46 protein-coding genes, 3 tRNA genes and 1 pseudogene (2 of these 50 cut by a window edge) are annotated in these 57,671 nt (G+C 69.0%); 29 read left to right on the top strand and 21 right to left on the bottom strand.

The features are described from left to right. The 3 genes from purF to ACQEVY_RS24670 all read right to left on the bottom strand — a co-directional run. Positions 1-403, bottom strand: partial view of an amidophosphoribosyltransferase gene (purF, locus tag ACQEVY_RS24680; RefSeq protein ID WP_432951644.1) — the 5' end (the start) only. 1,124 nt of this gene lie to the left of the window's left edge; 403 of the gene's 1,527 nt are visible here — the first part of the coding sequence; it begins with the start codon at positions 401-403; the stop codon falls past the left edge of the window. 61 nt (positions 404-464) lie between these two features. Beyond that, positions 465-1,280, bottom strand: a complete 816-nt coding sequence (locus ACQEVY_RS24675) for an META domain-containing protein (RefSeq protein ID WP_432951643.1) — start codon at positions 1,278-1,280, stop codon at positions 465-467. A 74-nt stretch (positions 1,281-1,354) separates the two neighbouring features. Continuing rightward, on the bottom strand, positions 1,355-2,161 hold the full coding sequence (locus tag ACQEVY_RS24670; RefSeq protein ID WP_432951642.1) for a sterol carrier family protein: 807 nt from the start codon (positions 2,159-2,161) through the stop codon (positions 1,355-1,357). A gap of 402 nt (positions 2,162-2,563) precedes the next feature. Here ACQEVY_RS24670 and ACQEVY_RS24665 point away from each other — a divergent pair, with 402 nt between their 5' ends. Next, positions 2,564-3,619, top strand: coding sequence for an ArsR/SmtB family transcription factor (locus ACQEVY_RS24665; protein WP_432951641.1), 1,056 nt, complete (start codon positions 2,564-2,566; stop codon positions 3,617-3,619). A gap of 48 nt (positions 3,620-3,667) precedes the next feature. After that, the gene (locus tag ACQEVY_RS24660; protein WP_432951640.1) at positions 3,668-4,231 is read left to right on the top strand and encodes a L,D-transpeptidase family protein; all 564 of its coding nucleotides are present in this window, start codon (positions 3,668-3,670) and stop codon (positions 4,229-4,231) included. 391 nt (positions 4,232-4,622) lie between these two features. On the opposite strand, the pseudogene ACQEVY_RS24655 reads toward ACQEVY_RS24660, so the two are convergent. After that, positions 4,623-4,870, bottom strand: a pseudogene (locus ACQEVY_RS24655) (ATP-binding cassette domain-containing protein); the annotation flags it as partial. Between the two features lie 1,774 nt (positions 4,871-6,644). Here ACQEVY_RS24655 and ACQEVY_RS24650 point away from each other — a divergent pair. From ACQEVY_RS24650 to ACQEVY_RS24630, 5 genes are all read left to right on the top strand, one after another. Further along, positions 6,645-7,682, top strand: a complete 1,038-nt coding sequence (locus tag ACQEVY_RS24650; RefSeq protein ID WP_432951639.1) for a sensor histidine kinase — start codon at positions 6,645-6,647, stop codon at positions 7,680-7,682. Between the two features lie 3 nt (positions 7,683-7,685). Next, positions 7,686-8,294: a response regulator gene (locus ACQEVY_RS24645; protein ID WP_432951638.1), complete on the top strand. Its 609-nt coding sequence runs from the start codon at positions 7,686-7,688 to the stop codon at positions 8,292-8,294. Between the two features lie 705 nt (positions 8,295-8,999). Then, complete coding sequence (locus ACQEVY_RS24640; protein WP_432951637.1) at positions 9,000-10,448, top strand: phytoene desaturase family protein; 1,449 nt, start codon at positions 9,000-9,002, stop codon at positions 10,446-10,448. Between the two features lie 110 nt (positions 10,449-10,558). After that, entirely contained in the window at positions 10,559-10,789 is a 231-nt protein-coding gene (locus ACQEVY_RS24635) for a hypothetical protein (protein ID WP_432951636.1), read from the top strand. A gap of 17 nt (positions 10,790-10,806) precedes the next feature. Then, positions 10,807-11,007, top strand: a complete 201-nt coding sequence (locus ACQEVY_RS24630; protein ID WP_432951635.1) for an MbtH family protein — start codon at positions 10,807-10,809, stop codon at positions 11,005-11,007. 66 nt (positions 11,008-11,073) lie between these two features. Here the strand turns inward: ACQEVY_RS24630 and ACQEVY_RS24625 are convergent, their stop codons facing one another. Genes ACQEVY_RS24625 through ACQEVY_RS24615 form a run of 3 tightly spaced genes read right to left on the bottom strand, consistent with a single transcriptional unit; the run spans position 11,074 to position 12,487 of the window. Beyond that, positions 11,074-11,811 carry a class I SAM-dependent methyltransferase gene (locus ACQEVY_RS24625; RefSeq protein ID WP_432951634.1) on the bottom strand — a complete coding sequence of 246 codons (738 nt, stop codon included), beginning with the start codon at positions 11,809-11,811 and terminating at the stop codon, positions 11,074-11,076. Next, positions 11,808-12,365: a hypothetical protein gene (locus tag ACQEVY_RS24620; RefSeq protein WP_432951633.1), complete on the bottom strand. Its 558-nt coding sequence runs from the start codon at positions 12,363-12,365 to the stop codon at positions 11,808-11,810. The genes ACQEVY_RS24625 and ACQEVY_RS24620 overlap by 4 nt, the downstream gene beginning before the upstream one ends. Next, complete coding sequence (locus ACQEVY_RS24615) at positions 12,362-12,487, bottom strand: hypothetical protein (protein ID WP_432951632.1); 126 nt, start codon at positions 12,485-12,487, stop codon at positions 12,362-12,364. The genes ACQEVY_RS24620 and ACQEVY_RS24615 overlap by 4 nt, the downstream gene beginning before the upstream one ends. Before the next feature lie 679 nt (positions 12,488-13,166). On the opposite strand from ACQEVY_RS24615, the gene ACQEVY_RS24610 reads away from it, so the two are divergent. From ACQEVY_RS24610 to ACQEVY_RS24570, 9 genes are all read left to right on the top strand, one after another. Continuing rightward, complete coding sequence (locus tag ACQEVY_RS24610) at positions 13,167-13,358, top strand: hypothetical protein (protein WP_266871441.1); 192 nt, start codon at positions 13,167-13,169, stop codon at positions 13,356-13,358. A 42-nt stretch (positions 13,359-13,400) separates the two neighbouring features. After that, positions 13,401-13,607 carry a hypothetical protein gene (locus ACQEVY_RS24605; protein ID WP_384703773.1) on the top strand — a complete coding sequence of 69 codons (207 nt, stop codon included), beginning with the start codon at positions 13,401-13,403 and terminating at the stop codon, positions 13,605-13,607. A 169-nt stretch (positions 13,608-13,776) separates the two neighbouring features. Next, positions 13,777-15,645: an alpha/beta fold hydrolase gene (locus ACQEVY_RS24600; protein WP_432951631.1), complete on the top strand. Its 1,869-nt coding sequence runs from the start codon at positions 13,777-13,779 to the stop codon at positions 15,643-15,645. After that, positions 15,642-16,223, top strand: a complete 582-nt coding sequence (locus ACQEVY_RS24595) for a hypothetical protein (RefSeq protein ID WP_384697992.1) — start codon at positions 15,642-15,644, stop codon at positions 16,221-16,223. The genes ACQEVY_RS24600 and ACQEVY_RS24595 overlap by 4 nt, the downstream gene beginning before the upstream one ends. A 49-nt stretch (positions 16,224-16,272) precedes the next feature. After that, positions 16,273-17,094: a nuclear transport factor 2 family protein gene (locus ACQEVY_RS24590; protein WP_432951630.1), complete on the top strand. Its 822-nt coding sequence runs from the start codon at positions 16,273-16,275 to the stop codon at positions 17,092-17,094. Positions 17,095-17,142: 48 nt separating this feature from the next. Further along, the gene (locus ACQEVY_RS24585; RefSeq protein WP_432951629.1) at positions 17,143-17,898 is read left to right on the top strand and encodes a class I SAM-dependent DNA methyltransferase; all 756 of its coding nucleotides are present in this window, start codon (positions 17,143-17,145) and stop codon (positions 17,896-17,898) included. Positions 17,899-17,942: 44 nt separating this feature from the next. After that, complete coding sequence (locus ACQEVY_RS24580; protein WP_266871447.1) at positions 17,943-18,119, top strand: hypothetical protein; 177 nt, start codon at positions 17,943-17,945, stop codon at positions 18,117-18,119. Next, positions 18,116-19,849: an ABC transporter ATP-binding protein gene (locus tag ACQEVY_RS24575; RefSeq protein ID WP_432951628.1), complete on the top strand. Its 1,734-nt coding sequence runs from the start codon at positions 18,116-18,118 to the stop codon at positions 19,847-19,849. Before ACQEVY_RS24580 ends, ACQEVY_RS24575 begins: the two co-directional genes overlap by 4 nt. Positions 19,850-19,929: 80 nt before the next feature. Further along, positions 19,930-20,787: a M23 family metallopeptidase gene (locus ACQEVY_RS24570; protein WP_432951627.1), complete on the top strand. Its 858-nt coding sequence runs from the start codon at positions 19,930-19,932 to the stop codon at positions 20,785-20,787. Positions 20,788-21,499: 712 nt separating this feature from the next. Here ACQEVY_RS24570 and purL read toward each other — a convergent pair. Genes purL through purS form a run of 3 tightly spaced genes read right to left on the bottom strand, consistent with a single transcriptional unit; the run spans position 21,500 to position 24,698 of the window. Further along, positions 21,500-23,758, bottom strand: a complete 2,259-nt coding sequence (gene purL, locus ACQEVY_RS24565) for a phosphoribosylformylglycinamidine synthase subunit PurL (protein ID WP_432951626.1) — start codon at positions 23,756-23,758, stop codon at positions 21,500-21,502. Then, positions 23,755-24,435, bottom strand: coding sequence for a phosphoribosylformylglycinamidine synthase subunit PurQ (gene purQ / locus ACQEVY_RS24560; protein WP_432951625.1), 681 nt, complete (start codon positions 24,433-24,435; stop codon positions 23,755-23,757). Before purQ ends, purL begins: the two co-directional genes overlap by 4 nt. Beyond that, complete coding sequence (gene purS, locus ACQEVY_RS24555) at positions 24,432-24,698, bottom strand: phosphoribosylformylglycinamidine synthase subunit PurS (RefSeq protein ID WP_165342945.1); 267 nt, start codon at positions 24,696-24,698, stop codon at positions 24,432-24,434. Before purS ends, purQ begins: the two co-directional genes overlap by 4 nt. 432 nt (positions 24,699-25,130) lie before the next feature. On the opposite strand from purS, the gene ACQEVY_RS24550 reads away from it, so the two are divergent. The 6 genes from ACQEVY_RS24550 to ACQEVY_RS24525 all read left to right on the top strand — a co-directional run bounded on the left by ACQEVY_RS24550 (position 25,131) and on the right by ACQEVY_RS24525 (position 28,066). Then, complete coding sequence (locus ACQEVY_RS24550) at positions 25,131-25,448, top strand: histone-like nucleoid-structuring protein Lsr2 (RefSeq protein WP_432951624.1); 318 nt, start codon at positions 25,131-25,133, stop codon at positions 25,446-25,448. Between the two features lie 133 nt (positions 25,449-25,581). Further along, positions 25,582-25,653, top strand: a tRNA-Gly gene (locus tag ACQEVY_RS24545). Between the two features lie 79 nt (positions 25,654-25,732). Further along, a tRNA-Gly gene (locus ACQEVY_RS24540) sits at positions 25,733-25,808 on the top strand. 178 nt (positions 25,809-25,986) lie between these two features. Further along, complete coding sequence (locus tag ACQEVY_RS24535) at positions 25,987-27,354, top strand: sensor histidine kinase (protein ID WP_432951623.1); 1,368 nt, start codon at positions 25,987-25,989, stop codon at positions 27,352-27,354. Then, positions 27,351-27,971 (top strand): response regulator, encoded by a 621-nt coding sequence (locus tag ACQEVY_RS24530; protein WP_432951622.1) that lies wholly within the window; start codon positions 27,351-27,353, stop codon positions 27,969-27,971. Before ACQEVY_RS24535 ends, ACQEVY_RS24530 begins: the two co-directional genes overlap by 4 nt. A gap of 22 nt (positions 27,972-27,993) precedes the next feature. Continuing rightward, positions 27,994-28,066: transfer RNA gene (locus tag ACQEVY_RS24525), tRNA-Gly, on the top strand. A 58-nt stretch (positions 28,067-28,124) separates the two neighbouring features. Here the strand turns inward: ACQEVY_RS24525 and ACQEVY_RS24520 are convergent. From ACQEVY_RS24520 to ACQEVY_RS24485, 8 genes are all read right to left on the bottom strand, one after another. Beyond that, the gene (locus ACQEVY_RS24520; protein ID WP_432951621.1) at positions 28,125-29,024 is read right to left on the bottom strand and encodes a phosphoribosylaminoimidazolesuccinocarboxamide synthase; all 900 of its coding nucleotides are present in this window, start codon (positions 29,022-29,024) and stop codon (positions 28,125-28,127) included. A gap of 108 nt (positions 29,025-29,132) precedes the next feature. Then, complete coding sequence (locus tag ACQEVY_RS24515; protein WP_432951620.1) at positions 29,133-30,656, bottom strand: N,N-dimethylformamidase beta subunit family domain-containing protein; 1,524 nt, start codon at positions 30,654-30,656, stop codon at positions 29,133-29,135. Positions 30,657-31,510: 854 nt separating this feature from the next. Further along, the gene (locus tag ACQEVY_RS24510) at positions 31,511-33,421 is read right to left on the bottom strand and encodes a hypothetical protein (RefSeq protein WP_432951619.1); all 1,911 of its coding nucleotides are present in this window, start codon (positions 33,419-33,421) and stop codon (positions 31,511-31,513) included. A gap of 277 nt (positions 33,422-33,698) precedes the next feature. Beyond that, complete coding sequence (purD, locus tag ACQEVY_RS24505; protein ID WP_432951618.1) at positions 33,699-34,952, bottom strand: phosphoribosylamine--glycine ligase; 1,254 nt, start codon at positions 34,950-34,952, stop codon at positions 33,699-33,701. Positions 34,953-35,072: 120 nt separating this feature from the next. Continuing rightward, positions 35,073-37,529, bottom strand: coding sequence for a SpoIIE family protein phosphatase (locus tag ACQEVY_RS24500; RefSeq protein ID WP_432951617.1), 2,457 nt, complete (start codon positions 37,527-37,529; stop codon positions 35,073-35,075). A 219-nt stretch (positions 37,530-37,748) separates the two neighbouring features. Further along, on the bottom strand, positions 37,749-38,258 hold the full coding sequence (locus ACQEVY_RS24495) for a DUF4396 domain-containing protein (protein WP_432951616.1): 510 nt from the start codon (positions 38,256-38,258) through the stop codon (positions 37,749-37,751). 230 nt (positions 38,259-38,488) lie between these two features. Beyond that, a complete protein-coding gene (locus ACQEVY_RS24490) occupies positions 38,489-39,130 on the bottom strand; it encodes a DUF305 domain-containing protein (RefSeq protein WP_432955377.1) in 642 nt (213 codons plus the stop codon). A 130-nt stretch (positions 39,131-39,260) separates the two neighbouring features. Continuing rightward, complete coding sequence (locus ACQEVY_RS24485; RefSeq protein ID WP_432951615.1) at positions 39,261-39,692, bottom strand: DUF6153 family protein; 432 nt, start codon at positions 39,690-39,692, stop codon at positions 39,261-39,263. Positions 39,693-40,206: 514 nt separating this feature from the next. Here ACQEVY_RS24485 and ACQEVY_RS24480 point away from each other — a divergent pair. Together ACQEVY_RS24480 and ACQEVY_RS24475 are read left to right on the top strand one after the other, a co-directional pair. Then, positions 40,207-41,280: an esterase-like activity of phytase family protein gene (locus ACQEVY_RS24480; protein ID WP_432951614.1), complete on the top strand. Its 1,074-nt coding sequence runs from the start codon at positions 40,207-40,209 to the stop codon at positions 41,278-41,280. Positions 41,281-41,839: 559 nt separating this feature from the next. Then, positions 41,840-43,567 (top strand): protein kinase domain-containing protein, encoded by a 1,728-nt coding sequence (locus ACQEVY_RS24475; protein WP_432951613.1) that lies wholly within the window; start codon positions 41,840-41,842, stop codon positions 43,565-43,567. Between the two features lie 170 nt (positions 43,568-43,737). Here the strand turns inward: ACQEVY_RS24475 and ACQEVY_RS24470 are convergent, their stop codons facing one another. Both ACQEVY_RS24470 and ACQEVY_RS24465 read right to left on the bottom strand, forming a co-directional pair. Next, positions 43,738-45,219, bottom strand: coding sequence for an amino acid permease (locus tag ACQEVY_RS24470; protein ID WP_432951612.1), 1,482 nt, complete (start codon positions 45,217-45,219; stop codon positions 43,738-43,740). Positions 45,220-45,680: 461 nt separating this feature from the next. Beyond that, positions 45,681-46,475, bottom strand: a complete 795-nt coding sequence (locus tag ACQEVY_RS24465) for an IclR family transcriptional regulator (RefSeq protein ID WP_432951611.1) — start codon at positions 46,473-46,475, stop codon at positions 45,681-45,683. Between the two features lie 419 nt (positions 46,476-46,894). Here ACQEVY_RS24465 and shiA point away from each other — a divergent pair, with 419 nt between their 5' ends. The 5 genes from shiA (at position 46,895) to ACQEVY_RS24440 (ending at position 57,386) form a co-directional block, all read left to right on the top strand. Continuing rightward, positions 46,895-48,259 carry a shikimate transporter gene (gene shiA / locus ACQEVY_RS24460; protein WP_432951610.1) on the top strand — a complete coding sequence of 455 codons (1,365 nt, stop codon included), beginning with the start codon at positions 46,895-46,897 and terminating at the stop codon, positions 48,257-48,259. A 246-nt stretch (positions 48,260-48,505) separates the two neighbouring features. Further along, positions 48,506-49,495 carry a zinc-dependent alcohol dehydrogenase gene (locus tag ACQEVY_RS24455; RefSeq protein WP_432951609.1) on the top strand — a complete coding sequence of 330 codons (990 nt, stop codon included), beginning with the start codon at positions 48,506-48,508 and terminating at the stop codon, positions 49,493-49,495. Next, a complete protein-coding gene (locus ACQEVY_RS24450; RefSeq protein ID WP_432951608.1) occupies positions 49,488-51,287 on the top strand; it encodes a bifunctional sugar phosphate isomerase/epimerase/4-hydroxyphenylpyruvate dioxygenase family protein in 1,800 nt (599 codons plus the stop codon). Before ACQEVY_RS24455 ends, ACQEVY_RS24450 begins: the two co-directional genes overlap by 8 nt. Positions 51,288-51,439: 152 nt before the next feature. Next, positions 51,440-54,430, top strand: coding sequence for a helix-turn-helix transcriptional regulator (locus ACQEVY_RS24445; RefSeq protein WP_432951607.1), 2,991 nt, complete (start codon positions 51,440-51,442; stop codon positions 54,428-54,430). After that, a complete protein-coding gene (locus ACQEVY_RS24440; protein ID WP_432951606.1) occupies positions 54,423-57,386 on the top strand; it encodes a helix-turn-helix transcriptional regulator in 2,964 nt (987 codons plus the stop codon). Before ACQEVY_RS24445 ends, ACQEVY_RS24440 begins: the two co-directional genes overlap by 8 nt. Positions 57,387-57,518: 132 nt before the next feature. Here the strand turns inward: ACQEVY_RS24440 and ACQEVY_RS24435 are convergent, their stop codons facing one another. Next, on the bottom strand, positions 57,519-57,671 hold the 3' portion of the coding sequence (locus ACQEVY_RS24435) for a hypothetical protein (RefSeq protein ID WP_432951605.1). 237 nt of this gene lie beyond the right edge of the window; only the last 153 of its 390 coding nucleotides appear in the window; its start codon lies off the right edge, out of view; its stop codon occupies positions 57,519-57,521.

Here is a 57,671-nt window from a genome sequence, read left to right as displayed (position 1 = left end):
CGGCGAGCTGGGCGGTGTTGACCAGGTTGCCGTTGTGGCCGAGCGCGATCGAGCCGTGCGCGGTCGCACGGAACGTGGGCTGGGCGTTCTCCCACACGGAGGCGCCAGTGGTCGAGTAGCGGGCGTGACCGACCGCGATATGACCCTTGAGCGATCCGAGTGAAGCCTCGTCGAAGACCTGGGACACCAGGCCCATGTCCTTGAAGACGAGGATCTTGGAGCCGTTGCTGACCGCGATTCCCGCGGATTCCTGGCCCCGATGCTGGAGGGCGTAGAGCCCGAAGTAAGTGAGCTTGGCGACCTCTTCACCGGGAGCCCAGACTCCGAAGACGCCGCAAGCGTCCTGGGGTCCTTTCTCGCCGGGGAGCAGATCATGGCTGAGTCGACCGTCACCACGTGGCACGCCACCGAGTGTAGGCGAGGTCGGCCACTGGGCCGAATGGGGGATTCGGGCTCGTAGTGGATCACTTGGCGGCGACGGCTTCGAAGCCGCTGCCGTTTTCGCTGGTCAGGGTGAGGGTGCGCTGCTTGATCTCGTAGGTGGCCTTGCCGTTGAACAGCTTCAGGAGGGCCTTTTCGGTCTCCATGAGTGAGGGGGAGCACATCATGCGGGTGGTGCCAGGAGACCCGAGCGTGATCTGTCCGTCGCTGACGGTCGCCTTCGCCGTCACCTTGTTGCAGCCGAGCTGACCGTGGACGTTGCCCTTGCCGTCGAAGGTGAGGTGGACCTTGCCCTCGGCCTCGGAGGCCAGCGCGGTGACCGTGCCGCCCTTGTTGGTGCTGCCTGTGACGCTCCACTTCGTGCCCTCGAGCTTGGCCGGCTTCTCCGCGGTGAGCTTCACCGTGTCCCCGTCCTTGGTCGTGAGCGTCAGCTTGTCGCCGTCGACCTTGGTCGTGATCGTGCTGTCGGAGATCGTCTCGGCCATCTTGGCCTCGAACTCCATCGGCTTCTCGCCGCAGGCCATCTTGGTCTGCAGGGTGTCGGAGCCGACCTTGATCGTTTCGCCCTGCATCTCGGCGGTCGCCCCGAAGTGGTTGCAGCCGTAGTTGCCGCCCACCTTGCCGTCTTCACCGAACTCGATGTGGGCGTCGGCCGGGGCCTTGTACGTGGTGCCCCCGACGTCCATGCTGTCCACTTTCCACTGTTTGCCGGTGATTTTCGTCTGCTGTCCGGCGCCGACGGAAGCGGATCCGCCGTCACTTTTCTCCGTGCCGCAGGCCGCGGTGGCGAGCAGGCCGGTGACCGCCAGGACGCTGAGAGTAAGCCGTTGCGTTCGCATGTCGCTGTGACGGGACGGGTGGGGTGGTTGGTTCCCTTCCATTCTCGCTCAACTTCCCGTCCGCCTCCGGAGTCTCAGCCCATCAGCGGGAGCAGTCCGCTCAGATCGGCCCGCTCACCGCTGGCGCTGACCTGGGCATCGGCGAGGGCCGTACGCCATTCCGTACGCCCGGTCGCGAGCCGTATCCAGGTCATCGGGTCCGTCTCCACGACGTTCGGCGGGGTTCCGCGCGTGTGCCGGGGCCCCTCGACGCACTGCACGACCGCGAACGGCGGAACGCGGACCTCCGTGGAGGCACCGGGCGCCTTCACGGCGAGCGCGTCGGCAAGCAGGCGGGTGCAGGCGGCGAGTGCCTGACGGTCGTACGGGATGTCGAGGCCGGGCACGGCGGCGTTCAGGTCGTCGCTGTGGACAACCAGCTCCACCGTGCGGGTGACCACGTAGTCGGCGAGCGTCATGGAGCCGGGCCGGGTGGCGAGCAGCCGCTCGCCCGGGGTGACGGCCAGCCGCTCGGACAGCCGCTGCTCGGTGCGGTCGTACAGCGCGTCGAGGTCCTGGTGCTCGCGCGCGAGTTCACGGGTCCGGTCGGCGTTGGCGGCGGCGAGCACGGGGTCCACGGTCGCGGACGGCCAGTCCAGCAGGGCGAGTTCGGGCTTCGCCGGCGGCTCCATGTCGATGGTCGCGCTGACGCTCTCGACGGCGGCCGCGGCGATATGCACGGCCAGCTCTCGTACGGTCCAGTCGCCGAGCCGGGTGGGTAGCGCGAGCTGCTCGGGGGTGAGCGTGCGGACGGCTGCCCGTACGTTTCCGAACTGGGCCAGGACGGCGGCGCGGATCTTGGCGGGGTCGTAGCTGCGGGGGCGCTTCTTGGCCGGGGGCATGAGCGCGACATTAGTCGGCGGCACTGACAGCCGGGCGGGGCGGGGACGGGGCCGAGTACCCGTTCCTCGAGGACGTTGCGGGTACCCGAGCCGTTGGAGCGGATCACCGCCGCGGGGGGTCTCGGTGAAGCGGCCGTCGTCGTCGCCGACCGTGCCTCCGGCCAGGGAGAACGTCCTCAACGGCAACTACAAGAAAAAGCGCACTTGCGCCAGGGCCTCCACACGCGGCGCGGCAGCCTCCGCAACACGCCCGAAACCAACCCGGTGCACCTGTCGCGCCGCTTTGGTCCGCCCTGTCGTGACCCGCAGGATCTGTCCTGAACAGGTGTCGCGTGCATGGCCGGCCACGGGCTGGACCGACAGCACAGGCACACGGCACGGGACGAACGGGGGACGTTCGGCGTGTTACGTATTCACTTCGGACCGGAGGACCTGGCCCGGCTGCGCGTAGCGGCGGGCCCCGACCCACTCTGGGAGATCGCACACAGCCTGCACCGCCTGCAGAGCAGGACAGGACGCCGGGCCTACGCCCACTGGTTCCACGACGCCCGGCCCGCGCTGGCCGGCACTCCGCTGGGTACGGTCGTGAAGAAGCTGTTGATGCCCGTACTGCCACGCGCGGTCTACTTCCCCGACTTCCTGACCCCGCACGCGGGAGCCGGGGGCCTGGACGAGGGTCTGTCGGCCATCCTCGACACACCGCCCGCCCGTGTGCGGGACGAGACGGAGACCCTCCGCCGCGTCGTCGGGGCGCCCGCGTGGGTCACCCGGCTCGCGGAGCCGAAGTCCCGTCGGGAGTTCACCGCAGTCCTCCGCGCCTACTACGAGGCGGTGCTCGCCCCGTACCTCGACACCATCCAGGCCCGGGTCGACAACGAACGCGCCCTGCGCACCCGCGCGTTCCTCGCCGACGGGGTCGACGGCCTGCTCACCGGCCTCGCGCCCGGAATCCGCTGGCGGCCCCCGGTACTGGAGGTCGACTACCGCGACGACCGCGACCTGCACCTCGACGGACGCGGGCTGCGCCTCCTGCCCTCCTACTTCTGCTGGCGCACCCCGACCTCACTCGCCAACCCCGACCTGTCCCCCGTCCTCGTCTACCCGCTGCATCACGCATCGGCGCCCACGCCCCAGCGCCCGGCCGACGACGACGCGCCCCTGGCCACGCTGCTCGGCCGGACCAGGGCGGCCGTACTGCGCACCCTCGCCTGCGGGGCCACCACCTCGGAGCTGGCCCGCATCCTGGGAATCTCACCCGCCACGGCCACGCACCACACGACCGTGCTGCGCGACGCGGGCCTCGTCACCAGCCACCGCAACGCCAACACCATGCTGCACACCCTCACCCCGACCGGCACGGCACTGCTCGGCTCCGACCGGCGTGAGCAGGGTTATTTGAGGCGCGTCGAAAGTCGTGGCCCCTCCTCCCCAGCCGCTGAGACCGTTACCTCGTGCTGAGCGGATGAGCACGGACTGCACACGGTCGACACAACGGGAGGAACAACTATGCGTATCGGCAAGCGAGTTGCCCTAGCCGGCAGCGTTCTCGCGCTCGGCGGGTTCATCGCCGGGCTGACACCCGCCCAGGCCGCGCCCAGCGGGGCTCAGGCGATCAAGTACCACTTCGTGTTCGACAAGAACACGAACACGAACTCGCGTCTCATCCTGGTCAAGACGGAGCCCAACAAGCCCGCGAAGAAGGTCGCCTCATGGCGGGCCGGTTCGGGGCACACCACGAACAGCTGCGAGAAGAACAGGGGCTGGCTGCCGAACGGCACGTACGACATCAAGCAGTACAACACCAACTACAACGGAGACCTGATCAAGGGCTACGCCTTCCAGCTGTCCGACAAGAGGTGCAAGCCCGGTGGCACCGTGCGCAACGAGCTGTTCATCCACAGCGAGATGAAGAGGGACGGCAACGCGGGCAACACCGAGGCCACGCGCTGGGACGGCAACAACGACTACAAGTCGGCCGGCTGCATCAAGCTGAAGCCGTCGGACATCCGCAGCGTCTACAGGACAGCCAAGAGCGTCGGCTTCCCCCGCACGCTCAAGGTCGTCAGCTGACCCCGCACCGCACATGGCGCGAGGCCGCCGCCCCAGGCACACGAGGGATACCTGGAGCGGCGGCCTTCGCCGTCGTACGACCGGGCTTTACGCCGGCAGCGCGGGGATCGTGCCCTCGTGGGCCTCGTGCAGCTCGTCCAGCGTCAGCGTGAACTCGCCCTGGACATCCACCGAGTCACCGTCCACGACCCGCCGACCGCAGCCAGCCTGCAGCGGTCAATTGCCGCAGGTGGAGACAGACTTGGTCGCTCGTCCCGACATCGTCGAGCGCGGCCGGCTCAGTGACCGTGCATCGGCTGCCGAGGATCTCGTCTCGTGCAGCAGCCGCAGCCGCATGGGAGCCCGAGCGCGTGCGAACGCCTCGGGGGTCTGTCGAACGTTTTACAGTCCCCTGAAGCATGGCGCCGGTTCGGGAACGGATCTGCGCACGGTCGGCGATCGGATCCAGGCCATCGAACCGTCGGATTCTTCCCTGGCTCGGGGCTGCCAGCCCTTCGAGCAGTTCGACGGTCGATGTCTTGCCCGCGCCGTTGGTTCCGCGTTGGTTCCGAGGAGCGCGAACAGTTCTCCCGGACGGACGGTGAAACTCACGCCACGGACGGCGTCGAACGTTCCCTTCCCCGTCCATAGTGGCGCCAGACGTCACTCACCTGGATATGACTGCTCTCTGCTTTCGGCATCAGACCTTCCTCAAAGTGGGGGGGAGGGGCTGCAATCGACCCTTACACGGCCGACATCCTACGGGGAACCGGAATTGATCACTCCGAATCTTTTCCTTTCAAGCGCGCGCCAATTTGAGGTTACCTTGGGTATTTGCCGCTTGAGGTTCCATTGAGCTTTCGCAAAACCGGACACTCAACGCGATCGTCAACGTTCTAGGGCGATTCAACTTTGCACAAGAGAAAGCCTTGACCTGCCCATGGGCGGGGGTTAGCGTTCCTGTCGCACGCCTCGACCAAGGCGAGTACGGGGAGTAAACGGGGATCGATCGTCGAAGCAACTGCGCGCGACTTCGCTGCGCTCTGACTTCATTTCTCGGATTCAGCGACCCTTGTTTTCGCTGCGCCCTGCTCGCGCCCTGGATGATGCGCGCAATGAGAACCCTGTGGAGATATCTCGCCACAGGCACAGCACAGCGCCAATTTGCAAGGGCCAAAAAAAAGAGACTTCCTGACTCGATCTGGGTGTGTGGGCACGACTTCGTCCCGCACCCCTACACCAAATGCGTGACGCAGTGCGGTATCGGTTCAGCGCCTATCGACCTCCGCTGGATCCATACCGGCCGACGACCACCAGCTACCTGAAGGTATGCCGCGGAACCGAGGGCACCGAGGACTGTGGAGAAGCGGTGCCCCTCGCCTCCTGGCTCGTCAGCGGCTTGATGGGCAGACACATCCGGCGCGACAACTGAGCGACAAGCATCCGCTGTCTGTGAAAGAAGCAAGGGAGGGAGTGACTGATGCGCAAGCAAACATGGAGCGCCGCAGCGGCTACCATCAGCGCTCTGCTTACCGTATCCGCCTCAGCGACGGCGACGGCCGCAAGAGCGCCATAGCCGGGGAGCTTCGAAACGCGGGCTCAGGATGCTACTCGCTGGTGATCCAGCCGATGATTGGCGTTTTCCCCGGGCCAATTACAAAGGTGGCGACAAACTGCGGCTCCGGAGCAGTGTCGGTCTATCGCGAATACGTCGGCACACCTCTCGTCAAGGTCTGTCGCGACAGCACCGTCCCCTTCGCTGACTGCGGCCCCGCCCAGCAGCTTCCCGCAGGATGGGACCCGCCGCAGGGGTACGTCTACGAGGCCGCATGGCTGGCCACCCTGGACTTGGGTTACTGCAAGTCTGAGGGAGAAAAGGGCATTTCGGAGGGCCGCTGGACCGCCTATGTGTGCCGTGAGGAATACCGCGGAGGCGCGGACCTTCCTCTCCTCCACCAGGTGCTGTACGTGAAGAAATTACCTGAGGGCGAAGCACATCGGATCACGTCCGCTGAGTGGCGATCGGTGCGCAATTCAGCGGGCGCAAGGTCGAGTCGCCCTATGCCTCCGACTGTCTCGAGAGCCCGAACAGGAAACGCCCTGCCAATAGTTGCCCTAGTGAGGCGGCCGAAACGTACCTGCGTGATGCACCTACCTTGCGAGGCTCATTATGCCCTACCTGTCCGACTCGTGTCAGCGCCAGCTCGCACTGGCCCCTGACAGCCCCCACCGCGGCCGACAGGAATACGGAATTACGGGGCCCCCGCCCGTCGTGCCCGTTGCGCTCTCTGTTCGGGATTCGCGCCGGCCTCCGCCGAGATCCGCGCAATTGCACGCCACACGCCAGGATGCCGAAAGGCTTGCGAGACACACCCGGCAGAGACTGGCTGTCTGTCTGACCGCACCCCCTTTGGCATTCATTCTGCTTGCGGAAATGCCCGATCCGCACCCGGTCCTCGTACTCGCATCCGTCCTTTACGCCCTTCATTTGGGGGCACTGCTGCGTCCGGTGTGGACCGGACGCCCCTACCCGATCCCGCCGATTGCCCTGCTCGCCCCCGCCTCCGTATGGCCGGCCTGTCTCTGGCTCCTCCCCTACACCGGCGCCTTCGCGCGGACAGAGGTCGTCCCGCTCTCCGGAATGGCCGTCGTGCCTGCAGCCGTCGTGGTGGCCGAATTGCCGCTGCGAGTCCAACTGGCAACCGGATCCACGTGTCTTGCGGTGGCCGCTGCCGTCAGCCCGCACGCGCCGCTGCCTTCGGCACTGGCCGCCGGAGGGGTCCTTCTGGCTGTCATCATCGCCGTTCGCAGGGCGATGCGACCCGTCACCGTCATCTCCCGGCTGGAGATCGCCGCGGACGCAGCCGCCCTGCTCGCGGTGGCCGAGGAGCGGCTGCGGATGTCCCGCGATCTGCACGACACGCTGGGGCGGCATCTGGCCATCATCGCGATCAAGTCTGAACTCATCGCACACACCGGAAAGTTGGAGGAGCTGGAGGAGGTGCAGGTGTTAGCGAGGGCGTCACAGAGCGAGCTGCAGGCGGTGGTGAACGCCGTGCGTACCGCGTCACTCGACGACGAGCTGGACAGCGCGCGCTCCCTGCTCCGGGCCTCTGGCATCCGGTGCGAGGTGACCGAAGAGAACTGCGCCCTGCGCCTGCCCTATGAGGTGCAGGAGGCCCTCGGCTGGGCCGTCCGGGAAGCGGCCACGAACGTCATTCGGCACGCACCCGACGCCACTGCCTGCACGATCACGCTCGCCTTGTCCGGCGCGGGCGAAGCGGGGGAGTGCATCCTGCAGGTGGTGAACAACGGTGTGCGTGACATGCCGGGCCAGCGCCTGGGGCTCGGGACGGGCATGGACGGGCTCAAGCAGCGTGTCGCACCACTGGGAGGACGTCTGGAGCACGGCCCTCAGCCGCGCGGCACGTACCGTCTCCTGGTTACTGTCCCCCTTGCACGAGGAGAGTGAGACGTGACGATTCGAGTCCTCCTGGCCGATGACGAGAACCTGATCCTAGGGGCGTTCTCCATGCTACTGGCGGCAGAGGATGACCTCGAAGTGGTCGGTGAGGCCGCAGGCGGCGTGGAAGCGGCCGAGATGGCGAAGAAACTCGTTCCGAACGTCTGCGTACTGGATCTGAGCATGCCCGACAAGGGCGGAATCAGCGTCATCCGCGATCTGCAACTGGTCCAACCCTCCATACGGTGCGTCGTGGTCACCTCCCATACGGCGCCCGGGTATCTCGCATCGGCTCTGTCGGCGGGAGCTCGGGGATTCGTACCGAAAACAACGTCCGCTAAAGAACTGGCCGTCATCATCAGAATGGTTCACCGGGGCGTCCCCTACGTCGATCCGGAAATGGCCGCGAATGCGCTCTCGGCGGGAGATTCCCCGCTGACCCGGCGGGAGGCGGACATTCTGGCGCTGTCCGCGGACGGGGCCCCCATCGACAAGGTGGCGCAGCGCGCGGTCCTGTCCCCCGGGACCGTACGCAACTACCTTTCGAAGATCGCTGGCAAGCTGAAGGCGGCGAACCGGCATGAGGCCGCCCATGTCGCCCGTCGACAGGGCTGGATCTGACCCCGGCGGAGCGGCTGCAGGGGAGCGACGCCCCTCATGGACGCCCCCATGAGGGAGATCCCGCCCGCTGCCCGGCTCCAGCGTCTCGCTGATGTGGAGGCCGCCAGCCGTTCGGGCAGAGGCCGCTGGGTGATGTCGCGGCCGACGGGCGCGGATGGTGGCCTTCCCTGGCTCCAGCAAGCGCTCGATCGGAGAGCGGGGCGCTCCTGCCTTCCTCCCGAGGCACCGACCAGCGCAGCTATGCCCCGGTCGGGGACGCTGAAGGTGACCTCGTGCAGGGCAGGCGGTTGCCGCAATCAGCCGGTCGAGCAGATCCCAGCCCGCGAAGGCCGTTGCATGGTGCGCCGGCTCCGCATCGGCCCCTCAGGGCTGCGCCCGCGGAGGGCCGCCGCGCAGGGGGCTAGTGCCCTATACCGCGCGGATCTCGAACTGATGTGATGTCAACCACAGTTTCTAGGTCGACGGCGTTCGTGCCTCTGATCTCTGTGGCGGATTTACGGATCAAGGCGGCAACTGCCTCATGGGCCATGGTGGCGTCTGTCATGTCGGAGTAGTGACGCATGTCAAGAAGCCGGAATAGACAACTCCGATTGGGGTGTGACCTGCACCATATCGAGGACTCTCGGGTGCTGTTTGTATCCACTGCGTGTGACCGACGGAGGCCTCTGTTCGAGTCCTTCGTGAGACCGGCAGGAGAGGTGTCGCATGACGGACGCGGTGATCGTCGGTACGGGCCCCAATGGGCTCGCTGCTGCTGTCACGCTCCTGCGGGCGGGTCTCAGCGTCGAGCTGTACGAGGCGCACGACACGTTCGGTGGCGGTCTGCGCACCGAGCCGCTCTTCGACTCCGACGTGATGCACGACATCTGTGCGGCGGTGCACCCCATGGCGGCCGCGTCCCGCTTCTTCCGGGAGTTCGACCTGCCCGCGCGCGGCGTTGACCTGCTCCAGCCCGAGATCCCCTACGCCCACCCGCTTCCCGGCGAGGACACCGTCCTCGCCCACCGCGACCTCGCCGAGACCAGCGCCGGACTCGGCGTGGACGGCGGACGCTGGCGGCGGCTCATGGCGCCGCTCGCCGCGCACAGCCAGGGTGTCGTCGACCTGATCCTTTCCGGTCAGCGCGGCATCCCCGACGACCTGGCGGCGCCGCTCCTCCTGGCGCCCAGGGTCCTCGCCCATGCCACCAGGCTGCCCTTCCGTACCGAGCGGGCGCGTGCCCTGCTCACGGGTGTCGCCGCGCACTCCGTAAGCAGACTCCCCTCGCTTGCAGCCAGCGCCGTCGCGCTGCTCCTGGGCCACCTGGCGCACACCACGGGATGGCCGCTGCCCCGGGGCGGCAGCGCCCGCATCGCCGACGCCCTCGCGGCGGACATCACCGCGCATGGTGGCCGCATCCACACCGGACAGTCCATCAAGGACCTCGGCGAACTCGGGGACATACCCCTGGTGCTGCTCGACACCAGCCCCAAGGGGCTCCTCCAACTCGCCGGAGACCGACTGCCCGGGCGCTACCGTCGGGCCCTCGAACGTTTCCAGTACGGACCCGGGGCGTCCAAGGTCGACTTCCTGGTGTCCGGCCCCATCCCATGGACCGACCCCGAAACCGGCCGGGCGGGCACCGTCCACCTCGGCGGTACCCGCGCCGACATGTTCCGTACGGAGTCGGCGGCCGTACGCGGCACCCAGGACCCCGAGCCGTTCGTGCTCCTCGTCGACCCCGCCGCAACCGATCCCGGCCGGGCCGTCGGCGGCAAGCGTCCTGTCTGGGCCTACGCCCACGTTCCTCACGGCGACCCGCGGGACCCTGTCGACCTCGTCCGCCGCCGGATCGAGCAGTACGCGCCGGGCTTCGGCGACACCATCGTCGCCGCGCGCGGCGTGAGCGCCGCCCACTACGAGACGTACAACCCCAACTACGTCGGCGGCGACATCGGAGCCGGGGCCATGACCGTCCGACAGTCGCTGATGCGCCCCGCCGCGAAGTGGGATCCCTACCGGGTGCCGCTGCCCGGCCTGTACCTGTGCTCGGCTTCCACGCCACCGGGGCCCAGTGTGCATGGAATGTCCGGCTATCTGGCCGCACTCTCCGCGCTGCGCCACGAGCACGGCATCCGCGTCCCGCCGCCGCTCGGCCCGCACAGCAGGACGTAGCGCACGACGGGCCGCGACTACGGAGTACGCAAGCACCCGACAAGCCGCAATCACGCGGAGGGAGGGACGCATGGCCCCGCGCCAGTCGATGTGCCACTGAGCCGATCGCGGTGCGCTCGGCCGCCTGGTACCTGCCGGAGCGCACCGCCGAGGTCTCGGCCTTGACGGCCAGGGACGAGGCAGCGCAGCGCACGCTCCTGGGCCTGGGCATCGAAACCGTCCGCGTCGAAGACGAGTTGGGGGCAGCCGGCCTCGCCGAGTGCACCGTGCGCTGTAGAAGGCCGGGCTGCCGGCCGGGACCGCTCCCCAAGCCGAGCGCCGACCAGACCCGTCGGCCGTGAGAGGAGGACCGACCACCATGTCCACCAATCCCTTCGACGATGCCGAAGGCGTCTTCCACGTCCTGGTCAATGAGAACGGGCAGCACAGCCTGTGGCCCTCGTTCAGCCCGGTGCCCGCCGGCTGGCGGGCGGTGCTCAGCGACGCGAACCGGCAGTCGGCCCTCGCGTACGTCGACGAGCACTGGACGGACATGCGGCCGAAGGCCGCGCGCCCATAGCAAGAGGCTCATAGCAAGAGGGGCCGGCACTTCAGTGCCGGCCCCTCGCGTCCCGCTTTTCGCCGCTTATCCAGTGCTGCGGACGGTGTACCAGTCGTAGGGGCCCAGGCCCCCGCCGAGGTCCACGCCCTCCACCGCGAATCCGGCCGCGGCCACGCAGGATTCGACTTCCTCGTGCCCGATGAGGAGAACCCGCTCACTGAACTCCACCGCCGGCACTGTGTTCCCCTCGATCTCCTCGTTCGCCTCGATGCGAGTTCCCAGGGTGAGGAGATCCCCCTCGTCGACCGTGGCGGTGACGGTGACAAGACCACCGCCGCGCGTGTCGGGAAACGTCACACTCTGCTGCGCGAGAAGCGGCTCGTAGGCCTGCTTGGCGTAGTACTCGAACGAGAGCGAACTTCCCGGCTTCAGTACATCGCGTACGTGGGACAGAGCACCCACGAGTTCCTCGCGCGAGCGCACACAGGCGAGCGAGCCCAACGTGGAATAGGCCGCATCAAAGGCCCCGTTCACCGGCAGCTCATTGCGGAAATCCGCTTCGACCAACGATACGTTCCCCGGAACACCCTTCGCACGGAAAACGCTCAGCATCGGATCGGAGTTGTCGAGCCCGACCACCTCCGCGGCGATCGCCGCCACGGGCATCGCGATACGACCGGTGCCCACACCGATCTCGAGCACCCGAGAACCTGTGACGTACGGCCGAAGCCGCTCCACCGACGGGCCGAAGGCCACGGCCGACGAGATCAGCGAGTCATACACGGACGCCACCGCGTCCCCGTACTGGACACTCGACGTCATGGGTTCACCGACTCATACCCGAACACCATGTCGTACTGGGGGTCCTCACTGTGGTCGTAGCCCGAGTAGCGCACCAACAGCACCTGGAAGTAAGGGAATCCGGGCTCCGGCGTGATGCGGTGGCGGACGAATTCGTTGATGAGCCGACGGGTGGCCTTCCTGGACACCTCGCCCCGCGGCGTCGTGGCTCCCGGGCTGTGAAACAGGGCTGACGTCACATCGAAGACGGCCTTCTCGAAACGGCGGCCGGGGAACCAGAACGTGTGGATCATCTTGCGCGGACTGATGCAGTACACGTCCCGCCATTCCGTGTGCTCCGACTTGTCCTCGTTCGCGAGCCGGTACAGGAAGTGCTGGTCCTCCACGGACGGATTCGGAGCGAAGAAGCGCCAGTTCGGGATGGCGATACCGGACCCCGTCTTGTCCGCCTTCCGGATCCTGTCGTAACTGCGGTCGGGGTGCTGGGCCAGTACCGATGCGATGAACCAGCCCGCGAGGACCACCGGAACGGCCCGCTCCAGGACATCCGCCGCCGCTCCCGTTGCCCTTCTCATGCCGCCTCCCGCTGTATCTGCCGGCCGTCGCCCAGCATTCCCTCGATGGCCTTGGCCGTGACAGCGACGGTTTCCGATCCACTGACAACGGAGAAATGTGTCGCGTCCGGAATGGTGGTCACCTCGCCCCGGGTGCCGGAAGAGACGTACTCCTCGAGCAGTTCGCTTCGTGAATCGTTGTTACGGATGCGATGAATGCCGTCAATTTAGACACAGGCCGTGCGTGTGGAGCAAGGTCTTCTTGGCTTCTTTCTGCCGCGGAGGAGGTCCTCACCTGTTTTCCGACACTTACGTTTGTCACATTCAAGTGGGAGTCGCACACGTCACCGCGCTTTCCCTCCGACGCCGGCGAACCCAGGTTGGCCGGAAAGTGCCTCCCGGTTGCTCGATGCGACCAGAAGCGGACCGGTGGCGACCAGGCGCGGTTGGCGGTAGGACGGGTGGGCCACCAGGGGTTCAGCCGGCCGGGCGTCGCCCGCAGGGACTGAATACTGGTCGGCCGGTTTGAGCCACCAGGGTGGACCGGAATTCAGAGCCCTCCGGCCTTTATTCTCACTGGTCAACGCGTAAAGCATGACTAATGTCATCACTAACTTCACGCCAAGGCCTTTTCAGCATGTGATGCACGTCACATTAAATGGGCTTGATTTCAAGCTTCGCAATCTTTCTATAGTGGTGCCTGCGAGGGGGAGTTGATCGATCGCTGGCGAGCAGCTGTCGAGTGAGAAATTCATGGATGGTGTTCCATGCGGAAATCTCCTCCCCGACGCCTCGATTGGAATCAACAGTGAGGAATGGATCATGGGCAACATTGCTGCCTTTATGAACCAGCAGGAGCTGGGCTCCCTTGAGGACGGCCTGACGAACACAGACGGCGTTCCCGTCATGGCCACCCCGGCCGTGGCGGTGCCGGTCACCGTCAAGATCACGGCGGGCATTGTCGCCTTCACCGTCCCGGTGGGTGCGTACGTCGCCGGCCGCGTCGTCAACTAAAGGCCGCCAGGCTTTCCGAGCATCTTCGAAAAGGAGATCAGAATGACTCTCATCATCGACAGCGTGCGTTCGATCACGGAGCCGACCCTGACCGAGGGTGAGCAGGACCGGGTCACCCGCACCATGCCCGTCGCCTTCACCCCGGCCGTTCTCGTCACCTGCCCGTACGCGGGCGGTGGCCTCGCGGCCGGCGCGACCATAGTCGGCGCCTACGAGCTCGGCCGTGCCGCCGGCGCCGGCGGCAAGTAAAGAACACCGTCAGCAGCCCTTGTACATGAGTGTGGGCTTCTGAAGCCGCTCGGAGAGTGACATCTGCGAGCACGAGGCGAACTGTCGGGCCGCGCCGCAATCGCGGCCCGACAGCTTTCACATATTAGCTCACCCATGGTTCAGTCGTGAGGAATATCCTGTGAGACGAATGAAGAAGCTTGTCTCGTCGCTTTTCTCTCCGGTGCCAATATCCCGGGACCGTGCCCTGGGTTTATCTGAGCGACTCTCCGCGCTCACCACCCTCTCCTCCTCTCTTGAATATCTGCACCAGCACAAGCAGCTGGATCCCGGTGGTCTCAATGACTGGGAAATCATGAAGGAATCCCCGGAGACCAAGAACCTGGCCATTCGTAAGATCACCGAGGCTGTCAGCGGCAAGAAGGCCACGGTGGCGATTCACGCTGCCCGGGCAGCCGTGAGCGTCGGACTTCTTTTCCCCGGCAACAGCAGATGGCGCGGGGCCGGAAGTCTTTTCCTCACCGCTTCCACCTCCGTTCTGCAGACTCGCCACCGCTACGGCACGGACGGTTCGGACCAGGTGGCGAACCTGGTGCAGACCGCCACCGGCCTCGCGCGCCTCTCGAAGAGTTCACAGACCAAGGACGCCTTCCTCTGGTACGTGGCGATGCAGGCGAGCCTGTCCTACGCGGCCTCCGGCTGGGTCAAGCTCCTTGGTGAGAAGTGGCGTGACGGATCGGCACTTCCCGGAGTGATGCGCACCCGCACCTATGGGTTCGAGAGCGCCTACCGCCTCACCCAGCGCTACCCGAAGACCGCGAAGTACGTGCAGCACAGCGTGCTCGCGATGGAATGCCTCTTCCCGGTCGTCTACCTCGCCGGTGGCAAGCTGACCCGCCCGATGATCGCGGCAGCCGGAAGTTTCCACGTCGCCAACGGCTTCGTCATGGGACTCGGGCGCTTCATGACGGCCTTCCCGGCCATGCACCCCATGGTCGCCTACACCACGGCCCCCAAGACGCACCCGCTGGTGGCGGGACGCGACGACCGCGCGGTGAAGGCCGCGGCCCTGCTGCTCGCCGGAGGCGTCGCGGTGGCCGCCGCGACAGCCGCCCAGCGCCGCGCCGTGGTCCGCGAAGGCTGGCCCACGTCACGGAAGTTCATCACCCGGCACGGCAACGAGCTCATGTACGAGACGGGCGGTCGGGACGACGAGACGGACGCTCCGGTCCTCGTCTTCTGTGCCGGGCTCACCTCGACGTCCGAGCACTTCGCCTGGATCACCGAGCGGTTCGTGAACGACTCGGACAGCGCGGTCGTCTCGTACGCGCGAGCCGGGTACGCGGGCAGCCTCCGCCGCACCAACGCGCCCTTCGTCCTGGACGAGTCGGTCGACGACCTGGAGGATCTGATCCGTGCCACGGTGCCCGCGCACCGCAAGGCGGTCCTGGTCGGCCACTCCCTGGGCGGAGAGCTGATCCGCCGGGTCTCGGCCCGGATCCCGGACCGGATCGCAGGACTCGTCTATCTGGACCCGTCCCACCCCGCCGAGCTGCAGCGCTCCGAGCGCCAGAGCGACGGTGCGAAGGACCTCAACGACAACATCACGCACGCCGCCCGCTACCTCTCGCTGGGCACCGGCATCCTGATGAGCCGCCCCGGGTGGCTCGACAGGCTCCCGGCGAACTACCGGGACAAGGTGTTCGCCCAGTACACCGACGCCCGGCTCTGGAAGGCCGGCCGGCGTGAATGGGCGGCGGTCGAGAAGGACTTCAGGTCCTTCGACGGCGACATGCCGCAGGTGGCGGCGCCCGCGCTGATCATCGCCGCGCAGCAGACCGTCGATCAGGACCCCGAGCAGCTTCTGATGTACAACGAACTGGCCCGGGTGCACCGGCGCGGCGAGGTCAAGGTCGTCGAAGGGGCCGACCACGACTCCCTGCTGACCAACGCGCTTTTCGCCCACAAGACGGTGCAGCACATGACCGACTTCATGAAGGACAGCACGGGCGACCCGGACAGCGAGCCCGTCGTCGACGAGCAAGGAGCACAGAGGTGAACCCGACAACCCTGCTCAAGGACACGTTCACCGGTCCCGGTTCCCTGGCCCGCGTCGTGGGCGCGGGGATGCTGGTGGCGACCGTCGCCGCGCAGCACCCGCACCCGGCGTTCGACCGGGTCCGCGCCAAGGACCTCTTCTCCTTCGTCCCGAACTGGAAGTTCTTCGCCCCGAACCCGGCGACCCACGACTTCCACTACGTCTATCGAACCCTCGACCACACGGGCGGGACGTCCGAGTGGAGCGAGATCGACATGATCGAACCCCGGAAGATGTACCAGGCGTTCTGGTTCGCCACCCGCCGCCCGGAGAAGTCGGTGTTCGACCTGTGCACCGCCATCCTCCAGCAGGCCACCCAGGCCGGTGCGACGGAGGTGCAGAAGACCTCCTCCTACCGGGTCCTCGCCGAGTTCATCCGCAAGACGATCCGCGACCAGCAGGGCGACACGAACGTCAAGGGCTTCCAGTTCGCGGTCGTACGAGCCGCGGGGCACGACACCAGCGAGGACCCGGAGCCCTTGTTCATCTCCCCGTACACCCCGATGCACCGGGTCGGCCCGCACCTCGCCGCGGCCTGAGCACCACCGAGAAACACCGCCCCACCGACAGAGCGTTGGAGTACGCACCATGACCACCGCCCCGATCCCCGCCGACGACTTCGTCGGCTATCTCCGCACCTACACCGCCGACGGATTCGCCTCCGCGCAGAGCCTCGAGGACGTCTGGGACCGCTACCACGTCCCGGACGCCACCCATGTGGTCAACCGGAAGCAGCTCGACCGGGACGCCACGCTGAAGAACCTTTCGCAGTGGCGGGCCGACCAGACGCCGTACGAGCTGTGGATCCACGAGGCGGTGGTGGACGGCACCCGCGCCGCCGCCCGCTACACCATCAGCAAGCCCCTGGTGATGCAGGTACGGCACAACACCGAAGTGGTGATCTTCGCCGACCTCGCCGACGACGGACGCGTCGCGTCCACCGTCACCACCGCGCGGTCGACCTACGGATGGGGCAGCTCCGACACCGAGACATGGGACAGCGACGCGGCATCCGCCGGCACACCGACCGGTGCGCCGGCGGACCCCGCGGCCTACCTCACGACCTTCGCGGAGCTGGCCAACGACCCGAGCGTGCCCCTTGAAGAGGCCTTCGACCGGTTCCACACCCCCGACTCCGTCCAGTACATCAACGGCACGTCGATGCAACGCCCCGCGGTCCTGCAGTCCCTCGCCGGGGCCCGCGACAAGGGCCCCGACTACACCCTGGACGTCCACGCGGCGCTCGCCCAGGGCAACCGCTTCGCCGCCCGCTACTCCATGGTGCCCTCGGAGAACGGACGCCGGGCGGGCGAGATGGAGGTCTTCACTTTCGGCGAGTTCGCCGACGACGGACGCGTCCGCCTCCTCCGCTCCGTGATGCAGACCAGGAGCGGCTACTGGCCCACCTGACCCGCGACAGGCCCCCGGACACCGCCAAAGGGAAGTGAACACCCCGTAATGACCAGCACAGTTGAAGACATCGGCTACGGCGCACAGTTCGCGAAGTGGTACGACCGGATCTTTCCCAGAGGCACCGACGCCCAGGTCATCGCGGATGCCCTGGCACGACTCCACCCCGACCCCGACGCCGGCACCATCGAGTTCGGGGTCGGCACCGGACGCATCGCCGTCCCGCTCTCCCAGAAGACCGGACAGGTGACCGGAGTCGACTCGTCCCCGGAAATGCTCGCCCAACTGGCCGACGCCCCGGGGAGCGAGAACGTCGTCTCCGTGCACGCGGACATCCGCACGTACACCGACACCCGCACATACGGCCTGGTCTATGTGGTGTGCGGAACGCTGTCGATGGTGCTCAGCCCCGAGGACCAGCAGGAGACGGTGCGCCGCGCCGGTGAACTGCTGGCCCCTGGTGGCCGGTTGGTGGTGGAGACGGGCAACCGACCCGCGGTGGAGGCGCTCCACGACGGCCAGCCGCGCACCACCCTTTTCACGCCCTACCCGGAGCCGGGAACGGGGCTGCAGACCCACTCCACGCTCACCCCCGAGATATGGCAGTGCTCCCACATCTGGTACGAGTCCGACGGCAGCACCCGAGTGGGCAGTGAACTTGCGCGCCTCACGACCCCCGACGAGGTCGACGGATACGCCACGGCAGCCGGCCTCACCCCCGAAGGCCGCTATTCCGACTGGCACCTATCCCCGTACACCGAGCAGTACCCGATGTTCCTGACCACGTACACCAAGAGCGCCTGAGCCACCGCCGGTGTGAGCGAGCAGTACAAGGGAGGAACCCAGTGATGACAACAAGCCGTGCGATGTGGTTCGCGGTCACGTTCGTCTTCGCCGCGCCGAGCATGTCCGCGGTGTTCCGGGAGAACGGACGGTTCACCAGACGGGCGATGGCCCTGGGCATCGTCTTCGCTGCGAGCATCGCAATGATCATGGCCATCTCCGTCGGGCAGGGCGCGTCGTGAACTTCTCCGCGATCGTCCGACGCCATCGGGTACTGCTCGCCGTCGGCATCCTCCTCGGTCTGGGCGGTACCGCCGCGACCCTCGTGCAGCCGCTCCTCATCGGCGATCTGATCGAAGCCGTCTCCCTGGACAAGTCGGTGACCTGGCCGATCGTGTCCATAGCCGCCCTGTTCGTCGCGGACGCGGTGCTCGCCGCCACGCACTTCTACCTCATCGGCCGGGCGGGCGAGAACATCGTCCTCGACATGCGCTCCACCCTGACAGGACGCTTGCTCCACTCCCGGATACGGGCCTTCAACAGGCTCGAGCACGGTGACGTGTTCACCCGTACCGTCTCCGACACCTCGCTCGCCCGGATCGCCCTGTCCTCGTCCGTCGCCCAGATGATCACGGCAGGCTTCACCACCGTCGGCTGCATCGCCGTCATGGCCTGGATCGACTGGCGGCTGCTCCTGGTTACCGCGGGCTGTCTCGGCGCCGCGTCCACCCTCGCGCTGTTCCTGGCCAGAGCGGTCCGCAAGGCGGCGGTCCAGAACCGCGAGGACACCAGCGACTACGGCTCCGGACTCCTACGGGTCCTCGGCGCGCTCACCACGGTCAAGGCCTCCGGCGCCGAGGGCCGTGAAGCCGAGCGGATCGACGCGCTCGCCAACGCCGCACGCGGCAGCGGAATCCGGGTGACCCGGCTGTCGGCGATGCTGATGCCCGCGATGAACGTGGGCACCCAGGTGTCCCTCGCAGTGGTGATCACTTGGGGCATGGCCCGCACCGCCACGGGATCCCTCCCGGCCGCGGACCTCACCTCGTTCATCATGTACCTCTTCTATCTCGTCTCACCGCTGGTGACGCTCTTCATGTCGCTCGGGGAGTTCCAGCAGGGCCGGGCCGCCATCGACCGTGTCAACGACCTCGCCACCGTCGACCAGGAGACCGTCGAGGCCCCGGCAGGACCTGGGGTGGCGCGGGACCGGGACAAGGCCGACGGCACCGCCGCCGTCGAGTTCCAGAACGTCACCTTCAGCTACTCCGACACCGCGCCCCGAGCCCTCGACGACGTCTCGTTCACGCTCCCCGCCACCGGCATCACCGCGATCGTCGGACCGTCGGGCGCGGGCAAGTCCACACTGTTCCAGCTGATCGAACGCTTCTACGACCCCGACAAGGGGACGATCCGGATCTCGGGCGAGGACGTCTCCCTCCTGCCGATGCGGGAACTCCGCTCCCGCATCGGCCTGGTCGAGCAGGACTCCCCGCTCATGCGGGGCACCGTCCGGGAGAACCTCGTCTACGCCAGGCCCGAGGCCACAGCGGAACAGATCGCCCAGGCCGTGGAGGCGGCCCATCTCACTGACGTTATCGCCGCCCTGCCGGACGGCCTTGATACCAACCTCGGGGAGGGCGGAATAGGGCTCTCCGGCGGCCAGCAGCAGCGTCTGGCCATCGCCCGGGCCCTCCTGACCCGCCCCGCGGTCCTCCTCCTGGACGAGGTCACGTCGAACCTCGACTCGGACTCCGAGACCGCACTGCGCTCCGCCCTCACCACCATCGGCGCCAACTGCCAAGTGCTCACGATCGCCCACCGCATTTCCACCACCGCAAGCGCCGACCACATCCTCGTTATCGAGGAAGGCCGGCTGAGGGCCCGGGGCGATCACCTGGATCTGATGGAGAGTGACTCCACCTACCGTCGGCTGGCCAGCCAGCAGTTGACCCCCATCGGAGCCTCATAACGGCCGACCCCGGAACCTGCCGCTCCACCATGACAGGATGCGGACACTGCCCGAACTGACACACCTGCAAAGAGGTGCACATGCTCGTGATGCTGTGGAAGCGCTACGGCCTGGTGTTCGCTGCCGGCGCCTTGTGCATTGTGGTGAATGCGCAAGGGATCGGCCCGCTCTGGTACACCGGCGTGGCGCTGCTGGCCGTCGGCCAGATCATGCGCGTGACGCTGATCCGCGCCCAGCGCCCGCCCCTGGACCGCGAGCCGTTACTCCTCCGCGTCCCTGTCACCGGGCGCTGGCTGGCGCTCAACGGCCCGGCCACAAAGGTCCCCAGTCACACACACAGCCATGCGCAGACGTACGCCATTGATCTGAAGTACGTACCCGAAGTAAGCGGAAGCGGCGAAGGAGTCACGCCGGTGGCACCGCCTTTCCGCTGGCTCTGGCCACTCGCCCGGAGCCCCCGCCTGTACCCCACCTACGGCATGCCGCTGCTCGCACCCGCCGACGGAGTCGTCGTTGCGACCGCGGGACGACAGCGGGACCATCTGTCGCGTATGTCGTTCCCCGCCTTCCTCTTCCTCTACCTGGAGGGCTTCATCCGCAGTCTCGGCTGGCCGAGCCACTTGATGGGGAACTACATCATCCTGGACCTCGGCAATGGCGTGTACGCGGCCTTCGCACACCTGCGGCGCGGCTCGCTGAGCGTGGCCGTGGGCGACCGGGTGACGGCGGGCCAGGAGATCGCCGAATGCGGCAACTCCGGCAACTCATCCGAGCCGCACCTGCACTTCCAGCTCATGGACGGCCCGGATGTGATGACGGCACGAGGAGTGCCGTTCGCATGGCGCTACCGCGACGACGACGGCGTGGAACACACCGGTGTTCCCGAAGACACCACGCACTGCGTTGCTATCTCGCCCCTGCCAGACCGTTCCACATGACTTGCAGACCGACTGCGCAACGGGCTGCGCCACGTCTGCCGCCGAGTTCGTCATCGCTGGAGCGCTGACTGCAATTGCCGCACTGTCTGCACTGCGCCGTCACTACGGCGTACGGACCCCTCCCGACCTGTCCCCCAGACACAAGGAGCTCACCTGATGCGAAGACACATATGGGTGTCCGCTGCGGCGGCGACCGCGATCCTCACCGCAGCGGTCCCTGCCGCCAGTGCAGCGACTGGCTCTCGGACTGCCACCGTCCCATGGTCAGTCGACCATGGATCGGCCACGGCCACGGGGGAGCGATGGACCGAGCCCGGAAGCACCGGTTTCTCAAGGAACTTGGTCGTAAGCGGAACGTTGTCCAACACCGGCGAAGACTGCTACTCGCTGTGGACGCAGTTCACCTTCGACCTGGCGCCGGGGCCACCCCGCAAGCACACAGAGGTGTGCGGCACTGACACCGTCGACGTGAACGTCCGCCAGAGCTACGGGCTCACCACGACCGGCCGCCTGACTGTATGCAAGGGCACCGAAACAACCGCGGACTGCGCCCCGTGGCAGAGCATCACTTCGTGGCCCATCACCCGGAACTGATCCTGCCGCAGGTCCCCGGAGGCGACGGTCTCACCCGTGTAATGGGGAGACCGTCGCGTCCGTCACTGAGATTCCGGGCGCGGGGCTTCGGTCGAATCGGTCGAACCGGACCGACCTGTCAGGCCAGGATCGCCGGAATCGTCCCCTCGTGCGCCTCGCGCAGCTCGTCCAGCGTGAGCGTGAACTCGCCCTGGACCTCGACCACATCACCGTCCACGACACCGATACGGGTGGCCGGCAGGCCCCGCGCGCCGCACATGTCGTTGAAGCGGAGCTCCTCCGAGCGCGGTACGGCGACGACCGCACGGCCCGCCGACTCCGAGAGGAGGAAGGTGAAGGCGTCGAGGCCGTCCGGGACGATCAGGCGCGCGCCCTTCCCGCCCAGCAGCGCCGACTCGACGACCGCCTGGATCAGACCGCCGTCGGACAGGTCGTGCGCGGAGTCGATCATTCCGTCGCGGGAGGCGGAGATCAGGATCTCGGCCAGCAGCCGCTCGCGCTCCAGGTCCACCTGGGGCGGGAGGCCGCCGAGGTGATCGTGGACCACCTGTGACCAGGCCGAACCGCCGAACTCCTCACGGGTGTCACCGAGGAGGTACAGCAGCTGGCCCTCCTCCTGGAAGGCCACCGGCGTACGGCGGGCGACGTCGTCGATCACGCCGAGTACGGCCACGACCGGGGTCGGGTGGATGGCCGCCTCGCCGGTCTGGTTGTAGAGCGAGACGTTGCCGCCGGTCACCGGAGTGCCCAACTGCTGGCAGGCGTCGGCCAGTCCGCGGATGGCCTCCGCGAACTGCCACATCACCGCCGGGTCTTCGGGCGAACCGAAGTTCAGGCAGTCGGAGACGGCGAGCGGCTTGGCGCCGGTGGTGGCGACATTGCGGTACGCCTCCGCGAGCGCCAACTGCGCGCCCGTGTACGGGTCGAGCTTCGCGTACCGCCCGTTGCCGTCCGTGGCGATCGCGACGCCGAGGCCGGACGCCTCGTCGATACGGATCATGCCCGAGTCCTCGGGCTGCGCCAGCACCGTATTGCCCTGCACGAAGTGGTCGTACTGGGAGGTGATCCAGGACTTGGAGGCCTGGTTCGGGGAGGCCACCAGCTTCAGGACCTGGTCCTTCAGCTCGTCCGAACTGGCCGGTCGCGGAAGCTTGTTGGCATCGTCCGCCTGGAGGGCGTCCTGCCAGGACGGACGGGCGTACGGGCGCTCGTAGACCGGACCGTCGTGTGCGACCGTGCGCGGGTCGACGTCGACGATCTTGCCGCCGTGCCAGTAGATCTCGAGCCGGTCGCCGTCGGTCACCTCACCGATGACGGTCGCGATGACGTCCCACTTGTCGCAGATCTCCAGGAACCGGTCGACCTTCTCCGGCTCCACGACCGCGCACATGCGTTCCTGCGACTCGCTCATGAGGATTTCCTCGGGCGAGAGGGTCGAGTCACGAAGGGGTACGTCGTCCAGGGTCACGCGCATACCGCCGGAACCGTTGGACGCCAACTCGCTGGTCGCACAGGACAGTCCGGCCGCACCCAGGTCCTGGATGCCGACGACCAGCTTCTCCTTGAACGCCTCCAGGGTGCACTCGATGAGCAGCTTCTCCTGGAAGGGGTCGCCGACCTGGACGGCGGGGCGCTTCGAGGGCTTCGCGTCGTCGAACGTCTCGCTCGCCAGGATCGAGGCGCCGCCGATGCCGTCACCGCCCGTACGAGCCCCGTACAGGATGACCTTGTTGCCCGCGCCGGACGCCTTCGCGAGGTGGATGTCCTCGTGCCGCATGACACCGATGGCACCGGCATTGACCAGCGGGTTTCCCTGGTAGCAGGCGTCGAAGACGACCTCGCCGCCGATGTTCGGCAGGCCCAGGCAGTTGCCGTAACCGCCGATGCCGGCGACGACACCGGGGAGTACGCGCTTGGTGTCCGGGTGGTCCGCCGCGCCGAAACGGAGCGGGTCCACGACGGCGACCGGCCGCGCCCCCATCGCGATGATGTCGCGCACGATGCCGCCGACACCCGTGGCCGCACCCTGATAGGGCTCGACGTACGAGGGGTGGTTGTGCGACTCGACCTTGAAGGTGACCGCGTAACCCTGGCCGACGTCGACGACGCCCGCGTTCTCACCGATACCGACGAGCAGCGCGTCGGACTGCGGCGCCTTCTCGCCGAACTGGCGCAGGTGCACCTTGCTGCTCTTGTACGAGCAGTGCTCGGACCACATGACCGAGTACATGGCGAGCTCGGCACCGGTGGGCCGGCGGCCGAGGATCTCCACGACGCGCTCGTACTCGTCCTTCTTCAGGCCCAGTTCGGCCCAGGGCAGCTCGACGTCCGGGGTCGCGGCCGCGTGCTCGACCGTGTCCAGAGGAGTGCGGCTCATACGTTGACCAGCTTCTTGAGGATCGAGGTGAAGAAGGGGAGGCCGTCGGTGCGGCCGGTCCCGATGAGGGGCTCCACGGCGTGCTCCGGGTGGGGCATCAGGCCTACGACGTTGCCGGCCTCGTTGCTGATTCCGGCGATGTCGCGCATCGAGCCGTTGGGGTTGAAGTCCAGGTAACGGAAGGCGACCCGGCCCTCCGCCTCCAGCATGTCGAGGGTGCGCTCGTCGGCGACGTACCGCCCGTCCATGTTCTTCAGCGGGATGTTGATCTCCTGGCCCGCTTCATAGTCGACGGTCCAGGCCGTTTCCGTGTTCTCCACCCGCAGCTTCTGGTCGCGGCAGATGAAGTGGAGGTGATCATTTCCGAGCATCCCGCCGGGGAGAAGGTGGGCCTCGGTGAGGATCTGGAAACCGTTGCAGATGCCGAGCACCGGCATTTCCGATTTCGCCTGCTCGATGACGGTCTCCATCACCGGCGAGAAGCGCGCGATGGCACCGGCGCGCAGATAGTCGCCATAGGAGAAACCGCCGCACAACACCACGGCGTCGACCTGCTTGAGGTCCTTGTCCTTGTGCCACAGCGCCACGGGCTCGGCACCCGCGAGCCGGATCGCACGCTGTGTGTCCCGGTCGTCGAGGCTGCCGGGAAATGTGACGACGCCAATACGAGCGGTCACTTTCCTGCCTCCGCCTTCACTTCCTCCACCTTGACGGCGAAGTCCTCGATCACGGTGTTGGCGAGGAAGGATTCGGCGAGTTCATGGATGCGGGCGAGCACGGTGTCGTCGACCGGCCCGTCCACCTCGAGCTCGAAGCGCTTTCCCTGACGTACGTCGGAGATGCCCTGGAAACCGAGGCGCGGCAGTGCACGCTGCACCGCCTGGCCCTGGGGGTCGAGGATCTCCGGCTTGAGCATGACGTCGACTACGACGCGTGCCACTGGCACTCCCGGTGTGTGGTGCTGAGCAGGTTCCTTCAGACTACCCGGCCCAGATTTCTACGCGAGTAGATTGGTAGGAATCTACGTGACGGCCATCACGATTCCGCATCAACAGGCTTCCTTCACGGAAAATCCAGGGAAAGATCCGGATCAACATCTGGAACCCTATTGCGGTCGGACACCGATACCGATTAAGTCATGCTTCACATTGCATTGAGCGAGGGCTGCACAACGGAAGCAGTACAGCACACGCTGTACAACAGAAGCTGTACAGCGGAATTGGCAATAGGCGATACTTTGCCCGTTCGCTCGATCCATGAGTCCGTGCACTTCACGGACCCCATACCTCTCAATAAATCAGCCAACAGTCGGCATCCGTGCACGTCATCGCAACGTCGCCGCCAGAGATGCCGCACGAAGGGACCGATATTCGTGGCGCAGCGTGTCGTAGTCACTCTCTTCGACGACATCGACGGCTCGGAAGCGGCGGAAACGATCGCCTTCGGTCTGGACGGCAAGTCGTACGAGATCGACCTCAACCAAACGAACGCCAAGGAACTGCGCAAGGCGCTCGCGCCCTACGTGGAGGCCGGCCGCAAGCGCTCCCGCTCCGGCAAGGCCTACCGGCAGACGGCGGTGGCTCCCGACCCGGCGGCCGTGCGGGCCTGGGCCCAGTCCAACAAGATGGACGTACCGGCACGGGGACGGATCCCGAAGAAGGTCTACGAGGCGTTCACCGCGGCTCAGTGAGGGGCACTCCAGGGCCCGTCGGCTACGTCAGCGGGCCCTGGGGACAACCGACTTGCGCGGCACCCAGTCCGATCAGCTAGAGTCTGGAGCACGCCGAAGGGCCGGGCCGAAAGGCAACAGCTCACGGAGTTACGCGGGTGTAGTTCAGTAGTAGAACATCCCCCTTCCAGGGGGAAGGCGCAGTGTGCAATTCCTGTCACCCGCTCTGCATCTCTTACCGGGCATCCTTTTGGATCAGGTAAGGTGGTGCTCGCGCCGATCGGTGAGAGCCGGTCGGATGCAATGCGGACGTAGCTCAGTTGGTAGAGCGCAACCTTGCCAAGGTTGAGGTCGCGAGTTCGAACCTCGTCGTCCGCTCCAGGTCAGAAGTTCAGAGATAAGGCCCCGGTCACAGCGACCGGGGTCTTTTCGTGCTCTTGGGTGGATGACATTTGTCATGGGCAGTGATGACAGCGTGCACTGCTCCTGCTCGTCTGCTGTGCGACGGTGGTTGCGGGGGAATCGCGGCGGTGACGGCTTACGTACAGGGGGCAAGGAGATGCGCGGGGCCGGGAGTTGGTGGCGGGGGAAGAGCACTCCGGCGAAGGTGGAGACGTATACGCGCTGGTCGTTCCACTTCCTCGCGCTCGTGGAGGTCGCCACCTTCGGGCTGCCGGTCTTGGGGGCGATGCCCCCGTCCCTGTCCTGGGTGCTGTTCCTGATGGTCGTCGGGCATGCGGCGCTCAGCGCGGTGTTCGCGTCGCGGGCCCTGGACTGGATCCGTGGCACCCGGGCGCGGCCGGTGCGGCTGCTGTGGGTACTCGCGGTCACCACCGCCGTGGTCGCCATGGTGGCCATCGCCGTTGCGACGCGCGGTCCCGCGGATGGCGACAAGGCCGGGGCAGCGGTGGCGATGTTCACCGGTGTCCTGGGCTGGGGGACCGGCATACTCACGTTGGCGGTACGTGAGACGCGGCGCATGGTGTACACAGCCCTCGGCTTCGCCCTGGGCACCGGCGCCTACTCCTGGGCGCTGGGCGTCCACGCGCTCGCGGCACTCATCACGGTCGGGGCGGTGCTGCTCGCCGCCGGGTTCTACACCTTCATGGCCGCGTTCTCCGTCTGGCTGCTCAACGCCGTCTACGAGCTCGACGCGGCCCGTGAGACCAAGACCCGGCTCGCTGTTGCCGAGGAGCGGCTGCGGTTCGGGCGGGATCTGCACGATGTGATGGGACGGAATCTGGCCGTGATAGCCCTCAAGAGCGAGCTCGCCGTGCAGCTCGCGCGGCGTGAGCGGCCGGAAGCCGTGGAGCAGATGATCGAGGTGCAGCGGATAGCGCAGGAGTCGCAGAAGGAAGTACGGGAGGTCGTACGCGGCTACCGCGAGGCCGAGCTCGGTGCCGAACTCGCCGGTGCACAGGGGGTGTTGAACGCGGCCGGGGTCAACTGCACGGTGACCGGCTCTCCTGCTGGGCTACCCCCGGCGGTCCAGTCGGCGCTCGGCTGGGTCGTGCGGGAGGCGACCACGAATGTGCTGCGGCATGGGAACGCCGAGCGGTGTGATGTGTCGCTGCGGGTGGCGGACGGTTTCGTCGTACTGACTGTGGAGAACGACGGGGCGCCGTCGGATTCGCGGGGCGGGAGCGGGAGCGGCACGGGTTCCGGGCTTGCTGGGTTGCGGGAGCGGCTCTCGGTGGTGGACGGGACGCTGGAGGCGGGGCCTGCGGGGGGCGGGGTGTTTCGGGTGGTGGCTCGGGTGCCGTTGTCTTCGTCGGCGTTGCCGCCTCTGGCGTCTTCGTCGGGTTCGGCTGCGTCTTCCCCGGCTTCGCCTTCGGCGACATCGTCTTCTGCGCCCCTGTTGTCCTCCGGTCCAAGGCCGGTGCGTAAAGCGACGGGTGACGGGATCAGCGGAGGGTTTGCCTCATGAGGGCCGTACAGCGGGTTCGGCTGTTGCTTGCCGATGATGAGCATCTGATTCGGGGGGCGATGGCCGCGCTGCTCGGGCTGGAGGACGATCTGCTCGTGGTGGCGGAGGCGGCTTCGGGGCCCGAGGCCTTGGCCATGGCTCGGGCTCATGCGCCCGACGTGGCCGTACTGGATCTTCAGATGCCCGGTGCGGACGGTGTGAAGGTGGCCACATCGCTGCGAGCCGAACTGCCCGCGTGCCGGGTGCTGATCGTGACGAGTCACGGGCGGCCGGGCCATTTGAAGCGGGCTCTTGGGGCGGGGGTGCGGGGCTTCGTGCCCAAGACCGTCAGCGCGCAGAAGCTCGCGGAGATCATCCGTACCGTGCATGCAGGGAACCGTTATGTGGACCCGGAGTTGGCGGCCGACGCGATCTCCGCCGGCGATTCGCCGCTGACCGAGCGCGAGGCAGAGGTGCTGGAGCTCGCGGCAGAGGGGGCGCCCGTCGCGGAGATCGCGGAACGGGCGGCGCTGTCGCAGGGCACCGTACGCAACTATCTGTCGTCGGCCGCGTCCAAGCTGGGGGCCGAGAATCGGCATACGGCGGCGCGGCTCGCGCGGGAGCGAGGTTGGGTATAGTGGCTTTCGCGCAACGCGCAGTGCGGACGTAGCTCAGCTGGTAGAGCGCAACCTTGCCAAGGTTGAGGTCGCGAGTTCGAACCTCGTCGTCCGCTCAGGAAGAGGAGCCCCCGGTTATTCGGCCGGGGGCTTCTTCTTGTCTACGACCAGGCTTTACGACCAGCTGGTGCCGGTCAGGCGCTCGTACGCCTCCACGTACTTGGCGCGGGTCGCTGAGACGACCTGCTCGGGCAGGGGCGGCGGGGGCTGCTCACTCCCCCGGTCCCAGCCGGAGTCGGCGGAGGTCAGCCAGTCGCGTACGTACTGCTTGTCGTGCGAGGGCTGCGGGCGGCCCGGCTGCCACTGGTCGGCGGGCCAGAAGCGGGAGGAGTCGGGGGTCAGCACCTCGTCGGCGATGACGAGGCGTTCGCCGTCGTAGCCGAACTCGAACTTCGTGTCCGCGAGGATGATCCCGCGATCGCGGGCGATGTCGCGGCCGCGGCTGTAGACGGCGAGCGTGGCCTGGCGCAGCTGCGCGGCGGTCTCCGCTCCGACCTGCCGGGCGACTTCCTCGTACGAGACATTCTCGTCGTGCTCGCCGACCTCCGCCTTCGTGGCGGGCGTGAAGATCGGGGCGGGCAGTTCCGAGCCGTCGGACAGGCCCTCGGGGAGGGCGAGGCCGCAGACGGTGCGGGTCTCCTGGTACTCGGCGAGGCCGGAGCCGGTGAGATAGCCGCGGGCGACGCACTCGACGGGGATCATCCGCAGGGATTTGCAGACGACCGTACGGCCCTCCCAGTCGGCGGGGGCGCCGGGCGGCAGGTCGGTGCTCAGGACGTGGTGGGGGACCAGGTCGGCGATCTGGTCGAACCACCACAGGGAGAGCTGCGTCAGGACGCGGCCCTTGTCGGGGATCTCGGTGGGGAGCACCCAGTCGTATGCGGAGATGCGGTCGCTGGCGACCATCACGAGGTCGCCGGCCTCGTTCTGGTACAGCTCGCGCACCTTGCCGGTGTGCAGATGCACCAGGCCCGGGACCTCGATCGGCTCGGGCTTGTCGACGAATCCGGACACGGTTCCTCCCCGCGGTGACGTGCTGGTGGGGTCGATTCTCCCGTATGCGGGGGGTGCATTTCGCGTTGGGGCTCGTCGGGAGGGGTGCCGGGGCTCGGCCGTCGTCGGTCAGTCGCGCTTGCAGATGCGGTCCAGGAGGTTGGCCGTGGCTCGCTGGATGCGTTCGTCGACGTGGCCCGGGCGGTCCAGGGCCGGGGACCAGGCGAAGGTGCCGGAGGCGAAGACGAGGGCGCCGGAGGGGGCGCGGTACAGGGACGTCTCCTGGTGACGGAGGGCGCCCTCGGCGTCGCGGTACGGGGAGTGGGCCAGAAGGATACGGCCCTGGTGCTCGGGGAGCGGGGTGCGTGGGAAGTAGCGGTCGGCCTCGCCTGCGACCAGGCCTTTCAGTTCGTCGCCCTCGTGTGCGCCGGTGGACTCCCACAGCCAGTGCTCGGCGTTGCGGACGACCAGGGGGTGCGGTTCGGGGACCCGGCCCGCGTACTGGATGCCCAGCAGTTCCTGCTCCGGGCGGTCGATGTCGCGCCAGAGGGTTGGTTTTCCGGGGCCGCGGCGTTTTCGGCAGGTGAGGAGGCGGTCGGGGACGCCTGAGGGGGAGGGGCTCAGCTCTGCCTGCCAGTACATGGTGTTGGCGGAGAGGAAGACGAGCGAGGTGCCGTGTTCGCGGGCGAGTTCGGTGGTGCGGCGCATGGGCACCGACCAGTACTCGTCGTGGCCGGGGAAGACGAGGCCGCGGTAGCGGGTGGGGTCGACGCGGCCGGCGTGCAGGTCGCGGGCGTCGGCGTAGGCGAGGTCGTAGCCGTAGCGCTCGGCCCAGCGGATGAAGTCGTAGGCGTGGCCGACGTGGAGGGGCAGGCCCGCTCCCGCATACGGGCGGTCGAAAGAGACCGTCGTCGCGGCGTCCGCCTCGCCGAGCAGCCGGCCCTTCTCGTCCCAGGCGTGGTAGAGGCTCGCGCCGGTGCGGCCGTCCTCCGGATACAGGTTGTACGCCTGCCAGGTGACGTCCGGGAGGAGAAGCAGCAGGTCGGCGGGGTGGGTGTCGCGGACGGTGAAGGGGACGTGGGAGCGGTAGCCGTCGACGGTGGTGAGGACGGCTACGTAGGCGCCGATGCTCCAGTAACTCGGGATCTGGAGGCGCCAGGAGAGCCACCAGTGGTGGCAGGAGACCGTGCGGTCGGCGGTGAGCGGGGGTGGTTGCACGATGCCGGGGAGGCGGGGGCTGGTGGCGATCTTGCTGGCGCCTTCGCCGGCGTAGTGGCCGATGCGGTAGATGTCCACGCTGAACTGCTGGGGCGGGTCGACGGTGATGTGGAAGTCGATGGCCTCGCCGGGGGCTGCCGCGCCGGTGGAGGTGAAGCCCTTGATCTGGCGGTGGACGTCGTCGGCCGAGCGGGGGCCTCCGGCGGAGCGGGGGGTGGGGATCTTGGGGGTGCGGGTGGCTGTGCGGGTTGTGTGGGGGGTCGTGGGGGTGGTGGGGTCCGCGTCTACGTCCACGTACCAGGGGACTACCTGGCCGGTGTCGTCGAAGTAGTGCTCGCTGCCTCGTAGCCAGGGGACTGGGCCCTGGCCGAAGGGGTCCGTCACGGCGTGGGCCAGTGCGCCCGATTCCCAGCGGCGGATGTACTCCGAGGCCATGCGTTGTCCCCTCCCTCGTGCCCCCGTAAGCCCTTGCTGCGCGAATGACGCGGTATCAGCACATCACATAAAGGAGGCGGGTGGTTACGTTTTGTTGTTATCGCTCGCCTTGGCTCCGCGTGTGCCTGTGCGGTGCGGCGTTCGTGGGCGGGGCGTTTCTTTCCCCAGCCCCGCCCCTTCCCGAAACTGGGGGCTGCGCCCCCAGGCCCCCGCCGGGGAGTGGGGCGCCTCCGGCGGGGTGGGTGGGCGCCTTCGGCGGGGTGGGTGGGTTCGTGGGGCGGGTGGGTGCCTATCCCGGGCGGGCTGGCTCGTGGGGCGGGTGGGTGCCTATCCCGGGCGGGCTGGCTCGTGGGGCGGGTGGGTGCCTACCCCGGGCGGGCTGGCTCGTGGGGTGGGTGGGTGCCTACCGGGGTGGGGGTGACAGTTGTGTCGCGGGGGCGGGTGCGTTGGGGCTGGGCGCGCAGTTCCCCGCGCCCCTAAAGGCAACAGCCTGCGACTGCCCGTACCCCCGAAGAGCACGCGCGCCGAAACCCCCGCCCGGAAGGGGCCCGCACTCGAGCAGCCCGTGCCCGGAAGGCGCCTGCGCCCCGAGTAAGCCCGCGGCCCGGAATGCCCGCCGGGAGGGAGCCCCCTCCCCCGTGGCCCCGCGGCCGCTCACGGCGGCAAGGGGACGGGGCGGGGGTGTGCGCCCGCAGCGGCCGGCGCGCCAACACCGGCACCCTCTACCAGCCAACAGCAACGCGCGCCGGTCCGAGGACGGACACCCCCGACGCGGCCCCGCACCCACCACGAACCCCAGGGGCGCGGGGAACTGCGCGACCAGCCACAACGGGCGCCGCAGACAAAAACGGACCTCAGACCAGTCGGACTGGCTTCTCCGCGCGGATGCCTGTGCGGAGGAGCCAGTCCCGTAGGGGCGAGGGGTCGCCGACCTCTATCAGGGCGAGGACTCGCGGTGTGAGGTCGGCGGAGCGTTCGCCGTTTATGAGGAGGGACGGGCCGTCCAGCCAGTCGAGGCCTGGCACCGCACCCGCCGTGTCCATCGCGGCGCAGCAGACCATCGCCGTGACGTGGTCGGTGAGGAGTTCACGCGCCGTCCGCGGCTGCTGAAGCGGAAAGAGCGGCAGCGTTCCGTCGTCCCAGAGCGCGGCGTCCGGACCGCCCTGGCCGAGGGGACCAGCGCCAGGCGGCGACGCCGAACGTATCGCCGGCGCCGCAGCCTCCTCGCGGGCGAGCTCCGCGCTGAGCCCCGCCGCCAGCGCGGCGGTCCGCGCATTGGCGACGCCGCCTCCGTCGTCGTCCTCTACATCAGCATCGGCATCGGCAACCGCGGCCCCGTACGCATCGGCGTCGCGCGTAGCGGCCGGTTCGGCGGGCGTCGCCTCCCGAGGAACCCGCGCCGTGTCACCGCCCGCCGAACCGTCACCGCCCCCGGAACCGTCCCCGCCCGCCGAACCATCACCCGCCGAACCGCCGGAGGCCCCCGCCCCGGTCAAGTGGTCCATCACCCGCGCCAGCGTCGGCCCCCCAGGCGCCAAGGCCGTCGGGTCGGAGGAGCGGCTGACGCCCTGCGCGTCCAGGACCCGGTGGAGCCGCGCCGCGTCCGTGCGCCATTTGCGGTCGACGACCTCGTCGGGGTAGTCGTCCCAGTCCACCGGAGACCAGTCGGGGCCGGGCTCGGCGGGGCCGCCGTGAAAGAGACGGGCGGCGAGGAGGGAGGCGGCCTCGTCGATCAGGCCGGGCTCTTCGAGGAGGTCGCAGGCCGGGCGCTCGCCGAGGCGGGAGGCGAAACCCTCGGCGAGACGGTCTCGGCGGGACAGTTCGGTGAGGGCCGCGACGACGCCCGCGTCCAGGCGGGACGGCCAGCGACCCATACGCCAGGCCGGCAGCGCGACGCGGGTCAGCAGCCGGTCCCAACCCGCATACGCGAGCCCCACCTGCTCCTGCGCGACGATCCGCAGACCGTAGTCCACAGCCTGTGCACGGTCGGCTGCCGCCGCCGCCACGCCCCGCTCCATCTCCGCCGCATGGCCGCGGCAGCTGCGCAGGAGCAGACGCGCGACCCAGCCGACACCGGCGAGGGCCATATGCGGCACGGGTCCACGCGTGGGGGCGGCCGTCACCGCCACCGCCGCGTCGAGGCCCCGTACAAAACGGCGGGCCGCCGCTATGTCGGGATGCGCCGACGGACCCGTACCCGCGACGACCGGTGCGAGGACGGCGCGCAGCTCACCGACCCGCATCCACCACAGGAAGGGCGAGCCGATGACGAGGACGGGCGCGGCGGGCGTACGGGTCTGGAGGCCGCGTATGCCTGCTATCTCGTCCGGGGACTGGGGCCGGGGTGGGCCGTGGGCCCGGTGGGTGCGGTCCTCCAGCCAGCTGTCGCAGTCCGGGGTGAGCGCTATCGCGGAGGGTGCGGGCACCTCAAGACGGTCGGCCAGGTCACGCACCATGCGGTACAGATCGGGCGCGGACTCTTCCGGGATCGGGATCGTGGGGCTCACGGCCGGCCGGGAGCGGGCGACGACCAGGGCGATGCCCACGGCGGCGAGGAGTGCCAGAAATGCGACGGCCGCCAGGATCCAGGTCGCGAGCCGCCAGCCCGCGCCCTCCACATGGTCCATGGCTCCGGCGACGAGCAGGACGACGGCGAAGGCCGTGGGCAGCAGGGCGATGGCCAGCGCCCTGCTGCGGATACGCAGCACGGCGAGAGCCCGGGATCGCGCGCTCTGCGCGCTCACCTCCACACCCGTACCGGACACGTCCGGTGTCACCCCCTCTTGCCGCCCGGCGCGTGCATACCCAGCCACTGCCGGCGGTCGTCCATGGCGTTGCTCACTCCCCCACTGTGGCACCCAGGACTGACATCGCAATGCCGGTGGGCCAAGTGCCGGACCCGCTTGCGCCGCACCCTAGTTGGGGCTCCGGCCCACGTCAGCCGGATAGGGGATCAGTCACTCGATGGAATGGCTTTGGGGAGAGGTGGCTGACGGGAGGGGTGAGAAAGGCCTGATGGGAAGGGTGAGAAGGAGGTGAGGGTTACGATCCGGCCGCCGCCTTGGCCGCGATGTCCGTGCGGTGATGCGAGCCATCGAGGCGGATGCGGTCGACAGCCGCGTATGCGCGTTCGCGGGCCCGGGCCAGATCCGTACCGCTCGCCGTGACGGAGAGCACACGGCCGCCCGCGCTGACGATCGCGTCGCCTTCGCGCCTGGTGCCGGCATGCAGGACGTACGCATGCGGGGCGTCCTGTGCGGCCACCTCGTCGAGGCCCTCGATGGGGTCGCCGGTGCGCGGGGTGGCGGGGTAGTTGTGGGAGGCGATGACCACGGTGACGGCCGCGTCCTCGCTCCAGCGCAGGTCCGGGAAGTCGGCGAGGGTGCCCTGCGCGGCGGCCAGGAGGACACCCGCGAGCGGAGTCTTCAGGCGGGCCAGGACGACCTGGGTCTCGGGGTCGCCGAAACGGGCGTTGAACTCGATGACCCGTACGCCCCTGCTGGTGATCGCCAAACCCGCATAGAGGAGGCCGGAGAAGGGGGTGCCCCGACGGCGCAACTCGTCGACGGTCGGCTGGAGGACGGTGTTCATGACCTCCTCGACCAGGTCGGCTTCCGCCCACGGGAGGGGGGAGTACGCGCCCATGCCGCCGGTGTTGGGGCCCTCGTCGCCGTCCAGGGCCCGCTTGAAGTCCTGGGCGGGCTGCAGCGGGACGACGGTCTCGCCGTCGGTGATCGCGAAGAGCGAGACTTCGGGGCCGTCGAGGAACTCCTCGATGACCACGCGGTCGCATGCATTGGCGTGCGCCCTGGCCGTCTCGAGGTCGCCCGTGACGACAACGCCCTTGCCGGCCGCGAGACCGTCGTCCTTCACGACGTACGGAGCGCCGAAGGCGTCGAGCGCCACCTCGACCTCGTCGGGAGTGGTGCAGACGTAGGAGCGGGCGGTCGGGACACCCGCGGCCGCCATCACCTCCTTGGCGAAGGCCTTGGAGCCCTCGAGCTGCGCGGCCTCCTTGGAGGGGCCGAACGCCGGGATGCCCGCATCGCGCACGGCGTCGGCGACCCCCGCGACGAGCGGTGCCTCCGGGCCCACGACGACCAGATCGGCGTCGAGTTCCGTGGCCAGCGCGGCCACGGCCTTGCCGTCGAGGGCGTCGACCTGGTGCAGCTCGGCCACCTCGGCGATGCCCGCGTTGCCGGGGGCGCAGTGCAGGGCGGTGACGGCGGGATCGAGGGAGAGGGAGCGGCACAGGGCGTGTTCGCGGGCACCGCTGCCGATGACGAGGAGCTTCACGGGGTCAGCCTAACGGGCTGCCTCCGGCGGGTGGGCGGGGTGCTTACGGGGGTGGTGGGCTGGGGTGCCGTTCGGCGGATGCGGGTTGTGTGTGGCTGATCGCGCTGCCGCAGGCGGGCATCAGCCGTACTCGAGACTCTGTTCCGCCCAGATCGTCTTGCCCTTGGTGGTGTGGCGGGTGCCCCAGCGCCGGGTCAGCTGAGCGACCAGGAGCAGGCCTCGGCCGCCCTCGTCGTAGGTGCGGGCTCGGCGCATGTGGGGTGCCGTACTGCTGGCGTCCGAGACCTCGCAGATGAGACTCCGGTCGTGGATGAGACGCAGCTGGATGGGCGGCTCGGCGTGCCGTATGGCGTTGGTGACCAGTTCGCTGACGATCAGCTCGGTCACGAAGGCCGCATCAGCCAGGCCCCATTCCGCCAGCTGACCGACGGCGTTCTTGCGGGCGTCTGCGACGGTGGCGGGATCCGGGGCCACCTCCCAGGTCGCGACCCGGTCGGCCTTGAGCGCCCGGGTGCGGGCGACGAGGAGGGCCACGTCGTCGGCGGGCCGACCGGGAAGCAAGGTGGCGAGCACTGTGTCGCACAGCACGTCCAGGGAGGCCGTGGGAATGGCGAGGGTCCGCTGCAGCAGGGAGACGCCGTCGTCGATGTCGTGGTCGCGGGAACTGATGAGGCCGTCGGTGTAGAGGGTGAGCAGGCTGCCCTCCGGCAGTTCCGTCTCCATCGCCTCGAAGGGCAGTCCGCCCAGGCCCAGCGGGGGTCCCGCCGGAACGGCGAGCAGTTCCGCGGTGCCGTCGGGGCTCACCACGACCGGGAGCGGATGCCCGGCCCGGGCCAGTGTGCAACGGCGGGAGACGGGGTCGTACACAGCGTAGAGACAGGTCGCCCCGACGTCTCCCGTCGTCTCTCCTTCTTCGGCGTTCCCGGCGGTCCGCTCCGCGCCCTCCGCCTCCAAGGCCAGGCGGCCGACCAGGTCGTCGAGGTGAGTGAGCAGTTCGTCCGGGGGCAGATCGATGTCGGCGAGGGTCCGTACGGCCGTACGCAGCCGTCCCATGGTCGCGGAGGCGTGGATGCCGTGGCCCACCACATCGCCCACCACCAGCGCCACCCTGGCTCCGGACAGCGGGATCACGTCGAACCAGTCTCCGCCCACCCCGGCCCGGGCACCGGCCGGAAGGTAGCGGAAGGCGACCTCCACCGCGGCCTGATCGGGCAGCCGCTGCGGCAGCAGGCTGCGCTGCAGGGTTACCGCCGTGCTGCGTTCGCGGGTATAGCGGCGGGCGTTGTCGATGCAGACCGCGGCCCGGGCCGCCAGTTCCTCGGCCAGCACCAGGTCGTCCTCCTGGAACGGGTCGGGGTGCCGGTGACGAGCGAAGACGACGACGCCCAGCGTGGCTCCGCGTGCCGTCAGAGGCACGGTCATCACCGAGTGGAAGCCGAACTCGCGGATCCGGGAGGACCGGAGCGGATCCTCGGCCACCCAGTCGGCGATCGCCGGCTCGGTCACCTGGTACAGCACGGCACGTCCCGACCGCAGACTCTCCGCCGGAGGGGAGCCCTCCGGGTACTCGTCCACCTCGCCCGGCGCGATGACCGCCTCGGGGCTTCCCGGATACACGGATCGGTGGGCGATGCGCCGCAGCATGAGGCGGCCGCCCGCCGTCAGCGCTTCCGGAGGCTGCTCGGGCAGGTCGTCGAGGGACGCCAGGAGATCGACGCTGATGAAGTCGGCGAGTCCCGGAACCGCCACGTCCGCCAGCTCCTGCGCCGTCCGCGTCACGTCGAGCGTGCTGCCGATACGGCTACTGGCCTCGGCGATCAGCTGGAGGCGCTTGCGGGCCCAGTACTGCTCGGTCATGTCGTGCCCGGTGGACGCCACGCCCAGGACGCGGCCGTCCGGGTCCTCCAGGCGGTAGAGGTGAACCGACCATGCGTGCTCACGGGCCTCGCCGGGGGCGCGCGCGTGGTTCTCCATGTACTGCGTCTCGCCGGTTTCCATGGCCCGCACCATCAGCCGCTCCACGACCTCCGCGATCGGTTCGGGGAGCACGTCGCTCAGCCGCAGCCCACGCATGTCGTCGTCGCTCAGGCCCAGTGAGGCCTGCCCGGACCGGTTGGACCGGCGGAAGCGCAGGTCCGTGTCGTACACCGAGGTCGCGCAGCACGGGGAGTCGAGCAAACCCCGCCGCACCAGCGCCTCGTCGTCACGACGGGGCTGCACTCCGGTCACGGCGGAGACCAGGAGCCAGTCGCGGGTCCCGTCGTCCGGCGTCCTGTGATGCGCCAGGACCCTCGCCTCCAGGCGATGGCCGTCGCGGTGCCGGAGACCGAGCGTGCCGTGCCACCTCGGTAGTTCCGAGAAGGCAGGGAGGTCGCTCGTCGTGGGCTCCTCGGCGAGGAGTGAGGCCGCCGGCCGGCCCAGAATCTGCGCCGACGTGTACCCGAGCAGGTGCTCGGCGCCCTCGCTCCACCCGGTCACGGTGCCGTGTTCGTCGATGTTGGCGCGAGCGGTGAGCGCCTCGCCCACGATGTCCCCGACGGAACGCGCTTCCCAGTCGTCGACGGCGCGCTGCTCCATGGTCGCTCATCTCGCTCTCGTCGCGTTCTCGACCGCGCTGAGATCCTCACAGCTCAGGGCATGTGTCGCCGCGGCGCTCGAGAGCCCACCACACACACTGGCATTCGATCCATTTTGGCACTTACCCGCCAGATCGCCATCATCACGCACGAAATACCGAACGCCCAGATCAGCGACCTGGGCTGTTGCGGCATGGTCGGGACCACTCGATGTGGGTGCTCAGTGGTGGGCATGTACGACGGCGTGGCCCTTGCCGCGGCCGATCATCCACTTGTTTACGGGGGTGGTGATCAGGAAGGCGACACCGAAGCCGCCCAGCAGGGCCGACCAGAACAGCCCGTCGGACAGGTGCGCGTCCATCGCGCCCGGCGTGAGGGCGATGATCGCGTTGTCGACGAACTCCATCACCGCGATCGAGACGGTGTCGGCGGCCAGCGCGACCTTGATCGCGGACTTGAGATCCAGCCCGGCGCGGAGAACCGCGAAGAGCGTGAACGAGTAGCCGAAGAGGAACGCCAGCGCGATCGCCAGGACCATGGTGGGCACGTTGCCCCACAGCAGTGCGGTGCCGATGACCATGCCGAGGATCTCGCCGATGGCGCATCCGGTCAGGCAGTGCAGGGTCGCCTTCACTGCCATGGACCAGGAGGCTCCCGCGTGGGTGCCGGGGTGCGTCGCCGTGTGGTCGTGGTCGTGCGTGGTGTCGGTGTGATGAGTGCTGTGGTCCATGACCTTCGTCCCCATTCCCGATTTCGGTCCGGTGCGGCCCGTACCAAGGCCGCCCTCACAGTCACCAAGTTATACCCCCATGGGGTATGCAGTCCAGGCCTCGGACTCGTAGCCGGGCAAGACCGGACACCCCGCCCCCTGGAAGTCGAGTTCTGCTCAGGCCAGCTACACCCGGGGCTCTGGCCTGCGATGACGCAGACCAGAGCCCCACGTGCGGGTGTCGTCAGTCCTCAGTCCTTGCCGAGGATCTTGTTCATCTCCTCGATCTCGGCGTTCTGAGCGGTGATGATGTCGTCGGCCATCTTCGTGGCCGGCCCGTACTGGCCCTTCTCCTTCTCGGTGGTGGCCATCTCCACGGCACCCTCGTGATGCTCGACCATCAAGGTCAGGAACTTCCTGTCGAAGTCCTTCCCGGACGCCTTCATCAGCTCGTCCATGTCCTCCTTGTCCATCATCCCGGGCATCCCGGAATCGGAGGAGTGGCCGGAGTGGTCCATGCCGGGCATGGCGGAGGGCACGTCCTCGCCCCAGGACTCCAGCCATCCGGTCATCGTCTTGATCTCCGGGTCCTGGGCCTTCTCGATACGGGACGCCAGGTCCTTGACCTCGGCGGAGGACGCCTGGTCGGCAGCCATCCCAGCCATCTCGATGGCCTGCTGATGGTGAGGGATCATGCCCTGCGCGAACGACACGTCCTGGTCGTTGTGGGCGCCGGCGGTGCCCTCGGCGCTCGCCGAGGCCGACGGCTGCGCGCCAGAGCCGGCGCCGGAGTCCGAGCCGTCGTCGCTGCCGCAGGCGGCGAGGACGAAGGCGGCGGATACGGCCGTCGCGGCGAGCGCGGCTCGACGGACGAGGGAACGGGTTTGGGTCATGCCTTTGGACATGCGTGAACTCCTGCGGTGTCGCGAGGAAGAGTGCGCCGTTGGCGCGGGACATGGCTGAGGGCCGTACGCCTGCCGACCGCGAGGCATGCGGCAGCGGCGGGTACGGCCTGGCCTTGTCCTAGATCCGCAGAAGTTGCAGTTCGGCGAGTGAGGGAGGCGCACGGCCGCCCTCTGGTTCGGCAGCCACGGTCCGGTGGCCGCCGAGCGGGGCCCCGGCCTGACCGGCCGGGTCGGGAATCAGCACGGGAAGGGCTGGGCCCGCGCCGACGGCGCCGGAGGCGCACGCCGGATCGGCATGCTGCGTATGACCGCCGCCGTCACCGTGGCCATGGCAGACGGATTCGGTGCTCAGCGGCGCCATGTCCGCATTCGCCATGTGCGCATGCGCGGCGGCGCCGGAGTGATGGCCGCCGACGACGGCCGCCCCGCCCGGGGCAAGCCCATGCATCCCGAACAGCCCGGCCAGCAGCCCCAGCACCAACGGCGTCAGCCACCACGGCAGTGGCGGCTGCTCGCGGCGGAGCGGGGCACGGGCTGTCACGGCGCTCATGCTACGAGAACGGGCCGGAACCCTTGCCGGAGGGGCGCTGGGCGGAGGCGAACGTCACCAGTCGAGGTCTTTGTCCCCCCCTCCGTCGGCACGCCCACATCCGCGAAGATCCCCAACGCCTGCTGCCTCGCGAGTTCAGCGGCAGAGCCGTCGGTCTTCCGCAGGGCGCGGGCGAGTGCCACGAGGGTGCGTGCCGACCGCCCAGGGCACGGAACCCGTCCGGTGGGGCCCGGGGCCTCTGGGACCTCTGGGTACGCAAGTTACTTAATTCGTACTTGCTGGACGAGTAGAGACATCCGGGCCTTCGCGCTGTAGGTTGACATTTTGTTGAACCCGCGCGGTGTAGCGGCCGTTCGCCCTGCCCTTCGTGGTTGCGCAGCCACCCCTTCTGTGCGGCCATGCTGTGATGCCTAAGGCGCATGTGCCCCCGCGGATGTTGGCCGAAGACGCCCAATGTCGCAGACCCGTGCCGGGTCGAACCCTCCTCTTCGTTCTGGCGCCAAGGAGTATGCGCATGCGCTTGCGTACGTCGATCACTGCTGTAGCGGCTATCAGTGTGGCCATGACCATGGGTGCCGCTCTGGCCCAGGGCGCCACCACCGCCGATGTCCCGGCCTCGTCCGCCGCGTCGCGTGACTGTTCCGGCCAGGTCCGTATACGGGCCTTCTCCGACGACCTCGACAAGAAGACGCTGGACGGCGTTTTCGTCGGCAACATGTCCGCTCTCGCCGTCGACCGGGGCGGCCGGATCACCGCGGTGTCGGACGAGTCGTACCTCTACTCGCTCAAGGTGCGTGAGAAGGGGCGCGCCCTGAGCGCCGAGGCGGTGGCCGTGGCCCCGCTGACCGATGTGAACGGTGCGGCGCCGGACTCCGAGGGGCTGGCCGTCGACCGGGACGGCAGCCGGCTGATCAGCTCCGAGACCGAACCGTCCGTCACCCGCTACGACCGGGACGGCAAGGCGGTCGAGGCGCTGCCCGTGCCGGGCGCCCTCGCCGTCGCCCCGGCGGGACGGGCCGTACGCAACCAGACCTTCGAGGGGCTGACGCTGCAGACCGGCGGACGCACCCTGGTCGCCTCGATGGAGGGCTCGCTCGCCGGCGACGAGACCGGTGTGGTGCGGCTGCAGACCTGGCATCGCGCCGGTCTGGGCAAGCCGTTCAAGACCGGTGCCCAGTACGGCTATCAGGCCGACCAGGGCCTGGGAGTCGTCGAGCTAGCCCCGGCCGGAGACGGCCGGCTGCTCGTCCTCGAACGCGGCTTCACCGCGGGCGTGGGCAACACCGTCCGCCTCTATCTGGCCGACCCGCGCGGGGCCGACGACGTGAGCGGCATCGAGAACGTCACCTCGGGCGGCGCGGCCCGCCTGGCCTCCAAGACCCTGCTGGCCGACCTCGCCGACTGCCCGACCCTCGGCGCCACGGCCGAACAGCCCCAGCCCAACCCCCTGCTGGACAACATCGAAGGACTCGCCGTGACCGGCCGCACCGCCACCGGACGCGTAAAGATCCTGCTGGTCAGCGACGACAACGAGCGGGACACCCAGATCACCCGCCTGTACTCCCTCGACGTCCGGCTCCCCCGCTGAGTGACCTCGCAGCAGAGATCAGTACTGCTCCGCGGTCGACTCCTGCTGAGTGGCCGCGGATCCCACCAACTTGCCTGATCACGGCAGTAAGCAGGTCCAGCACATGTCGCAACCCATCAAACTCGTCATCCTGATCACTGCTCTCCCACCTCTGGCCTGAGCGCACAGGGAGTGCCGATCCTGACACTCCCTCAGAACGAGAAGTTCCGTAGAACTACGCAATCCACTACCCGAATTCGGCACGGGCGGACTCCATCACTCCAGCATCTTGATCTTGTCTGCGTGGCCCTCGGCCGCACCACAGCCGGACCGCCGACCGAGGCCACTCAGACACTCAGCGGATAACTTCGCTGGTCAGGGGGTTGGGGAAGGGTCTTGCGTACGCCCCTGACCTCGTCCTGCGCCATGAGTCGAGCGCCGGCCGATCACCCGATCTCGGCTGCGGAGGCCCCCTCCAACCACCGTCTACGCTGCGCGTCATTCGAGTCATCCGAGTCATTCGAGCACCATGCTGCGGCGTGCGGGTGGGGCAGCGAGAGCAACGCAGGGAACACCTTTGATGAAGAGCCTTCAGCCTTCGGATCCGTCGTCCATAGGCGGCTACCCACTCCTGGGCCGCCTCGGCGCGGGCGGTATGGGGCAGGTGTTCATGTCCCGTACGACCTCGGGACGGCTCCTGGCGCTGAAGACGGTGCGGGACGATCTCAGCAGTGATCCGGCGTTCGAGAAGCGGTTCACCCGCGAGATACGCAACAGCGACCGCGTCCGTTCGCCGTGGACCGTGACCGTGGTGGACTACAGCGCCGCAGGTCAGCGTCCCCAATGGCTGGCCACCGAATACGTACCGGCGCCGCCGCTCCACGAATGGGTCGACCACCGCGGCCCGTTGCCGGAGGCGGCGCTCCTCTCCCTCGCCGCCGAACTGTGCGGCGCCCTACAGGCCGTTCACGAAGCCGGACTCTCGCACCGCGACCTCAAGCCGGGCAACGTACTGCTGGGCCGCGACCGCCCGCTGCTCATCGACTTCGGTCTCGCCCGGGCCACTGACGACACCCGGCACACCAGCCTCGACGGCGTCATCGGCTCCCCGGGATTCCTCTCACCGGACCAGGCCACGGGAGGCGCGGGAGGCGCGCCGGCCGACCTCTTCTCGCTGGCCGCCGTGCTGGTGTACGCCGCCAGGGGGCACGGTCCCTTCTCGCAGCCGGACGAGGACGTGCCCGCGGCAACCCTCATGTACCGCGTCGTCCACGAGGAGCCCGACATCGAAGGCGTCCCCGCGGCACTGGCTCCCCTGCTCGCCTCATGTCTGGCCAAGGACCCGGACGAGCGCCCGACAGCGGCCGAACTCCGCAAGCAGCTGGACGAGATCGGCGCCCGAACCGGCGACTGGCCCGACGTCTGTCCCCGGACCCTCGGCACCGAACTGGCCGCCCGCGAACGGCCGGTACAGACGCTCATCGACCTCGACCCCGAAGACCCGCACTCCAGGACGGTCCTCTACACCGCCCTCCTCGCCGACCCAGCAGACCCGGCCGACCCGGCGAACCCCACCGCCCCCGTCCGGCGCCGACGGCCCGTGTGGCTGATCGCCGCGGCAGCGGCCGTGGCCGCCGTGGCTGTGGCCGGCACCGCCCTGCTGGCCGTCTACGCCAACTCGCCTGGTTCCACAGACGACTCCACCGATTCCTCGGCATCTGTGAGGGCTTCCGCCACCGACGTCGCCGCGACCGCCGAGCGGTCGCCCTCGGGCAACGCCAAGGCGCCCGGCGGCGCCGACGTTCCCGCGGGCATGAAGCGGTCATCCTCGCCTTCCGCGGGGGATTCTGCCGCCGTCGACTCCGAGGAGAGCAGGAAGCCCTCGCGCCCGGCCGGCGCGGACGCTTCCGCAGCCGACGACGGGGCGAGCACGGAGCCGTCGCCCTCAGTCGACGCCAGGGACGAGGCGCCGAACGAGGTCGTCGTACAGGCCCCGTACAGCATGATGTCCGGACACGTCCTGGAGAACGCTGACGGCAGGACCAGGATGGTCATGCAGAAAGACGGCAACCTCCTGATCACCGACGCGGACAGGAAACCGCTCTGGGACGCCAACGTGTACGGCGAGGGCAACTACGCCCGCTTCCAGACGGACGGCAACCTGGTGGTCCGCAACAAGGACGGCGAGGCCCTGTGGGGAGCGGGCACGTCCAGGAAGGCGGGCGCGACCCTGGTCCTCCAGGAGGACGGCAATGTCGTGATCAAACTCGGCAGCAATGTGCTGTGGGAGGCCAACACGGCCCACTGACCAGGCCGCCGGTGATGCCGAAGTCCCTTGCCGCGTCCGCCAGTTGACCCAGCTGCCCGGCGGCGAGAGCGAGCGCATCGTCGTCCGCCCGGCGGGGCACGACGCACGGCCCGCACCACCGCGGAAGGCGGAGGTGCGGGCCGTACATCGTTCGGTCCGTACTGTCTGTCCTACAGCCGTGCGACGGTGTCGTCGTTCCTCTGGTCCTTTTGGTCCTTTGCTGCGCCGGATGCGGAGCCGGTCCGCTCACGGACCACCGCGACGGCCACGACCCCCACCGCCACCAGCACGGACAGCAGCACCGTCGTACGCCCGCTGCTCGCGCCCTCCGTGTCGGTCAGCATGTAACCGAGGACGAACAGGATCAGTGCGGCCGTGGCCCAGGTCAGGTACGGGTACAGCCACATCCGTACGACCAGCTTCTCCGGCGCCTCACGCTGGATGATCTTCCGTAGGCGCAGCTGGGAGAAGCAGATCACCAGCCACACGAACAGGGCGACCGCACCTGAGGAGTTGACCAGGAAGAGGAAGACCGTGTCCGGGAAGGCGTAGTTGAAGAAGACCGCCACGAACCCGAAGACGACCGAGGCGAGAACCGCCGCCATCGGCACACCGCTTGAGGTGGTCCGGGCGAACGACTTCGGTGCGTCGCCGCGCTCGCCGAGCGAGAACGCCATCCGGGAGGCGGTGTAGAGGCCGGAGTTGAGGCAGGAGAGCACGGACGTCAGCACGATGAAGTTCATGATCTGGCCGGCGTGTGCGATCCCGAGGGAGTCCAGGGCCGCGACGTACGAGCCCTTCTCCGTGACGGAGTCGTCGTTCCAGGGAACCAGGGAGACCACGACGAAGATCGAGCCGAGGTAGAAGACCGCGATCCGCCAGATCACGCTGTTGGTGGCCTTGGTGACCGCCTTCTGCGGATTGCTGGTCTCCCCGGCGGCGAGCGTCACGATCTCGCTGCCCATGAAGGAGAAGACGACCAGCAGCACACCGGTGAGGATGGCGCCCGGCCCGTTGGGCAGGAAGCCGCCGTGCTCGGTGAGGTTGCTCAGCCCGGCCGTATCGGTGTCCGCGCCCGGCAGGACTCCGAAGACGGCGAGCCCGCCGATGACGATGAACGCGGCGATCGCGACGACCTTGATCCCGGCGAACCAGAACTCGAACTCGCCGTAGGAGCTGACCGAGACCAGGTTGGTGGCGGTCAGCACCACCATCACGATGAGCGCCCAGGCCCACTGCGGTACGGCTGGTATCCAGCCCTCCAGGATCACCGCACCCGCCGTCGCCTCGATCGCGAGCACGACGACCCAGAAGAACCAGTACAGCCAGCCGATGGAGAATCCGGCCCAGCGGCCGAGCGCCCGGTCGGCGTGCGCGGAGAAGGAACCCGAGGTCGGGTTGGCGGCGGACATTTCGCCCAGCATCCGCATCACCAGCACCACCATCGCGCCCACCAGGGCGTACGAGAGGAGAATGCCGGGGCCCGCCTTGGCGATACCGGAGCTGGAACCCACGAAGAGACCGGCGCCGATGACACCGCCGATGGCGATCATGGAGAGGTGACGGTTCTTGAGGCCGGCCTGGAGACCGTCACCGGGAGGGGTTTGTTCAGGGGTGCCGGACGACACTTTGTTCTCGTTCGTCGTGCTCATGGACATCCTTGACTAGGGGTTCAAAGATTCGGCGTTCTGCCTCGCCCGGCCGAAGCCATGGGGCAGGGCGAGAGAAGGCGTGCGACGGTGCGGGTGCCATGTCGGGGGCGCACTGGCCGAATGCCAGTCGCGCTACGGCACTTCAGTGGCGGGAGCACACCTGCGTGATCTTGTGGAGGCGGGCGGGATGCGGATTCGGCACCATTGGCGATTCTTCGGGAGCGCCCGGAGCAAGCCGGAACTACGGCTTGTTCGGATGTCTCATGCGCAGCAAGGCTAAGGACGGACTACGAAATCCGTACATGCTCCATTCTGGACGGTGACCATCCGCTTATTGTCCGGAACGGAGCTCGCGCACCCGGGCGGAGCCGACTCCAGTAGTGGGTCGCGTAGTTTTACGGATGCCTTCGCGGTACTGGGTCGCGTAGTCCTACGGGTCCGTTCGCGCTACGGGCGCGAAGTCAGCGGTTGCTGCTGAGCGGGTGACTGAACCCCTGGTCGGAGATGAGCGTGGCCGCGGCCGCGAGGTCCTCGGCGAAGCGCTCGACGGCCTCGTACGGGAAGCGCTGGCTGGGCCCGCTGAGCGAGAGGGAGGCGATGACCGTGCCCGAGCGGCCGGTGATCGGCACGGCGACCGCGGTCAGGCCCTCGTCCCACTCGCTGCTGCTGACCGCGTAACCGCGCTCGGCGGCCTCCTGTGCCCGGGTGCGCAAGCGGTCGGCGTACTCCTCGCCGTGCGGGGAGGCGGCGGCGATGCGGCGCAGCTGGGTCTCGGAGGCATTGCGGAGGAGGATCTTGGAGGAGGCGCCGGCCCACAGGGGCTGTTCGTCGCCGACGTCGACCACGTGACGCAGCGGGTGCGGGCTCTCCTCGTGCGCGACGCAGACGCGGTGGAGGTCGCGGGCGATGAAGAGGTTGACCGTCTCGCCCAGCCGGTCGGAGAGGTCGCGCATCACCTTGCGGGTCTCGCGCGGCACGTCCCACTGGCTGCGGGCCAGGTAGGCCCAGCGCCACAGGCCGGGGCCCGCGGTGTAGCCGGCCGGGTCCGACCACAGCAGGCCGCTCTCCTCCAGGGTCTGGATCAGGCGCAGTGCCGTCGTCTTGGCCAGCCCGGTGGCGTCGGTGATCTCGCGCAGGGTGATGACGGGCCGGTCCTCGCTCAGCAGGTTGAGGATGTCGAGGGCGCGCCGCACGCTGCGTACGCCGCTGCTGTGCTGCTCCCGCCCCGCCTCGGCCTGGGTGGCCTTGTCGTCCACGCGGATCCCTCCCTGTGCCATCGGTGCACGTGTTGTCTGCGCGGCACACGGTAATCCGCCGCGCTCTTTCCACTGAACCCGACGGTAGTCCACCAGGCGGACCACCGGAACCGTAAAGTCGCAGAAATCTTGCCGCAACCCTTGCTGGCCGCCACGTGGCCGCGTAGGTTTCCGCCAATCGGTTCACTCGGTCCATTGAGTGGACCTTGGTCCTGAGGGTCGCCGCCCCCACCGCTGTGGCGATGGCCCGGTCCGCCAGTGACGGCCCGCCCCGCACCCAGGGCACCCGCCGTCGCCAGAGCGCCCGTCCCCGACCGCAGCCATCCGCGCCCCGCCCCCTGCCTTCCGCGTACTGCTCGTGCGGCACGGCCGGGCCGGAAATGTCGCAGCGTTCAGCAGCACCCAATGGAGTGTGTGAAATGAGCAGTACGCAGTCCCCGGCCACGTCCGGCAGTCCCGGAGCCCCCGGCGTGGCGAAGAGAGCGGCCATCGCGAGCTTCATGGGAGCCGTCGTCGACTGGTACGACTTCTTCCTCTACGGCATCGTCGCCGGCCTTCTCTTCGGCGATCTGTTCTTCCCCGGCGCCTCCCCGGCCGTGGGCACCCTGGCCGCCTGGGCCACCTTCGGCGTCGGCTTCCTCTTCCGTCCGCTGGGCGGCATCGTCTTCGGGCACTTCGGCGACCGGCTCGGCCGTAAGCGGATGCTCGTCCTCACCATGCTGATCATGGGTGTGGCCAGCACGCTGATCGGCGTACTGCCCACCTACGCGCAGGCCGGGATCTGGGCGCCCATCCTGCTCGTCGTCCTGCGGGCCGCGCAGGGCTTCGCGGTCGGCGGCGAGTGGGGCGGCGCGGCGCTGATGGCGGTGGAGAACGCCCCGCGCAAGTGGCGCTCCCTCTACAGCAGCGGCGTCCAAGTCGGCGCATCCGTAGGTCTGTTGCTCGCCACGCTGATCACCAAGGTCATGTCGGGTACGACGTCGGACGCGGCCTTCCGCACCTGGGGCTGGCGGATCCCGTTCCTGATCAGCGCGTTCCTGGTGATCGTCGGCCTGGTCATCCGGGCCAGGGTCGAGGAGTCGGAGGTCTTCACCAAGGAGGTCGCCGCGAAGAAGGCGGACGCCAAGCCCCGGGTGCCGCTGATCGCCGCGGTGAAGTCCAACCCCAAGGGCTTCTTCGCCATCATCGGCCTGCGCTTCGTGGAGCTGTTCACCTTCTACGGCGTGACGACCTTCGGCCTCGCCTACGGCACCGACGAGCTCGGCCTGAACCGCGACAGCCTGCTCAACGTCAACCTGGCCGTCGGCGGACTCGCCATCCTCACCATTCCCGCCTTCGCCTACCTCGCCGACCGGTTCGGCCGCCGGCGGATCTACCTCTGGGGCGCCGTCATCGGCGCCGCGAGCGCGGTGCCGTACTTCTGGGCCATGGAATCCGGTTCGCTGGTGCTGATCATCGCCTGTGCCGTGCTGCTGGTGAACGTCGCGCACGACATGGCGGTCGCCGTCCAGCAGTCCCTGTTCACCGACATGTTCGGCCCCGAGTACCGCTACAGCGGCGCCGGCGTCGGCTACCAGCTCGCCAGCGCCGTCGGCGGCGGCTTCACCCCGCTCATCGCCGCCTCCCTGGTGATCTGGGCGAACGGCAGTTGGAGCCTGGTCGCGGCGTACATCGCCCTCGGCTGCGCGATCTCCTTCGTGGTCGCCCTGTCCATACGGAACGAAGAGCCCAAGGCCGAGAAGGTCGTACGGCAGCGGGCCGCGAGCGAGGACGCGGTGGTCTGACCGCCTGGCGGTCGTAATCGCGGATGCCCTCCGGCCAGTGCCAGTAATAAGCAGCACGTCCCCGGCCGCCGTACTCCGCACCTCGGAGTACGGCGGCCGGGCTGTCGGAAGCCGCAGACGTCCTGTCACCTCGGCCGAACGCACCTCCAGTTGAGAGACCGGACCCGTTGTTGAGGGCCTCCGCGCGCTCTATTCTGACCACACAGCGGATCGTACGATCCATCTAGTGGACCGCTTGGAGTTCCAGTGAAAGCAGCCGTCCTCACCGGGCCTGGCAGGATCAACATCGTCGACGACTGGCCGGAACCCGTCTGCGGCCCGCGCGATGTCGTCGTGGAGGTGGACGGCGTCGGCCTGTGCGGCAGTGACCTCGCCGTCTTCCACGGCAGACGCCCGGTGCCCGCGCCTGACTGGGTCATGGGCCATGAGGGCTTCGGACGCGTCGCCGCCGTCGGCAGCGACGTACGGGACCGCCAGGTGGGCCAACGTGTCGTCATCGAACCCAACTACGCCTGCCTGAAGTGCGCCGACTGCCTCACCGGCCTCACCTCCGCCTGCCCGCACCGCACCATCGTGGGCCTCAACGCCCCGGGCGTACTGGCCGAACGCGTCGCTCTCCCCGCCCACTTCGCCCACCCCGTCCCGGACGGCCTCACCGGCGCCGACCTCGCCGCCACCGAGCCGTACACCGTGGCGCGGGCGGCAGTACGGCGCAGCGGTGTCACGGCCGCCGACCGCTGTCTGGTCGTCGGCGCCGGGGCCCAGGGTCTGCTCGTCTGCCTCGTCCTGGCCCGCCTCGGCATCCAGCCGGTCGTCACCGAGCCGCACCCTCTCCGGCTCGCCAGGGCACAGCAGTTGGGGGCGATACCCGACGACGGCCGCGCCGGGTTCACGTACGTCTTCGAGACCTCGGGCCACGCACCCGCGCTGCACCCGGCCGTGGACCGCGCCGCCCCCGGCGCCAGCGTCGTCCTGATCGGCCTCAACCCCGGCCGTCTGCCGTTCACCACCGACGACGTGGTCCGCCGTCAGCTGGTGATCCGCGGGTCGATGATCTACGACCATCCGGGCGACTTCACGGCCGCCATCGCCGAGCTGCCCGACGCCCGGCCCGGAGCCGTCATCGAGGCCCGCTTCCCGCTGCACGAGGCCCAACAGGCCTTCGCCGACGCCGCCGAGCGCGCCGGAAAGACCTGGATCAGCGTCCGTGACGCCGAGGGGAGCGGGCATGCGTAAGTCCATCGCCACCGTGTGCCTGAGCGGCTCCCTCACCGAGAAGCTGACCGCCGCCGCCCGGGCCGGCTTCGACGGCGTCGAACTCTTCGAGAACGACCTCCTCGCGAGCCCTCTGCCGCCGGAGGAGATCCGCTCCCGCGCCGCCGACCTCGGGCTCACCATCGACCTCTACCAGCCGATGCGGGATGTGGAGGCCGTTCCCGAGGAGCAGTTCGTACGCACGCTGCGCCGGGCCAGGCGCAAGTTCGACGTCATGCGCAGGCTGGGCACGGACACGCTTCTGGTGTGCTCCAGCGTCTCCCCGCACACCGTGGACGACGACGCGCTCGCCGCCGGGCAGCTTAGCCAACTGGCGGATGCGGCAAGGGACTTCGGCATCCGGATCGCGTACGAGGCGCTGGCGTGGGGGCGGTACGTGAGTACGTACGACCATGCTTGGCGCATCGTCGAAGAGGCCAGCCATCCCTCGCTCGGGGTCTGTCTGGACAGCTTTCACATTCTCTCCCGGGGCTCGGACCCCAAGGGCATCGAGGACATCCCCGGCGAGAAGATCTTTTTCCTGCAGCTCGCCGACGCCCCGCTGCCGGCCATGGACGTACTCCAGTGGAGCCGCCACCACCGCTGCTTCCCCGGGCAGGGCGGCCTGGACGTGACCTCCCTCGTCCGCCATGTCGTCAACGCCGGATACCAGGGGCCGCTCTCCCTGGAGGTCTTCAACGACGTGTTCCGCCAGGCCGGGGCCGCAGGCACCGCCGTCGACGCGTTGCGCTCGCTGATAGCGCTGGAGGAGAGCGCCGGGATCTCGCCGCTTCCGGCGCCGGTAGTGCCGTACGGCGTCGCCTTCGCCGAACTCGCCACCGCCGACCCGCAGCCCGTGACCGCACTGCTGGGCGCGCTGGGGTTTCGGCGGACCGGACGGCACACCGCGAAACCGGTGGAGTTGTGGGAGCAGGGCGAAGCCCGCATCGTGCTCAACCACGCCGCCGCCGGCGGCGGGCGCGGAGGCACCGCGCTGGCCGCGCTCGGCCTGGAGTCCGCGGATCCCGGCGCCGCGGCCCGTCGCGCCGAGTCCCTGCTCGCGCCCGTGCTTCCGCGACGTCGCGACGCGCGCGACGTCCCGCTCGACGCGATCGCCGCGCCCGACGGCACCGAGCTGTTCTTCTGCGCGACCCGGCGCCCCGAACTCCCGGACTGGACCGAGGACTTCGCGCCCTGCGCCCAGCCCGCACCAGCTGAGGCGGCGGGCAGAGGGAGCGTCACCGGCGTCGACCACGTGGCCCTGACCCAGCCCTGGCACCACTTCGACGAAGCGGTTCTCTTCCACCGCGCCGTGCTGGGGATGCGGCCCCACGAGAGCGTCGACCTGGCCGATCCGTACGGGCTGCTGCGCAGTCGCGCCCTGTCCGACGACACCGCCGGGCTGCGGCTCGTCCTCAACCTGGCGCCCGATCCGGAGGCGCAGGAGGGGACGCGGGCTCAGCACATCGCGCTCGCCACGGACGACATCGTCGCCGCCGGGCTCCGACTCCTCACGGCCGGCGCGGGGTTGCTCGAAATCCCCGCCAACTACTACGACGACCTCGACGCCCATTACGAGTTCGCCCCCGGCGAGCTGGACACCTACCGGGTACTGGGCATCCTCTACGACCGCGACGAGCACGGCGGCGAGTTCCTGCATCTGTATACGGCAACCGTTGGCCGCGTCTTCTTCGAGCTTGTCCAGCGCACCGGGGGCTATGGCGGCTATGGCGCCGTCAACGCCTCCGTACGCCTTGCTGCGCAACGGCGATAGCAGCGCCAGAAGCTACCCACGAGTCACGACCCTTTTGAACGCAATGAGCAAAAGCGGCGGAACTCAGGTAACACTCATGGCCACCCACTCCGTGTGCTGCAAGCGACGAATCCGTGAACGTGCCAACGCACGTACTGCAGAAGGGATTCACGATGACTCTGGCGTACGACGCACCAGCGGTCCGCTCGGACAGCGAGCCCTTCGTGAGCAGATCGGCGGAGGTGGACCGGCTCGACGCCGTGCTGGAACGCCTGGCGGACGGCGGCCCCTCGGTCGTCGACATCACCGGAGAGGCCGGGATCGGCAAGAGCCGGCTGCTGACCGAGTTCGGCGTGCTGGCCTGGCGCCGGGGCATGACCGTGCTGCGGGGGCAGGCCACGGAATATGAGCGGCACAGCCCGTTCCAGCCGTTCGCCGATGCCTTCGCCTGGGTCGGCCGGCGAGATCTGGAGGCGGTCCCTGAGCTGCGGGAACTCCCCGCGATGCTGCGCGGCGGTTTCGAGGAGGCGAGCAGCGGCCGGTGGACCGGAGACCGCTTCGGCCTCTACCAGGAGACGGCGGCCGCGCTGGGCCGCATCCGCGGGACGGGACTGGTGGTGCTGCTCGACGACCTGCACTGGGCGGACGCGGCGTCGCTGGAACTCCTCGACCACCTCATACGGCATCCCTTGCGGGCCCCGGTGCTCCTGGTCGTCGCGCGGCGTGACCGGCAGAGCCCGACCCTGCTCGACGCGGCGTCGGCCCGTGGGGTCGACACCGGTACGGTCCTGCGGCTCGCCCTGGGGCCGCTCGGCGAGCGCGACTGCGTCGAAGAGCTCGCCCGCGACCTGCCTCCGCGGCGCGCGGCCGAGATCTACGCCGCGAGCGAGGGCAACCCGCTGTACTTTCTGACCCTCCTCCAGGCCGAGCGAGGGGCACGTCTGCCGCGGATGCACTCGCCACCGCTGTCCGCTCCCGCCGGGAGCCCGACAGAAAGCACGGCAGGAAGCCCGGCAGGAAACGGTCCACGTACGGGCCTCGAGGCGCTGCTGCTCGACGAACTGTCGTCGCTCGAACCGCTGGAGCGGCGGATCCTCGACGCCACCGCGGTCCTCGGCGACCACGCCACGCCCGACCTGCTCGGCGCCATCACCGGCGTCCCCGTCAGCGAGGTCGTCGAGGCCCTGCACGAGGTGATGAAGCGTGACCTGATGAGGCCGGACCACGGACGCCGTCGTCTGGTGCTGCGTCACCCGGTCGTTCGTGCCCTGGTTCACGACAGCATCGCCCCCTGGCAGCGCGAACAACTGCACCGGCAGGCGGCCGCCGAACTCGCACGCGCGGGCGCGACCCTCCTCGAGCAGGCCCACCACATCGAACAGTCGCTGAACGGCTGGGACCCACAGGCCGCCGCCCTGCTCACCGAGGCCGCCGAAGAGACCGCGATGACCGCTCCGGCCACCTCCGCCCACTGGTCGGGCGCGGTGCTGCGCATCCTCCCGGACACACCCCAACACCTGGGAACGCGACGTGAGTTGATGCTGCTGCGGGCCCGCACGCTGGGCGTGACCGGCGCGCTGCGCGAGAGCCGGGACCTGCTGCATGAGGTGATCGATCTGCCGGATGGGGAGCCGGGTCCGGACGACGACGGCGTCGCCGTCCGGACGTCCGCCGTCGCGCAGTGCGCCCTCATGGAGCGCTACCTGGGCCGCTACCAGGAGGCCGAAGCGCTGCTGCGCCGCGAACTCGCCCGCACCCCCGGCACCTCACCGTCGCAGCAGGTCGAGCTCGGCTCCGAGGTGGTGTCCTGCGCGCTGTTCGGCTCCCGCTTCGCCGGGGCGCGCGAGGAACTCGCCAGGACGGTGGCGGTCGCCGGTGACCTGGGCGATCCGGTCGCCGAGGCGGGCGTACTCGCGCTGGCGGCGATGTGCGAGGCGTACGAGGGCAATGTGGACGCGGCGCTCAAGTACGCCGAGTCGGCGGCGCTGATCACGGACCTGCTGACGGGTGACGACCTCAGCGGTCTGGGCGAGCCGCTGGCCAGGCTGGGCTGGAGCGAGCTGTTCCTCGAGCGCTTCGCCGAGGCCGAACGGCATGCCGACCGTGGGCTGGAGGCCGCCCGCCGGACCGGCCAGCTCCATATGCTGCCGCACCTTCTGCTGTGCAAGGCGTACGCGCACCTCAACACCTGCCGGATCGCGACAGCGCTGGAGTTCGCCGAAGAGGCCGTCGACGTCGCGCGGGCTCTGGGCAGCGGAGAGCTGACCGGCTTCGCTCTCGCGATCCGGGCCCTGGTGCTGATGCAGGCGGGCAACCGGACCGCGCTGGCCACGGCCGAGGAGGCGGTCGAAGCCGTCGGTGCGGGCGATTCCTGGTGGGCGACGGTGAGCAGGAGCGTGCTCGCCCAGGTGGTGCTGACGGTGACGGGCGATCCGTACCGGGCGTGGGACCTCATGCTGCGGGCGGGCGACGGGAAGGATCTGGCGCGGCTCCAGCCGTCGCTGCGGCCGACTCTGGTCGAAGTCGTCGTCAACGCGGCGCTGGCCACCGGCCGGATGTCGGAGGCCGAGTTCTATGCCGAGCGTGCCGCCAAGGAGGCGGAGCAGCTCGGGCTGCCGGTGCAGCGTGGGGCGGCGCTGCGGTGTCTCGCCCAGCTCGACGCACATCGCGGCGATCCGGCCGCGGCTGCGCAGAAGTACGTACGAGCGGCGCAGGTGAGTGCGCGGTCCGGTGCGACGCTGCGCGAGGCGCAGTCGCTGCTGCTCGGGGCCCCGCATGTGAAAGCGGCGGGGGTTCCCCATCAGGCGGCCGATATGTGGCGGCGTGGCCGTCGGCTGGCGCAAGAAGGCGGAGCCCAACTGCTGGTCGGACTCGCCGACATGCTGCGTCCGGCGGTGCTGGACACTGCGAACGGGCGGGCGGCTGGGCCTGGCCTCGCCGAGACGCCCGTACCGGTTCCAGGGCTGGCCGCGCTGACCGCCCGCCAGCGGGAGATCGCCGGCCTGGTCGGCGAAGGGCTCAGCACGCGGGGCATCGCCTCCAGGCTGCACCTCAGCACGCGTACGGTCGAGAGCCACATCGCCGCGGCCTACCGCAAGACGGGCGCGACTTCGCGTGCCGCGCTCGCGTCCCTGATGGCCCGCGAAAGGGCCCGGGGTGAGTGAACCGCCGGGGACGCCGGGGACGCCGGGCCCCCTCACGGACCGGACGCCCCTCGCGGACCGGACTCCTCCCACGGACAGGACGCCCTTCGTCGGCCGTGCCACCGAACTCGATTGGCTCGACTGGGCCTTGGAACGGTCCGGGATGGACGGTCCTGCCGTCGTCGACATCACCGGTGAGGCCGGGATCGGCAAGAGCCGGCTGCTGGCCGAGTTCGGCGGGCGGGCCCGTGGGCGCGGGGTGACCGTGCTGTTCGGCCGGGCGACGGAGTACGAGCGGCACAGCCCGTACCGGCCGTTCGCCGACGCCTTCGCCGACCTCGAACCTCAAGCGCTGTGCGGCTTCGGGGAGTTGGCGCAGCTCGCCCCCGTCCTGAGCGGCGCCGCCAAGTGGCCGCCGAGGGTGCCCGAGGGGCGTGACCGGTTCGGGCTGCACCGGACGATGACCCAGGCGCTGTGCCACCTCGGCGGCGAGCGTCTTGTGGTGATCTTGGAAGACCTCCACTGGGCCGACCCGGCCTCCCTGGAACTGCTCGATCACCTCGTACGGCACCCGGTGTCCTCGCCCGTACTGCTGGTCGTCTCCCGCCGTGACCGCCAGGCGCCCACCGCGCTCGCCGCCTCGCTGACCCGCGGAGTGGACACCGGCGCGGTACTCCGCCTCCCGCTGGGCCCGCTCGACGAACAGGCCTGCGTCGACGAACTGGCGGGCGACCTGCCCTCGGCCTGGGCCGCCGACATCTACGCGGCGAGCGAAGGCAACCCGCTGTACTTTCTCGCGCTGCTGCAGGCGCACAGGGCGGCCCGGCTTCCCCGGACCGTTCCGCCGGCTTCCCGGGATGTGCTCGGTGGCGTATCGGGAGGGATCCCCGCCGTTCTCGGAGCGCTGCTGCTGGACGAGTTGTCGCCGCTGAGCCCGCTGGAGCGCCGTACCGTCGAAGCCGCCGCGGTACTCGGCGACCGCGCCACCGCCGATCTGCTCGGCGCGCTGACCGGGGCGCTGGTCAGCGACATCCGGAGCACGCTCGACGCGTTGATGAGCCGTGACCTCATCCGGATCAGCCCGGGAGGACGCGGGCTGACCCTGCGTCACCCCGTGATCCGCACCCTGGTCCACAACAGCATCGAGCCCTGGCGACGCGAGGAGTACCACCGCCTTGCCGCCACCGAACTGACCAGAATCGGCGCACCGGTTGCCGACCGGGCACACCACCTGGACCAGTCGGTGACCGGCTGGGACCCGGCGGCGGCCGAGGTGCTGACCGAAGCCGCCGAGCGGACCGCCACCACCGCTCCGGCCGCCTCGGCGCACTGGCTCGGCGCCGTGCTGCGCATCCTGCCGAACACTCCGGAGCACCTCGCCAGAAGGCGCGAACTGATGCTGGCGCGCGCCCGGGCCCTGGGCGTCAGCGGCGGCCTGAAGGAGAGCCGGGACCTGCTCCACCAGCTGATCGACATGCCGGGTACGGAGGGAGACGACACCGTACGGATCTCAGCGGTCGCCCTGTGCTCCCTGATGCAGCGCAACCTCGACGAGTACCGCGAGGCGGAGGCACTGCTGCGCCGCGAGCTGGCCAGGCAACCCGGCCCCTCGCGGGCTCAACGTGTCGAGCTGGGGCTGGAGTTGGGCACCGCCGCGGTGTTCGCCTCCCGCTATGGGGAAGTACGAGCGGAACTCGCCGAAACGCTGAAGGCCGCCCGCTCTCTCGGCGATGAGATCGGTGAGGCGTCCGCGTTGTCGCTGGCCGCCATGGGGGAGGCGTACGAGGGCGACATGGCGGCGTCGCGGAAGTTCGCCCGGCTCGCGGCCAGGCTGGTGGACGGGCTGACCGACAGCGATGTCGCCCGCCTGTGCGAGTCCCTGGTCAGGCTGGGCTGGACCGAGGCGTTCCTGGAGAACTTCGCCGACACGGAGCGGCACGCCGAGCGCGGCCTGGCGGTCGCCCGGCGGACCGGCCAGCTGTACATGACGTCGCAGCTCCTGCTGTGCAAGGCGTACGCCCACTTCATCACCTGCCGCATCACGACCGCGAGGGAGCTGGTCGAGGAGGCCGAGTCCGTCGCACGGGCCGTCGGCAGCTCCGAACTCCTCGGCTTCACCCTGGCGTTGAAGTCCGTCATTCTGGCGCAGGCCTACCCACAGGGTGATCCCCGTCCGCTGGCCGTCGCCGAGAACGCGGCGTCGGTGGCCGGGAACAGCCACACCTGGTGGGGAAACGCGTACAAGTCCCTGCTCGCCTACGCCGCACTGAGCTCCGGCGATCCGCACCGGGCACGGGACGTCATGCTCGAAGCCGGCGGGAAGGACCTGCACCGGCTGCAGCGCTCGATGCGCCCCAACCACCTGGAACTGCTCGTCACCACGTCCCTGGCCACCGGCGACACGGCGGACGCCGAACGTTGGGCCGAACTCGCCCACGAGGAGGCGAGCCGGCTCGGCCTGGCGGCCAAGCGGGCGGCCGGGTTGCGCAGCCTCGCCCAGATCGCGCAGCGCCGCGGCGATGTGGCGGCGGCCGCGCGTATGTACGCGGAGGCCGCGCGGGAGAACCGCCGCTCAGGGACGACGCTCCGGGAGGTGCAGTCGCTGCTGTTCGGCGCCCCGCTCATGGCGGCCGTCGGCGAGCACGCCCGTGCGCGCGCCATGTGGCGCCGCGGACGGCGACTTGCCGCGGACGGCGGCGCCGGGCTACTGCTCGGTGTAGCGGACCGGGTACGCCCGAAGGTCTTCGCCGCCGCGGGCGTCCCGCCGGACGTGCCGGATCCGCTGTCCGGACTGACGTCCCGCGAGCGGGAGATCGCGCACCTGGTCGCCGAGGGCCTGACCAGCAAGGAAGTCGGCATGAAGCTGCACCTCAGCCCGCGAACCGTGGAGGGCTACCTGGGCCGGATCTACCGCAAGACGGGGGTGCCGTCCCGGGCGGCGCTGGCGTCGCTGGTCGTGGGCCGTTCCCGTTCCTAGGGCCTGGTCCGCTGCTCCCCTGAAGAGCTTCCGCTCCGGGCGGGCAGTCGGCGACGCAGCAGAAAACCCCACGGCGCGAGCCGTAGGAATCCCCCTCGTTCACGAGGGGGAGGAAGTCAACACGTGTATGGGTCATCCGTCCGTCCGCTTGACCCCGGGGTGGGTCTCGTCCCCAGTCAGTACGGCTTCCATCAGCTCGGCGAAGGCGATGAGCCTGTCCGGCTTGTAGTCCGTGAGCCAGCTGATCGAGGCGCCGCTGGAAGCCACCCATGACCGGTAGTCGCG

Source organism: Streptomyces sp. CA-288835 (genome assembly GCF_050936385.1).
GTDB lineage: Bacteria > Actinomycetota > Actinomycetes > Streptomycetales > Streptomycetaceae > Streptomyces.
Note: the sequence above shows the minus strand (reverse complement) of the source record. Positions and strands in the feature narration are given on the sequence as shown.

Bases quoted from the DNA above. Each gene is read 5' to 3' on its own strand.
- ACQEVY_RS24675 (WP_432951643.1), bottom strand. From the start codon at position 1,280: ATGCGAACGCAACGGCTTACTCTCAGCGTCCTGGCGGTCACCGGCCTG.
- ACQEVY_RS24670 (WP_432951642.1), bottom strand. From the start codon at position 2,161: ATGCCCCCGGCCAAGAAGCGCCCCCGCAGCTACGACCCCGCCAAGATC.
- ACQEVY_RS24660 (WP_432951640.1), top strand. From the start codon at position 3,668: ATGCGTATCGGCAAGCGAGTTGCCCTAGCCGGCAGCGTTCTCGCGCTC.
- ACQEVY_RS24650 (WP_432951639.1), top strand. From the start codon at position 6,645: ATGCCCGATCCGCACCCGGTCCTCGTACTCGCATCCGTCCTTTACGCC.
- ACQEVY_RS24640 (WP_432951637.1), top strand. From the start codon at position 9,000: ATGACGGACGCGGTGATCGTCGGTACGGGCCCCAATGGGCTCGCTGCT.
- ACQEVY_RS24630 (WP_432951635.1), top strand. From the start codon at position 10,807: ATGTCCACCAATCCCTTCGACGATGCCGAAGGCGTCTTCCACGTCCTG.
- ACQEVY_RS24625 (WP_432951634.1), bottom strand. From the start codon at position 11,811: ATGACGTCGAGTGTCCAGTACGGGGACGCGGTGGCGTCCGTGTATGAC.
- ACQEVY_RS24620 (WP_432951633.1), bottom strand. From the start codon at position 12,365: ATGAGAAGGGCAACGGGAGCGGCGGCGGATGTCCTGGAGCGGGCCGTT.
- ACQEVY_RS24610 (WP_266871441.1), top strand. From the start codon at position 13,167: ATGGGCAACATTGCTGCCTTTATGAACCAGCAGGAGCTGGGCTCCCTT.
- ACQEVY_RS24605 (WP_384703773.1), top strand. From the start codon at position 13,401: ATGACTCTCATCATCGACAGCGTGCGTTCGATCACGGAGCCGACCCTG.
- ACQEVY_RS24600 (WP_432951631.1), top strand. From the start codon at position 13,777: ATGAAGAAGCTTGTCTCGTCGCTTTTCTCTCCGGTGCCAATATCCCGG.
- ACQEVY_RS24590 (WP_432951630.1), top strand. From the start codon at position 16,273: ATGACCACCGCCCCGATCCCCGCCGACGACTTCGTCGGCTATCTCCGC.
- ACQEVY_RS24585 (WP_432951629.1), top strand. From the start codon at position 17,143: ATGACCAGCACAGTTGAAGACATCGGCTACGGCGCACAGTTCGCGAAG.
- ACQEVY_RS24580 (WP_266871447.1), top strand. From the start codon at position 17,943: ATGACAACAAGCCGTGCGATGTGGTTCGCGGTCACGTTCGTCTTCGCC.
- ACQEVY_RS24570 (WP_432951627.1), top strand. From the start codon at position 19,930: ATGCTCGTGATGCTGTGGAAGCGCTACGGCCTGGTGTTCGCTGCCGGC.
- purL (WP_432951626.1), bottom strand. From the start codon at position 23,758: ATGAGCCGCACTCCTCTGGACACGGTCGAGCACGCGGCCGCGACCCCG.
- ACQEVY_RS24535 (WP_432951623.1), top strand. From the start codon at position 25,987: ATGCGCGGGGCCGGGAGTTGGTGGCGGGGGAAGAGCACTCCGGCGAAG.
- ACQEVY_RS24530 (WP_432951622.1), top strand. From the start codon at position 27,351: ATGAGGGCCGTACAGCGGGTTCGGCTGTTGCTTGCCGATGATGAGCAT.
- ACQEVY_RS24515 (WP_432951620.1), bottom strand. From the start codon at position 30,656: ATGGCCTCGGAGTACATCCGCCGCTGGGAATCGGGCGCACTGGCCCAC.
- ACQEVY_RS24500 (WP_432951617.1), bottom strand. From the start codon at position 37,529: ATGGAGCAGCGCGCCGTCGACGACTGGGAAGCGCGTTCCGTCGGGGAC.
- ACQEVY_RS24495 (WP_432951616.1), bottom strand. From the start codon at position 38,258: ATGGACCACAGCACTCATCACACCGACACCACGCACGACCACGACCAC.
- ACQEVY_RS24490 (WP_432955377.1), bottom strand. From the start codon at position 39,130: ATGACCCAAACCCGTTCCCTCGTCCGTCGAGCCGCGCTCGCCGCGACG.
- ACQEVY_RS24485 (WP_432951615.1), bottom strand. From the start codon at position 39,692: ATGAGCGCCGTGACAGCCCGTGCCCCGCTCCGCCGCGAGCAGCCGCCA.
- ACQEVY_RS24480 (WP_432951614.1), top strand. From the start codon at position 40,207: ATGCGCTTGCGTACGTCGATCACTGCTGTAGCGGCTATCAGTGTGGCC.
- ACQEVY_RS24475 (WP_432951613.1), top strand. From the start codon at position 41,840: ATGAAGAGCCTTCAGCCTTCGGATCCGTCGTCCATAGGCGGCTACCCA.
- ACQEVY_RS24470 (WP_432951612.1), bottom strand. From the start codon at position 45,219: ATGAGCACGACGAACGAGAACAAAGTGTCGTCCGGCACCCCTGAACAA.
- shiA (WP_432951610.1), top strand. From the start codon at position 46,895: ATGAGCAGTACGCAGTCCCCGGCCACGTCCGGCAGTCCCGGAGCCCCC.
- ACQEVY_RS24450 (WP_432951608.1), top strand. From the start codon at position 49,488: ATGCGTAAGTCCATCGCCACCGTGTGCCTGAGCGGCTCCCTCACCGAG.
- ACQEVY_RS24445 (WP_432951607.1), top strand. From the start codon at position 51,440: ATGACTCTGGCGTACGACGCACCAGCGGTCCGCTCGGACAGCGAGCCC.